Origin of the sequence: Arthrobacter sp. 9MFCol3.1, from assembly GCF_000620385.1 — a bacterium.
Lineage (GTDB): Bacteria > Actinomycetota > Actinomycetes > Actinomycetales > Micrococcaceae > Arthrobacter.
On the sequence record NZ_JIBJ01000014.1, the window covers coordinates 56,791 to 114,461 of the forward strand.

General features: G+C 67.7%; 51 protein-coding genes (2 of these 51 only partly in view). 34 read left to right on the top strand and 17 right to left on the bottom strand.

The features are described 5' to 3' along the window. Positions 1-706: the 5' end (the start) of an AMP-dependent synthetase/ligase gene (locus C560_RS0114760; protein WP_026538787.1), read on the bottom strand. Its footprint begins 1,115 nt before the window's first position; the window shows 706 of its 1,821 coding nt (coding positions 1-706); the start codon lies at positions 704-706; the stop codon falls past the left edge of the window. Between the two features lie 210 nt (positions 707-916). On the opposite strand from C560_RS0114760, the gene C560_RS0114765 reads away from it, so the two are divergent. Next, positions 917-2,011, top strand: coding sequence for an ROK family glucokinase (locus tag C560_RS0114765; RefSeq protein WP_018772324.1), 1,095 nt, complete (start codon positions 917-919; stop codon positions 2,009-2,011). A 59-nt stretch (positions 2,012-2,070) separates the two neighbouring features. Here the strand turns inward: C560_RS0114765 and C560_RS0114770 are convergent, their stop codons facing one another. From C560_RS0114770 to C560_RS0114780, 3 genes are read right to left on the bottom strand one after another with little or no spacing between them, the layout of a single operon-like run. Further along, complete coding sequence (locus tag C560_RS0114770; RefSeq protein ID WP_026538788.1) at positions 2,071-2,790, bottom strand: hypothetical protein; 720 nt, start codon at positions 2,788-2,790, stop codon at positions 2,071-2,073. Beyond that, positions 2,783-3,586: an alpha/beta hydrolase gene (locus C560_RS0114775; protein WP_026538789.1), complete on the bottom strand. Its 804-nt coding sequence runs from the start codon at positions 3,584-3,586 to the stop codon at positions 2,783-2,785. Before C560_RS0114775 ends, C560_RS0114770 begins: the two co-directional genes overlap by 8 nt. After that, positions 3,583-4,383: an alpha/beta hydrolase gene (locus tag C560_RS0114780; RefSeq protein ID WP_026538790.1), complete on the bottom strand. Its 801-nt coding sequence runs from the start codon at positions 4,381-4,383 to the stop codon at positions 3,583-3,585. The genes C560_RS0114775 and C560_RS0114780 overlap by 4 nt, the downstream gene beginning before the upstream one ends. A 112-nt stretch (positions 4,384-4,495) precedes the next feature. On the opposite strand from C560_RS0114780, the gene C560_RS0114785 reads away from it, so the two are divergent. Beyond that, complete coding sequence (locus tag C560_RS0114785) at positions 4,496-5,350, top strand: lysophospholipid acyltransferase family protein (protein WP_026538791.1); 855 nt, start codon at positions 4,496-4,498, stop codon at positions 5,348-5,350. An 84-nt stretch (positions 5,351-5,434) separates the two neighbouring features. After that, entirely contained in the window at positions 5,435-6,829 is a 1,395-nt protein-coding gene (locus C560_RS0114790) for a class II 3-deoxy-7-phosphoheptulonate synthase (RefSeq protein WP_043423206.1), read from the top strand. 164 nt (positions 6,830-6,993) lie between these two features. Here the strand turns inward: C560_RS0114790 and C560_RS0114795 are convergent, their stop codons facing one another. Both C560_RS0114795 and C560_RS0114800 read right to left on the bottom strand, forming a co-directional pair. Further along, a complete protein-coding gene (locus tag C560_RS0114795; protein WP_026538793.1) occupies positions 6,994-9,156 on the bottom strand; it encodes a Stk1 family PASTA domain-containing Ser/Thr kinase in 2,163 nt (720 codons plus the stop codon). Between the two features lie 115 nt (positions 9,157-9,271). Continuing rightward, the gene (locus tag C560_RS0114800; RefSeq protein ID WP_026538794.1) at positions 9,272-10,669 is read right to left on the bottom strand and encodes a lytic transglycosylase domain-containing protein; all 1,398 of its coding nucleotides are present in this window, start codon (positions 10,667-10,669) and stop codon (positions 9,272-9,274) included. A 307-nt stretch (positions 10,670-10,976) separates the two neighbouring features. On the opposite strand from C560_RS0114800, the gene C560_RS0114805 reads away from it, so the two are divergent. Then, positions 10,977-11,330 carry an Rv2175c family DNA-binding protein gene (locus C560_RS0114805; protein ID WP_026538795.1) on the top strand — a complete coding sequence of 118 codons (354 nt, stop codon included), beginning with the start codon at positions 10,977-10,979 and terminating at the stop codon, positions 11,328-11,330. 124 nt (positions 11,331-11,454) lie between these two features. Here the strand turns inward: C560_RS0114805 and C560_RS0114810 are convergent, their stop codons facing one another. Together C560_RS0114810 and C560_RS0114815 are read right to left on the bottom strand one after the other, a co-directional pair. Then, entirely contained in the window at positions 11,455-12,549 is a 1,095-nt protein-coding gene (locus C560_RS0114810) for a polyprenyl synthetase family protein (protein WP_018772333.1), read from the bottom strand. Continuing rightward, positions 12,546-13,073, bottom strand: a complete 528-nt coding sequence (locus C560_RS0114815; RefSeq protein WP_026538796.1) for a hypothetical protein — start codon at positions 13,071-13,073, stop codon at positions 12,546-12,548. The genes C560_RS0114810 and C560_RS0114815 overlap by 4 nt, the downstream gene beginning before the upstream one ends. Positions 13,074-13,284: 211 nt before the next feature. Between C560_RS0114815 and dinB the strand changes: the two genes are divergently transcribed. The 23 genes from dinB (at position 13,285) to dnaE (ending at position 41,460) form a co-directional block, all read left to right on the top strand. Continuing rightward, a complete protein-coding gene (dinB, locus tag C560_RS0114820; RefSeq protein ID WP_043423214.1) occupies positions 13,285-14,445 on the top strand; it encodes a DNA polymerase IV in 1,161 nt (386 codons plus the stop codon). Positions 14,446-14,739: 294 nt separating this feature from the next. After that, positions 14,740-15,111: a DUF3040 domain-containing protein gene (locus tag C560_RS0114825; protein WP_026266239.1), complete on the top strand. Its 372-nt coding sequence runs from the start codon at positions 14,740-14,742 to the stop codon at positions 15,109-15,111. A gap of 436 nt (positions 15,112-15,547) precedes the next feature. Beyond that, complete coding sequence (mraZ, locus tag C560_RS0114830) at positions 15,548-15,976, top strand: division/cell wall cluster transcriptional repressor MraZ (RefSeq protein ID WP_026266240.1); 429 nt, start codon at positions 15,548-15,550, stop codon at positions 15,974-15,976. 279 nt (positions 15,977-16,255) lie between these two features. After that, the gene (rsmH, locus tag C560_RS0114835) at positions 16,256-17,254 is read left to right on the top strand and encodes a 16S rRNA (cytosine(1402)-N(4))-methyltransferase RsmH (protein ID WP_018772338.1); all 999 of its coding nucleotides are present in this window, start codon (positions 16,256-16,258) and stop codon (positions 17,252-17,254) included. Continuing rightward, positions 17,251-17,937, top strand: a complete 687-nt coding sequence (locus C560_RS0114840) for a hypothetical protein (RefSeq protein WP_026538798.1) — start codon at positions 17,251-17,253, stop codon at positions 17,935-17,937. Before rsmH ends, C560_RS0114840 begins: the two co-directional genes overlap by 4 nt. A 41-nt stretch (positions 17,938-17,978) precedes the next feature. Beyond that, on the top strand, positions 17,979-19,784 hold the full coding sequence (locus C560_RS0114845) for a peptidoglycan D,D-transpeptidase FtsI family protein (RefSeq protein WP_026538799.1): 1,806 nt from the start codon (positions 17,979-17,981) through the stop codon (positions 19,782-19,784). 197 nt (positions 19,785-19,981) lie between these two features. Next, positions 19,982-21,655, top strand: a complete 1,674-nt coding sequence (locus C560_RS0114850; protein WP_026538800.1) for a UDP-N-acetylmuramoyl-L-alanyl-D-glutamate--2,6-diaminopimelate ligase — start codon at positions 19,982-19,984, stop codon at positions 21,653-21,655. 6 nt (positions 21,656-21,661) lie between these two features. Beyond that, positions 21,662-23,230 carry a UDP-N-acetylmuramoyl-tripeptide--D-alanyl-D-alanine ligase gene (locus tag C560_RS0114855; protein WP_026538801.1) on the top strand — a complete coding sequence of 523 codons (1,569 nt, stop codon included), beginning with the start codon at positions 21,662-21,664 and terminating at the stop codon, positions 23,228-23,230. Further along, complete coding sequence (gene mraY / locus C560_RS0114860; protein ID WP_018772343.1) at positions 23,227-24,336, top strand: phospho-N-acetylmuramoyl-pentapeptide-transferase; 1,110 nt, start codon at positions 23,227-23,229, stop codon at positions 24,334-24,336. Before C560_RS0114855 ends, mraY begins: the two co-directional genes overlap by 4 nt. Next, positions 24,318-25,919, top strand: coding sequence for a UDP-N-acetylmuramoyl-L-alanine--D-glutamate ligase (gene murD, locus C560_RS0114865; RefSeq protein ID WP_051533205.1), 1,602 nt, complete (start codon positions 24,318-24,320; stop codon positions 25,917-25,919). Before mraY ends, murD begins: the two co-directional genes overlap by 19 nt. A 2-nt stretch (positions 25,920-25,921) precedes the next feature. Then, positions 25,922-27,454 carry a putative lipid II flippase FtsW gene (ftsW, locus tag C560_RS0114870; RefSeq protein WP_026538803.1) on the top strand — a complete coding sequence of 511 codons (1,533 nt, stop codon included), beginning with the start codon at positions 25,922-25,924 and terminating at the stop codon, positions 27,452-27,454. A 10-nt stretch (positions 27,455-27,464) separates the two neighbouring features. Beyond that, the gene (murG, locus tag C560_RS0114875; RefSeq protein WP_026538804.1) at positions 27,465-28,637 is read left to right on the top strand and encodes an undecaprenyldiphospho-muramoylpentapeptide beta-N-acetylglucosaminyltransferase; all 1,173 of its coding nucleotides are present in this window, start codon (positions 27,465-27,467) and stop codon (positions 28,635-28,637) included. Positions 28,638-28,641: 4 nt separating this feature from the next. Then, entirely contained in the window at positions 28,642-30,042 is a 1,401-nt protein-coding gene (murC, locus tag C560_RS0114880) for a UDP-N-acetylmuramate--L-alanine ligase (RefSeq protein WP_026538805.1), read from the top strand. Then, positions 30,035-30,961 (top strand): cell division protein FtsQ/DivIB, encoded by a 927-nt coding sequence (locus tag C560_RS0114885; RefSeq protein ID WP_026538806.1) that lies wholly within the window; start codon positions 30,035-30,037, stop codon positions 30,959-30,961. Before murC ends, C560_RS0114885 begins: the two co-directional genes overlap by 8 nt. A gap of 255 nt (positions 30,962-31,216) precedes the next feature. Further along, positions 31,217-32,434 carry a cell division protein FtsZ gene (ftsZ, locus tag C560_RS0114890; RefSeq protein WP_026266241.1) on the top strand — a complete coding sequence of 406 codons (1,218 nt, stop codon included), beginning with the start codon at positions 31,217-31,219 and terminating at the stop codon, positions 32,432-32,434. A 125-nt stretch (positions 32,435-32,559) separates the two neighbouring features. After that, complete coding sequence (locus C560_RS22030) at positions 32,560-33,318, top strand: polyphenol oxidase family protein (protein WP_051533206.1); 759 nt, start codon at positions 32,560-32,562, stop codon at positions 33,316-33,318. After that, positions 33,311-34,117, top strand: a complete 807-nt coding sequence (locus C560_RS0114900) for a YggS family pyridoxal phosphate-dependent enzyme (protein ID WP_155855794.1) — start codon at positions 33,311-33,313, stop codon at positions 34,115-34,117. The genes C560_RS22030 and C560_RS0114900 overlap by 8 nt, the downstream gene beginning before the upstream one ends. An 87-nt stretch (positions 34,118-34,204) precedes the next feature. Beyond that, a complete protein-coding gene (locus tag C560_RS0114905; protein WP_026266243.1) occupies positions 34,205-34,735 on the top strand; it encodes a cell division protein SepF in 531 nt (176 codons plus the stop codon). A 137-nt stretch (positions 34,736-34,872) separates the two neighbouring features. Next, positions 34,873-35,181 (top strand): YggT family protein, encoded by a 309-nt coding sequence (locus tag C560_RS0114910; RefSeq protein ID WP_018772353.1) that lies wholly within the window; start codon positions 34,873-34,875, stop codon positions 35,179-35,181. Positions 35,182-35,347: 166 nt separating this feature from the next. After that, entirely contained in the window at positions 35,348-36,043 is a 696-nt protein-coding gene (locus C560_RS0114915) for a DivIVA domain-containing protein (protein WP_018772354.1), read from the top strand. A 152-nt stretch (positions 36,044-36,195) separates the two neighbouring features. Next, the gene (gene lspA, locus C560_RS0114920) at positions 36,196-36,774 is read left to right on the top strand and encodes a signal peptidase II (RefSeq protein WP_026538808.1); all 579 of its coding nucleotides are present in this window, start codon (positions 36,196-36,198) and stop codon (positions 36,772-36,774) included. Positions 36,775-36,799: 25 nt separating this feature from the next. Further along, entirely contained in the window at positions 36,800-37,768 is a 969-nt protein-coding gene (locus tag C560_RS0114925) for an RluA family pseudouridine synthase (protein ID WP_026538809.1), read from the top strand. Positions 37,769-37,902: 134 nt separating this feature from the next. Next, complete coding sequence (gene dnaE / locus C560_RS0114930; protein ID WP_018772357.1) at positions 37,903-41,460, top strand: DNA polymerase III subunit alpha; 3,558 nt, start codon at positions 37,903-37,905, stop codon at positions 41,458-41,460. A 94-nt stretch (positions 41,461-41,554) separates the two neighbouring features. Here the strand turns inward: dnaE and C560_RS0114935 are convergent, their stop codons facing one another. From C560_RS0114935 to C560_RS0114950, 4 genes are all read right to left on the bottom strand, one after another. Beyond that, positions 41,555-42,412: an anti-sigma factor gene (locus C560_RS0114935; RefSeq protein ID WP_026538810.1), complete on the bottom strand. Its 858-nt coding sequence runs from the start codon at positions 42,410-42,412 to the stop codon at positions 41,555-41,557. Continuing rightward, entirely contained in the window at positions 42,399-42,971 is a 573-nt protein-coding gene (locus tag C560_RS0114940; RefSeq protein WP_026538811.1) for an RNA polymerase sigma factor, read from the bottom strand. The genes C560_RS0114935 and C560_RS0114940 overlap by 14 nt, the downstream gene beginning before the upstream one ends. Before the next feature lie 182 nt (positions 42,972-43,153). Then, entirely contained in the window at positions 43,154-43,864 is a 711-nt protein-coding gene (locus C560_RS0114945) for a DUF4397 domain-containing protein (protein ID WP_026538812.1), read from the bottom strand. Between the two features lie 124 nt (positions 43,865-43,988). Then, the gene (locus C560_RS0114950; protein ID WP_018772361.1) at positions 43,989-44,447 is read right to left on the bottom strand and encodes a flavin reductase family protein; all 459 of its coding nucleotides are present in this window, start codon (positions 44,445-44,447) and stop codon (positions 43,989-43,991) included. Between the two features lie 192 nt (positions 44,448-44,639). On the opposite strand from C560_RS0114950, the gene C560_RS0114955 reads away from it, so the two are divergent. The 3 genes from C560_RS0114955 (at position 44,640) to nrdR (ending at position 47,247) form a co-directional block, all read left to right on the top strand. Continuing rightward, positions 44,640-45,215 (top strand): hypothetical protein, encoded by a 576-nt coding sequence (locus tag C560_RS0114955; protein ID WP_026538813.1) that lies wholly within the window; start codon positions 44,640-44,642, stop codon positions 45,213-45,215. Positions 45,216-45,244: 29 nt separating this feature from the next. After that, on the top strand, positions 45,245-46,597 hold the full coding sequence (gene hisD, locus C560_RS0114960; protein ID WP_043423217.1) for a histidinol dehydrogenase: 1,353 nt from the start codon (positions 45,245-45,247) through the stop codon (positions 46,595-46,597). A 146-nt stretch (positions 46,598-46,743) separates the two neighbouring features. After that, on the top strand, positions 46,744-47,247 hold the full coding sequence (gene nrdR, locus C560_RS0114965) for a transcriptional regulator NrdR (RefSeq protein ID WP_018772364.1): 504 nt from the start codon (positions 46,744-46,746) through the stop codon (positions 47,245-47,247). A 211-nt stretch (positions 47,248-47,458) separates the two neighbouring features. Here the strand turns inward: nrdR and ppgK are convergent, their stop codons facing one another. Both ppgK and map read right to left on the bottom strand, forming a co-directional pair. Then, the gene (gene ppgK, locus C560_RS0114970) at positions 47,459-48,262 is read right to left on the bottom strand and encodes a polyphosphate--glucose phosphotransferase (protein WP_026538815.1); all 804 of its coding nucleotides are present in this window, start codon (positions 48,260-48,262) and stop codon (positions 47,459-47,461) included. A gap of 97 nt (positions 48,263-48,359) precedes the next feature. Next, complete coding sequence (gene map / locus C560_RS0114975; protein ID WP_026538816.1) at positions 48,360-49,238, bottom strand: type I methionyl aminopeptidase; 879 nt, start codon at positions 49,236-49,238, stop codon at positions 48,360-48,362. A 165-nt stretch (positions 49,239-49,403) separates the two neighbouring features. Here map and C560_RS23380 point away from each other — a divergent pair, with 165 nt between their 5' ends. Further along, positions 49,404-49,568 (top strand): SPOR domain-containing protein, encoded by a 165-nt coding sequence (locus tag C560_RS23380; protein WP_018772367.1) that lies wholly within the window; start codon positions 49,404-49,406, stop codon positions 49,566-49,568. 144 nt (positions 49,569-49,712) lie between these two features. Next, positions 49,713-51,746, top strand: coding sequence for a phage holin family protein (locus C560_RS22035; protein WP_051533207.1), 2,034 nt, complete (start codon positions 49,713-49,715; stop codon positions 51,744-51,746). 58 nt (positions 51,747-51,804) lie between these two features. On the opposite strand, the gene C560_RS0114990 is transcribed toward C560_RS22035, so the two are convergent. The 3 genes from C560_RS0114990 to panB form a co-directional block, all read right to left on the bottom strand. Then, positions 51,805-52,563 (bottom strand): MBL fold metallo-hydrolase, encoded by a 759-nt coding sequence (locus C560_RS0114990; RefSeq protein ID WP_026538817.1) that lies wholly within the window; start codon positions 52,561-52,563, stop codon positions 51,805-51,807. Between the two features lie 23 nt (positions 52,564-52,586). After that, complete coding sequence (locus C560_RS0114995; protein WP_018772370.1) at positions 52,587-52,976, bottom strand: SHOCT domain-containing protein; 390 nt, start codon at positions 52,974-52,976, stop codon at positions 52,587-52,589. Between the two features lie 205 nt (positions 52,977-53,181). Beyond that, complete coding sequence (gene panB, locus C560_RS0115000; protein WP_026538818.1) at positions 53,182-54,135, bottom strand: 3-methyl-2-oxobutanoate hydroxymethyltransferase; 954 nt, start codon at positions 54,133-54,135, stop codon at positions 53,182-53,184. A gap of 262 nt (positions 54,136-54,397) precedes the next feature. Here panB and glnA point away from each other — a divergent pair, with 262 nt between their 5' ends. Together glnA and C560_RS0115010 are read left to right on the top strand one after the other, a co-directional pair. After that, positions 54,398-55,738: a type I glutamate--ammonia ligase gene (gene glnA / locus C560_RS0115005; protein ID WP_018772372.1), complete on the top strand. Its 1,341-nt coding sequence runs from the start codon at positions 54,398-54,400 to the stop codon at positions 55,736-55,738. Positions 55,739-55,747: 9 nt separating this feature from the next. Further along, positions 55,748-57,671 carry the 5' portion of a bifunctional [glutamine synthetase] adenylyltransferase/[glutamine synthetase]-adenylyl-L-tyrosine phosphorylase gene (locus C560_RS0115010; RefSeq protein ID WP_026538819.1) on the top strand. It continues 1,088 nt past the right edge of the window, so 1,924 of the gene's 3,012 nt are visible here — the first part of the coding sequence; the start codon lies at positions 55,748-55,750; its stop codon lies beyond the right edge, outside the window.

The window sequence follows — 57,671 nt, forward strand, 5'->3', positions numbered from 1 at the left end:
GGGCCATGGGCAGGAACATGATGGTCCGGGCCTGCTCGTGGACGATCGTGCCGAGCGACGTGACCAGGGCGTTCTCGGACAGTTCCACGAAGTTGCCGTGCGTCAGCTCGCAGCCCTTGGGCCGGCCGGTGGTGCCCGAGGTGTAGATGATCGTTGCGACATCCTTCAGGGACGCCTGGCTGCGCCGTGCTTCGAGCTCGGCATCGCTGATGCCGGCTCCGGCCGCACGGACCTCGTCCAGGCTGTCGCCCTCGAGCTGCCAGACATGCGCCAGGGCGGTGAGCCCCTCGGAGGTGGCCGCCTGCCGGATGATGTCCTCGTGGTGCGCCGATTCACCGAACGCGGCCACGGCGCCGGAGTCGCCCAGGTTCCAGGCCACCTGGGAGGGGGAGGACGTTTCATAGATGGGGACCGAGACGGCGCCGGCGAACCAGATGGCGAAGTCGATCAGGGCCCATTCGTACCGGGTGCGGGACATGATGCCCACCCGGTCGCCGGCGGCCACACCGCTGGCCATGAGGCCCTTGGCGAGGGCCGAGACGTCGGCCAGGAAATCCGTGGCGCGGACGTCCTGCCACTGGCCGGCTGCGTCGAGCCGTGAAAACAGTGCAGGGTTGGAGGCCTTGGCCGCCTGGCGCACCACGAGATCGGTGACGTTGGTGTCCGGATCGACATTCACCAGGGGCGGGACAATGATTTCTCGCACGACAGCTCCTTTGGTATCCATAGGCCCGCAACGGGTACCGCTAAGCCTAGTATGCGGTCCCCCGAAGGTGTGTTCTGCGACACCTACTGGCCAGTAACTTTACGGCCGGCCCCGCGGTTCCGCCAGTCGGGGATGCCGAGGGCGCCGCCGCTGCGTCATGCTGCCGGGCCTTCGCGGCTGCGGCGGCCCCGGCGAATAGAATGGGGCACCATGCAGACACCATCACCCGGCCGGCAGCCCGGCCTGCGCCGCCGGACCGCCGCCTGGCGGAGCCGGACCCTGGCCGGAGCCGCGGCCGCCACGGCCGGGCACGACCTCCGCTCACACCTGCGGCTGGGCCGCAAGGGCCTGGCGATCGGCGTCGACATCGGGGGAACCAAGGTTGCCGCCGGCGTGGTCGATGCCGAAGGCCGGATCCTCAGCCAGGCGAAACGTTCCACGCCGGGCAACGACCCGCGCGCCGTGGAACAGGTCATTGTCGAACTGGTTGCAGAGCTGGGCGCCGGGCACCGGATCTGGTCGGTCGGAATCGGCGCCGCCGGCTGGATGGACCTCGACGGCGGCACTGTCCTCTTCAGCCCGCACCTGGCCTGGCGCAATGAACCGCTGCGCGAGAACCTGCAGCGGCTGCTGCGCCGCCCTGTCCTGCTGACCAACGACGCCGACGCCGCCGCCTGGGCCGAATGGCGCTTCGGCGCCGGGCAGGGACAGAACCGTCTGGTCTGCATCACCCTGGGCACCGGGATCGGCGGCGCCATGGTCATGGACGGCCGGCTCGAACGCGGCCGCTTCGGTGTGGCGGGGGAGTTCGGCCACCAGATCATCATGCCGGGCGGGCACCGCTGCGAGTGTGGCAACCGCGGCTGCTGGGAACAATACGCCTCGGGCAATGCGCTCGGCCGCGAGGCCCGGGAACTGGCCGCCGCGAATTCTCCGGTTGCCCAGGAACTGCTCAAAGCCGTGGACGGCGACGTGGGACGCATTACGGGCGTGATCGTGACGGAGCTGGCCAAGGCCGGGGACCAAACCTCCCGCGAACTCCTCGAGGACGTCGGGGAATGGCTGGGCCTTGGCCTGGCGAACCTCGCAGCGGCACTGGACCCCGGCAAGTTCGTGATCGGCGGCGGACTGTGCGACGCCGGCGAGCTGCTCGTCGCGCCGGCCCGGAAGGCCTTCGCGCGGAACCTCACCGGGCGCGGCTTCCGCCCCGCGGCGGAGATCGAACTGGCGGCCCTGGGCCCCAACGCCGGACTGATCGGCGCCGCCGACCTCTCCCGGGTCAGCAGCCGCATGCACACGCAGTAGCGTGCCTCAGTAAGCCCCTCAAACAACCAGCGCAGTGGCTGGCGCCATGACCGGGTGGACTAAATGCGCGCCCCGTCGTCGTGCTCGTCCTTCTCGCCGGGCAGTTTCATGATCAGGAACACCACCGAGGCTGCGAACGCGGCCACCATGCCCACGATCGCCATCGTCGGGGCCGACCGCCAGAACATCGCCGAGAACACGAGTGCAATCGGGCCGCCCACCGCGCCAAGCCAGGCAAGGACGGTCATTGGATCTGCACCGGCCAGGCTGGGCGGCTCCTCGGGGATGAACGCGCCGTCGTCGTCGTCGGCCTCATAGTCCCGGGGGCCGGGTGCGGTGTCCGGTGCCTCGCTGCTGCCCGCAGCCGGACTCCCCGGGGCGGGGGCGAGCCGCTCCTTGGCGGAAAGCTCGATCGGTGCGACGCCGGCGAGACCCAGCGGGTCAAAATCGCGGAACGACCTTGCCGTTGACGGGCCGGCACCGGATCCAGCGCCGGAGCCGGCACCGGCGCCACCGGCGGCGCTGTCCGTTCCGCCGGCCGGGCTGCCTGGTGCCTGGTCCTCGCCTGCCCCGACTCCTTCCAGCCTGGCGACCAGATCCAGCCACACGGCGTCGTCATCGACGGACTGTGCGTCCGGGGCGTCCGGGTCCTGTGCCCCAGGGGGCGGGGTGCTGCCCGGACGCTGGACGCCGGATGCGCCGGCGTCAGGCGCAGCCGTCCCGGCGTCGTCGGGGTCAGGGGTTTCGGGGTCCGGGACTCCGGGGTCCGGTTTAGTCATTGGCCGTGTCCTTCCGGCTGGCGCGGGCGGCGCCCGGACTGGCTGCGGCTGCAACGGACCGGACAAATTCGGCCGTGCCACGGAAGATCTCGGGCGCGTCGTTGTCCATGGTAGCGACGTGGTAGCTGTTTTCCAGCCGGATCACCTCGAGCGGGGCGTTGGTCAACCCGCGGCGCAGGGCCTCCATGCTGGATTCGGACACCACATGATCCACCGTGGAACGGTATACCCGGACCGGAGCCGTGACGCGGGGCAGCAGCCGCACAGTGTCCTTGAACATCTTGTTGAGCTCGTGTGCGGCGGCCACCGGAGTGCGCGGGTATGCGTACTCATCCATCCCTGATTTGAGGATGTCATTGGCGATCGCCGGGGTGCTCTTGAGGACAAACTTCAAGACGCCGGCCAGCGGGGCGCGGGGATCATCGATGACGAGGCCGGGGTTGACCACCACAACCCCCGCCACGGGGCGGGTGGCCGCAATCCGCAACGCCAGGGCGCCGCCCATGGACAGTCCCGCCACGACAACGACGTCGCATTCCTCCGCAAGCTCCAGGTAGGCCGCGTCCAGGGCAGCATGCCAGTCCTGCCAGCGGGTCTTGGCCAGCTCCTGCCAGCTCGTTCCGTGCCCCGGCAGCAGGGGCAGCCGGACGGCGAACCCGGCACTGGCCAGGGACGACGCCCAGTCCCGCACACCGTGCGGGCTGCCGGTGAAGCCGTGGGACACCACGACGCCGGTCCGGGGGATGGTTCCAGTGAACGGGCTGCTGAACGGCGAGTGGTCCGGGAGGATGCTCATGGGGTCTCCGAGGGGGCGCGGGGCGGCGAAATGGCGTGGGCGTGCTGGAGGAAGAAGCGCACTGATTCTTCAAAGAGTAGCGGCGCATCGGCGTCCAGGGTGGCAACGTGCCCGCTGTGCGGGAGGGGAACCACTGTGAGTTCCCGGGACCCGAGCCGCCTGCGCAGCAGCGCCAGGGACGACGGCGGGACCACGGCGTCGGTGTCCGACTTGAAGACCAGCGCCGGGGCGCGGACTGCCGGCAGGTCCCGGAGGGTCGCGCCGAACAGCCGGCGCAGCTGGTGGACGGCGGCCAGCGGCGTCAGGGAGTAGTCGCCGTCATCGGTGGTGGTAGCCGTGGAATTCTCCTCCTGAATGGGCGTGGTGGTGCGCTGGAAGTACTTGAGCAGTCCCACGATCCGGACCCTGCGGTCATAGAAGCTCAGGCCGGGGTTGACGGCGGCCACGCCGGCCACGCTGTGGCGGGCCGCGGTACGCAGGGCGATCGTGCCGCCCATGGACAGCCCGGCGACGTAGCAGTCATCGGTCCGGGCGGCCAGGTCCAGGTACGCCGTTTCGAAGCTGCTGTACCAGTCCTGCCAGCCCTGCCGGGCGAGGTCGCGCCAGTGGGTGCCGTGCCCGGGCAGGAGGGGCACCGATACGGCGAAGCCCTGGGCGGCGAGGTGGCGGGCCCACGGCAGGACGCTGAGCGGGCTGCCCGTGAAGCCGTGGCAGATGGCCACGCCGGTCCGGGCGTTGGGTCCGTGGCCGGGGTAGCTGAAAGCGGCGGGCGCAGGGGGAGTGCTGCTTTCAGTCATGAGCCCATCGTGTCACCCTTGGCGCCAAAACTCACTAGAGTAAGGTGTCCATTGAAGCCTGGCCGGACCCGATTCGGGCGGCCGGCCAGACGCCTTCCGGAGAGGTCACCGAGTGTTTTATTGGTTCACGAAGACGTTTGTCCTGGGACCGGTGCTGAGGCTGCTGTTCCGGCCCTGGGTCAAGGGTCTCGACAACGTCCCTGCCGAGGGCGCCGCGATCCTTGCCTCGAACCACCTCTCCTTCTCGGATTCCATCTTCATGCCGGTCATGGTGCCGCGGCCGGTCGCGTTCCTGGCCAAATCCGAATACTTCACCGGCACCGGGATCAAGGGCCGGCTGACCGCAGCCTTCTTCCGGCTCACCAACCAGCTCCCCATGGACAGGTCCGGGGGCGCCGCATCCGCGCAGTCCCTCAACGCCGGCATGGACGTGCTCAAGAACGGCTCCCTCCTGGGCATCTACCCCGAGGGGACCCGCAGCCCCGACGGGCGCCTCTACCGCGGCAAAGTGGGCGTTGCCCGCCTTGCGCTGCAGGCCCGCGTCCCGGTCATCCCGGTGGCAATGATCGGAACAGACAAAGTCCAGCCGATCGGCAAGCGTGTGCCCAACATCCGCCGCATCGGCATGATCTTTGGAGAACCGCTCGACTTCAGCCGCTACTACGGGATGGAGGATGACCGGCTGATCCAGCGTTCGGTGACCGACGAGATCATGTATGAACTCATGCGGCTCTCCGGCCAGGAGTACGTGGACGAGTACGCCGCTGCCGTGAAGCTCCGCCTGGCCGGCAAAGCCCAGGACGCGGCCCCGGACAAAGCCCCTGCGGGCCCTGAAGTGGTGCAGGATGCGGCCGCCGGAGAAACCCCACACAAAACCCAGAGCGAAAACTCAAGCGAAACCCCGAACGAAAGCCCGAATGAAACTGCTGCCGGGGACGCCGGGCCGGAGATTCCCGGCACCGCTTAAGCGGGCCACGGGTGCCATGTGACGGCAAAGGAGCTGCCAATGACAGGCAGGGCCCCCGAACCACGGCGGGGCAACTATCCTTAGATAGTGACCGAGCTATCTGAGAAACCAGTTTCCCCGCTGACCAGCACCGCCCAGAGCGGAGCCGCCAACTACCCCGGACTGGACAACTGGCGGGAGCTCCCGGCCTCGCAGCAGCCCACCTGGTCGGACCCGGCTGTGTTCGAGGCGTCCGTCAAGGAACTTTCCGTCCTCCCGCCCCTCGTGTTCGCCGGCGAGGTGGACATCCTTCGCGAACGGCTCGCCGCCGCGGCGCAGGGCAAGGCGTTCCTGCTCCAGGGCGGCGACTGCGCCGAGACGTTCGAAGCGGCGACGGCGGACAAGATCAGCGCCCGCGTCCGGACCATCCTGCAGATGGCCGTCGTCCTCACCTACGGCGCGGCCATGCCCGTCATCAAGATGGGCCGCATGGCCGGCCAGTTCGCCAAGCCGCGCTCTTCCAACGATGAAACGCGCGAGGGCGTCACCCTGCCGGCCTATCGCGGCGACATCGTCAACGGCTACGACTTCACGCCCGAGTCCCGGGCCCATGACGCCAGCCGGATGCTGAAGGCCTACCACACCTCCGCCTCGACGCTGAACCTGATCCGCGCCTTCACCCAGGGCGGCTTCGCGGACCTGCGCCTGGTGCACCAGTGGAACAAGGGCTTCACCGAAAACCCGGCGCACGCCCGCTACGAGTCCCTGGCCCGGGACATCGACCGCGCCATCAAGTTCATGTCCTCCTGCGGCGCCGACTTCGAGGCCCTGAAGCGGGTGGAATTCTACGCGAGCCACGAGGCCCTGCTGCTGGACTACGAGCGCGCCCTGACCCGCATTGATTCGCGCACCGGGCTGCCCTACGACACCTCGGCGCACTTCCTGTGGATCGGGGAGCGGACCCGCGAGCTGGACCACGCACACGTTGACTTCCTCTCCCGCGTCCGCAACCCGATAGGCGTGAAGCTCGGCCCCTCGACCAGCGGCGACGACGCCCTGCGCCTGATCGATAAGCTGGATCCGAACCGGGAGCCCGGCCGGCTCACCTTCATCACCCGCATGGGTGCAGGCAACATCCGCGAGAAGCTGCCGGCGATCGTCGAGCGCGTCACCGCCTCCGGGGCTCAGGTCCTTTGGGTCACCGACCCCATGCACGGGAACACGGTCACCTCGCCCAACGGCTACAAGACCCGCAATTTCGACGACGTCATTGACGAGGTGCGCGGATTCTTCGAAGTCCACCACGCGCTCGGCACCGTTCCCGGTGGCCTGCACGTGGAGATGACGGGCGACGACGTCGCCGAATGCCTGGGCGGCGCCGACCCGATCGACCAGGAAGCCTTCCTCGACCGCTACGAGTCGGTCTGCGATCCGCGCCTGAACCACATGCAGTCGCTTGAAATGGCGTTCCTGGTAGCCGGTGCGCTCTCCAAGCGCTGAGGCGCTGATTGAGAGAACGCGTCTGACGGAACGCGTCTGACCGAACGCTTCTGACCAAACGCTGCCGGTCTAAAAACTCCAATAAGAAAGCTCCGCCCGGCTGCAGCAGCCGGGCGGAGCTTTTATGTGGAGCGGGTCTGCCCCTGGGCGGGCGCCGTGTACGGTCAGACCACTGTCAGGGTGATAGTCGAGCCTTCCGGGACAGCCGTATCCACCGGATCCTGGACGCGGACTGTTCCAAAGAATCCGCCCAAATACTCATCGACCTTAACCACGAAGCCAAGTTCTTCGAGTGCCGCCCGGGCTTCCTTGACCTGTTTGCCGATGAAATTGGGCACCTCGACGAGCTTCGGGCCTTTGGAGATGGTCAGGGTGACGGTTCCGCCCTTGGTCAGGTTGCCGGAGGCCGGGTCCTGCGCCAGCACCGCGCCCTTCGGGACGTTCCGGTCGTTGATCGGCTCGGGTGCGACCACGGCCTTCAGGCCGGCGGCTTCCAGGGCATTCACGGCCGCGTCCTGCGCCTGCCCGCGGACATCCGGGACCGGGATGGGCTGCGGGCCCTTCGAGACGGTGAGGCCCACGGGCGTCCCATGCCTGACCGGGTTGCCGCTGCGCGGAGCCTGGGCAAGGACAGTCCCGGCCGGCGCCTTCTCGTCGAAGGTCTCGGTAATCGGGCCCAAAGCCATCTGGGCGCCGTTGAGCGTGGTCTTGGCCTCGTCCAGGGACTTGCCGGTCAGTTCGGGCAGTGGGAACAGTTCCGGGCCCTTGGACACGGCCAGGGCCACGGGCTGGAACTTGCGGATGACCTCGCCGGCGGTCGGCTCCGAGCCGACCACGAGGCCGGGTGAGATGTCGTCGTCGAAGACATCCTTCACGGTGGATTGGAAGCCGGCGGTGCGGAGCAGGTCCTGGGCCTCGGCAACGGTCTTGTTCGCCACCGGGGGAATGGTTCCCGGTGAGCCCGGACCCATGCCGAAGAACCAGCCGGCGACGGCGGCGAGCAGCGCCGCGACGACGAGCAGGACGATCCACAGCAAGCCGCGGCGCCTGGGGTTGCCCTCGTGCAGGGTCCTGGTGGGCGTAGCCGCGGCGCGCTGGCGCGCCTTCTCCTCGTCCCGGTCCAGCTTGCGCTGGGCGCGTTTGCTGGGGGCAACCGCACCTTCTGCTGGATCGTCGTACCCGGCGTCGCCGTCGTAGGCCGCCTCGTCCGGGGTGGACAGCGGTCCGTAGGCCGGACGCCGCGGGGCGCCGGACATCACGGTGGTCGGGTTGCCGCTGGTGCGGGAGATCATCTCGGTGGGCCGGGCGAGGCTGCCGTACACCTCAGTCTGCAGTTCCGTGGGCATACCGGTGGGGGGCAGCACGTGGGCCGTGTCCTGCCCGTCCGACGCCGGGCGGGCACCGCCGGGCGGCCGGTTTGGCGGTGCTGCCACGGCCGGAAGGGCGCTGCGGACAGCCGCCGGCGGCTGGAGGTCGAGTTCGGCGTCGCTGAGGTTGGTCCTGATGTGCCGGAGTTCGGATAACAGGGCGCTGCCGTCGACGGGGCGCTTGTCCGGGTCCCGGTCGGTGCACCACTGGACGAGTTCGTCGATCTCCGCAGCCAGCCCGGGCACCACCAGCGACGGCGCTCCCACCGTGGAATTGACGTGCTGGTAGGCGACCTGGATGGGCACATCGCCGTCGAACGGCTGCCTGCCCGTGATCATTTCGTAGAGCATGATCCCGACCGAATAGATGTCGCTGCGGGCATCTGCCTGCTTCCCCAGGACAAGTTCGGGGGAGAGATATGCGACAGTCCCGATCAGGGCGCCGGTGCTGGTGGACGTTGAGATAGCGCGTGCCAGGCCGAAGTCGCCGAGCTTGATCCGCCCGTCGTCGGCGATCAGGACGTTTTCGGGCTTGATGTCCCGGTGGATCATGCCTGCGGCGTGCGCGGCGCCGAGGCCTTCGACGACCGGATCGATCAGCGCCAGGGCCAACCGCGGTGACAGGGCGCCCTTGTCATTGAGGTCGTCCCGCAATGTGTGGCCCTTGATGAATTCCATGACCAGATAGGCGAGCCGGCCGTCCTCGCCCTGGTCCAGGACGCCCACGACGTGGGGGTGGGAGAGCCGGGCGGCGGCCTTGGCCTCGCGGCCCAGCCGGTCGAGGAACTGCGGGTCGTCGGCCAGATGGGGATGGAGCACCTTCAGCGCGACATCACGCTCAAGGCGCTGGTCCGTGGCGAGGTACACGGTGGACATCCCGCCGCGGGCAAGCCTGGATTGAACCTGGTAGCGGTTGTCCACCAGGTTCCCTACGAGAGCATCCGACACGTATTCCTGCACCTTACAATCGTAGTCGCTGGACAGAAACGGGCCCGAATCAACATGCGATCCGGGCCCGTAGCGTCACGCTCCGCCGTAAGGGAGCTGTGCTGGAGTCTGTATCCAGCCGAACAATTTAGCGGAACAGCTGCCGGTTGGCCTTGATGGCGGCGACGTAGCCCTTGGTGTCCTCGTACATGCCGTTCTGGCTCACCGAGTACTGGCCCTGGTAATAGCCGGCGATCGCAGTGTCCACATCCGGGCTCGTGCGGACCAACTGGCGGATGATCGCGATGCCTGCCGTGGCGTTGTCGTACGGATCCAGCAGGTTCAGTTTGCGGCCCACCAGATCGGAGGCCCATTCGCCGGAGGACGGGATGACCTGCATGGTGCCGATCGCATTGGCCGGTGACACCGCACGCTGGTCGAAGCCGGATTCCTGGAAGGCAAAGGCCAGTGCGAGGCTGGCGTCCACGCCCATGCGCCGGGCCGTGTCCGCCACGATCGACTTCATCTGCTGACGGCTGGGCACCGGCGAGGCGTTGAGCAGCGCCTTGTTCTGGTTGGCCGAGCTCACCACCGCGGCCGGGTAGCTGAACCCGAGGAACGTGCTGGGCACGAGGGGCGTGGAGGTGGCAGGCGTGCTCGAGGCCGGTGCGATGGTCGACGCGCCGGGGATGACGAGCTTCTGGCCCGGGTAGATGATGCTCGACATCGTCAGCCGGTTGGCCGACAGGACGTCCGAGAGCCTGACACCGTTGCGGGCCGCGATGCCGGAGAGGGTGTCGCCGGCCTTGATGGTGTAGGAACCGGAGCTGGCCGGCGCGGGCGCCGACGGCTTGGGTGCGGCGGGAGCGGAGGGGGCCGGCGTGCTGGAACCGCCACCGACCTTGACCTTCTGGCCGGGATAGATCACCGAGCTCATGCCGAGCCCGTTCCACTTGAAGACCTCCGAAAGCCCAACGCCGTGGCGGGCGGCGATGGCGCTCAGGGTGTCGCCGGGCTTGACAACGTACACGCGGCCCCCGCCCGAGGCGGAAGTCACAGCGGACGTCGCAGGGGCGGTTTTCGCCGGTGCGGACGGTTTGGGCGCTGCCGGGGCCGGCGTCGAGCCCGTGAGCTTGATCTTCTGCCCCGGGTAGATGATGGTGTTCGCCTGCAGATTGTTCAGCTTGAGTACGGCGAAGGTGTCCAGGCCGTAGCGGCCGGCAATGGCACTGATGGTGTCGCCGCGGGCGATCGTGTAGACGGCCGGTGCCGCCGGCTGCGCGGGCCGCAGGGCGCTCGGCAGCGTCACCGGGACGGAGGCGGCCGGGATCACTGCCGCCTTAAGGGATGTCGCCGCGTCAGCCTTTGCCTGGGCGCGCATGGCGGCCGCGAGGGTTGCCGGGACCGAACGCACACGCGGTTCGGCTGCGGCCGGCTGGGCGATCGCCAGGGAGGAAAGCACGACGGCGGGAAGCGCCGCCGTCGTCGCCGCAATAAGCGGCAGGCTGCGCCCCGGACGGAGCTGTGGCGAACGTGAGGTTGTCATTGGAAAGATCCTCTTCTCAGCGGCAACGCTGCGGTCAGGCCGGTAGAACTGGTGTTACCAGTGTGACAAAAGTTATTTCTGTTACAAATGTGATCTATGTGAATGTCTCATGAATTGGCAATTAGCACAAGAACCGTTAGACATTCCGCAATCCCGTTTCCGGTGGAGTGTCGCCCGAAAGTCGTTCCGGCGGAGTCCCGGGTGAAGCCGGACGGCATTCCGGCGCGGCGGGACGGGCCATGGCCGCGGCGTCATTTCTGCGGATGCCGACTAGGCGGCGGGGCACCGGGCGTGGCAATCTTTATGCGTGAGTAATGTAGAAAGCCTCGTGGGCGAATGGCTGCCCCTGCCCGATGTCGCACAGCTTCTGAACGTATCTATCACCAAGGTCCATGCATTGCTGGACGAGCGTGCGCTGGCGGCCGTGAGAATCGGTGACCGGCGCATTCGGTCCGTGCCTGCGGCTTTCATCCAGGACGGGCATGCCGTGGAGAGCCTGAAAGGCACCATTGTGGTCCTCTCCGACGCCGGGTACTCGGATGAGGAACTGATCAACTGGCTCTTTACGCCGGACGAATCCCTCCGCGGCCGGCCCATTGACGCCCTGCGGGAAGGGCGCAAGACCGAAATCCGCCGCAGGGCGCAGTCACTGGCCTGGTAAGGGCACGCCCGCAGCAACACTGCGCCGGCAGCATCCCCGGACGTGCCATTAAGGGCCGTGCACAGCGCAACCGCCGTGCACGGCCCGCCGCGTTTCCGCGGGCGGTTCCTGCCTTGGGGCCCTATCAGGCGGCGCGGCTGACCGTGGCCTCCGCCAGCCGGCGGAGCGCGGTCTTGGGCAGCTCCTGAAGCGGCAGGAGATCCAGGGCGGCGAAGGCGGCCTTGCCGAACTCCTCGATGAGTACTTCCGTGGCCTGGAGTGCACCGCAGTCCACGATGATCCGCCGGATCTCCTCGATGTCCGCGTCGCTGAGATCGGGGCTGCCCAGCTTCGCGTCGATGAACTCTGATTCGGCCGGCGCGGCCTGGTCCAGGGCGAAGGCGACCAGGACTGTGCGCTTGCCCTCCCGGAGATCGTCCCCTGCAGGTTTGCCGGTGGTGACAGGGTCACCGAAGACGCCAAGGACATCGTCCCGCAGCTGGAACGCCTCGCCGAGCGGCAGGGCGAAGGCGGAATAGCCGCGCAGCAGCTCGTCGCCGGCGCCGGCCAGGGCGCCGCCGAGGGCGAGGGGGTGCTCGGTGGAGTACTTGGCCGATTTGAACCGGATGATGGACTGGGCCCGACTGACGGCCCCGGCCCGGTCCCGCCTGGGCCCGGCGACCTCTTCCAGGATGTCGAGGTACTGCCCGGCCATCACTTCCGCGCGCATGAGGTTGAAGATCAGCCGTGCCGGGCTGCCGGACGCGGCCCGGTGTCCGATCTCCGTGAACGATTCCTCGCTGAAGGACAGGCAGAGATCCCCGGTCAGGATCGCTGCCGCGTGGCCGAACCGTTCACTGTCCAGCGCCCAGCCCTGGGCCTCGTGCAGTTCAATGAACCTGCGGTGGACGCTGGGGCCGCCCCGGCGGGTGTCCGAGCGGTCAATGATGTCATCGTGGATCAGGGCCGCGGCCTGGAACAGCTCGAGGGCCGAGCCGGCGGTGACCACCTCGGCGGCGCCGGCTTCCCCGCCGGCTCCGCGCCATCCCCAGTAGCACATGAGCGCCCGCAGGCGCTTGCCGCCCGTGACCAGATTCGAGATCGAGCCCATGAGCGGATCGATGTCCTGGGAGATCGAGGACATGACGGCCTGGCGGCTGGTCAGGAACTCGGTGAGCTTGCCGGCGACGGCGGCCACGAAATCCGCCTGCTCGAGCCGCAGCTGTTCGGCGAGACTCACTTGACGGACTCGGCAGCGACGTTCGCGCCGATCGTGAACGTGGACACCCCTGTCGTCTGCATGACGGAGATGTTCACGGTTTCGTTGTCCCCCCGCAGGAAGTCTTTGGAAGGCAGGGCGCCGACGGTTTCACCGGGTACGGCCTTGAAGCCCTGTGCCTGGAGCCCTTTGGTGTAGAAAGCCAGGACATCGGCGGCGGGTGCGGTGGTGCTGCCGACCAGTGCCGCGGTGGCCGGCACGGTGGTTTTGTCGAAGCTGCTGGAAACCACCTGCGCCCCGGGCATCAGCGGCAGGAGTTTCTGCGGGAACCCGGGCACCAGGGCACCCACCGTGGCTGACGTGCCGGGCTCCGCGGAGGGGCTGGGGGGAGCCGTGGTGGAGGACTGCGCAGAGGCGTCCGGGGTCGACGCCGGCGACGCCGCCGGGCTCCCGGTGCCGGCAGGCGTGCATGCGGCCAAGGCCAATAGCGCGCCCGCCGCCGCGATGGCGGCTGCGGCACGTTTGCGCTGTCCAAATACCTTCACAGGGACTTTCCTCCTGGGGTTGAAGCGGAATCAGCCTCCAGTTTAGTCAGTCCCCGGGCATAGGATTGAAGACGTGGGGCCGGACGCAGAGAATCAGCAGGGAGCGCAGACGAATATGCACCCCCACGGGCGCCCGAATGCGCAGCCCCCGGTCCAGCCCCCCGGCAGCCCGGGCGGGGATTCCCTGGTGGAACTGCGGCGCAGCAGCATCATGCATGTGGACATGGACGCTTTCTTTGTCTCCGTGGAGCTGCGCAGCCGGCCCGAGCTGAAGGGAAAGCCTGTGATTGTGGGCTATCCGGCGGACCGCTCCGTGGTGCTCTCCGCGTCCTATGAGGCCCGCGCATTCGGCGTCAGATCTGCGATGCCCATGGTGGTGGCGGCACGCATGTGCCCCTCGGCTGTCATCATCGAGCCCCGCCACAAGCTCTACTACGAAGTATCCGGCCAGATCATGGCAATCTTTGGTTCCATCACCGACCTCGTCGAGCCACTCAGCGTGGACGAGGCGTTCCTGGATGTCGGGGGAGCCATCCGTCGGCTCGGTCCGCCACGGGAGATTGGCGAACTCATCCGGGCGCGCGTGTTCCGGGAACTGGGCATTACGGCATCGGTGGGCATAGCAGCCAGCAAGTTTGTGGCCAAGATCGCGTCCACCCGCTGCAAACCGGACGGCCTGCTGCTGATCAGGCCGGAGGAAACCGTCCCCTACCTGCACAGCCTTCCCGTCAGTGCGCTCTGGGGAGTCGGCGGCAAGACCGTGGAGGTGCTGGCCCGCCGGGGTATCAGGACGGTGGCGGACGTCGCCGCGTCGCCGCTGCCCTCGCTGCGCAAGCTGCTGGGCGCATCGGGGGAGCACGTCTACCGGCTCTCCTGGGGCATCGATCCGCGGCCCGTGACGCCGGTCCGCCTGGAAAAAAGTATTGGAGCCGAGGAGACATTCGCCACGGACACCGCGGATGACGCACTGCTTCACCGGGAGCTGCTGCGCCTTTCGCACCGGACAGCGGAGCGCCTCCGCGGCGCCGGCATGCACGCCCGCACCGTGGCGCTCAAGCTGCGCTATGCCGACTTTTCCACCATTACCCGCAGCCGCACCGTGAGCACACCGATCGACAGCGCCCAACTCCTTTACGCGGTGGCGGTGCAGCTCCTGGAATCGGTGGGGGAGCGGCCCATGACAGTCCGGCTCGTCGGCATCCGGGCCGAACAGCTGGAAGAGGCCGCCGACGCCCCGCTTCAGCTCAGTCTTGACCGCCGGGACGACAACTGGCGGGCCGCCGAACAGGCCCTCGATGCTGTCGCCCGGAAATTCGGCAACAAGTCCGTTCTTCCGGCCCGGCTCCTGGATTCCGGGGGCACCCCCGAGTGAGCCCGGCTGGAACCTCTGGCGGGGACGCCTGTTCCCAAGGGTTCCGGCGGCGAAAGGGCCTTAAGACTGTCTTTCAGAACAGGCCGCGACAATCTATCCTTATTAATACCTAGGTTTAGGACTACTGGATCGACCGTTCGGGCGACCTAGCCAGCTGAGACCGGCGCGGGAGAGCTGAATTGACCCTTTTCACCAATGGCGGTGACGGGGGAACCACTTCGGAATCCCGGGCGTTAGGCAATTAGGGCAATGGCCACGTCATGCCCGGACGTTGGCAGACTTGAGGAGGTCGTGATGCCGCTCTCGGAACACGAACAGAAGTTGCTGGAGCAACTTGAGAAGCAGCTGCATGAGGACGACCCAAAGTTTGCAAGCTCGATGGGATCAGTCCCCGGGCGCTCATGGTCCACCCGCCACCTGGTCATCGGCGTGCTCGCGACTCTCGCGGGCGTGCTGCTGTTGTTGGTCGGGGTGTCGATGCAAAACATCTTTGTCGGGGTCCTTGGCTTTGTGGTGATGGGCGCCGGAGTCTATTTCGCCACTATGCGCAGTTCTGCGGTCGGCAAGGCCCGGGCAACGGGCGGCCGCAAGCAGGGCAAGCCCAGGAGTTCGTTCATGAGCAACCTTGAGCAGCGCTGGGACGAACGGCACGGGGGCGAGTCCTGAGCCGCTCTGTGACGGCCCCCTAAAGTCCTCCACTTCCCGCCACCGGTCCGCCGGGGTGCGGCGCGAGACCCGCTTCGGCGGGTCTTTCGCCATTTAACGCGTCAATTTGCCATGCGTTTGCTGCAGCCTTGCGGGGATTTGGCTGCAGTGGGGCCGCAAAAAGGGACGACGGCGCCGGACTATTTCGCTCCGGCGCCGGCGTGTGCCCGCAATCGCTGGGCGGCGTGAGGCAAGCAGGCAAATTCGCTCCACTTTCCCCCACCAGTCCCGATTCCCTGCAAATACTGGGAAGAAAGGGAATAAACATCCGCAGATTTGTCTAAACATCCCGGGCGTGTCGTTGACTGTGGAGCGATGTGGAGTAATGTGGAGGGCGTAAGAGGGTAGTGGCAGCACAGGGGACGTTGGACTTCCTAAAACAGACAGGCGGTGGGCCGTGTTTCTCGGCACACATTCGCCGCGTCTGGATGAAAAAGGTCGAATTATCCTCCCCGCGAAGTTCCGAGAGGAACTTGCCGGCGGGCTGGTTCTCACAAGAGGCCAGGAGCGTTGCATCTACGTCTTCAGTGAGGCGGAATTCGGCCGGGTTCACGAGCAGATGCGGGAGGCTCCAATTTCCTCCAAGCAGGCACGTGACTACATCCGTGTTTTCCTCTCTGGAGCCTCGGACGAGGTACCTGACAAGCAGGGGCGCGTGACGATTCCGCCGGCGCTCCGGGAGTATGCAGGTCTTGGCCGGGAACTCGCCGTCATTGGCGCAGGATCCCGCGCGGAGATCTGGGACGCCCAGGCCTGGAATGAGTACCTGGCCGAAAAGGAAACCGCCTTCTCGGAAACAGACGACGCCATCCCGGGGATTCTCTGAACCCCCACTGATCCACCAGCAAACAACGTTCCTTGATCGAGATCTCCAGCCGCCCATCCGGTTGTTGTCCTGGCTCACTTCCCCGGAGCCAGGCCGGCGCAGGATAGGCGCGGATGGGGATCTGGACCAAGGAACGTTGCGTAAGAGCAGTACCAAGCAACGCGCAACCAGCAACGCGCAACCAGCAACGCGCAACCAGCAACGCGCAACCAGCAACGCGCAACCAACAAGGCGCAACCAGCAAGGCGCAACCAACAAGGCCAACGAAAGGATGAAGGCATGACGGATCCCGACCAGGCGAAGCCGACGTCCGAACGCCATGTACCGGTCCTCAAGGACCGGTGCATCAATTTGTTGGCCCCCGGCATCGAGGCCGCCCGGAGCCGCGGCGAGACCCCCGTGGTGATCGACGCGACGCTCGGCATGGGCGGGCACTCCGAGGCGCTCCTGCAGCGCTTCCCGGACCTTCACCTGATCGGCATCGACCGCGACGAGGAAGCCCTGGCGCTGGCGGGTGCCCGGCTGGCGCCCTTCGAGAACCGGACCGACCTCGTGCACGCCGTCTACGACGAAATCCCGGACGTCCTCGAGGACCTGGGCTTCACCGAAGTCCATGGTGTGCTCATGGACCTTGGCGTCTCATCGCTCCAGCTGGACGAGCGGGAGCGTGGCTTCGCCTACTCCTTCGACGCGCCCCTGGACATGCGGATGGACACCAGCCGCGGGCAGACGGCCGCCGACGTCGTCAATAACTACAGCGAAGAAGAACTCGTCCGGATCATCCGGAAATGGGGCGAAGAGAAGTTCGCCGGCCGCATCGCGAACAGGATCGTGGCCGCGCGCGCCGAAAAGCCCTTCACCACCACCGGCGAACTGGTCGATCAGATCCGGGCCGTGGTGCCAGCCGGTGCCGCCAAATCCGGCGGCCACCCCGCGAAACGCACTTTCCAGGCGCTCCGGATCGAGGTCAACGAGGAACTGGACGTCCTCGAGCGCGCCATCCCGGCAGCGATCGAGGCCATCGCCCTCGGCGGCCGTGTGGTGGTCATGTCCTACCACTCCCTGGAAGACAAGATCGTCAAGGGCTTCTTCCAGGCCGGATCGAAGTCCTCGGCACCGCTCGGCTTCCCGGTCGAGCTCGAAGAGCACAAAGCCGAACTCAAGACCCTGACGAAGGGCACCGAGGTACCCACCGCCGCTGAAATCGCCGAAAACCCCCGCGCAGCTTCCGCCCGGCTGCGCGCCGTCGAACGCATCAAAGCCAGGAGAGCCGCATGAGCACCGCCGCCGTCAACAGCTACCCCGTTGCCCAGGGCGCCACTGCCCGTGCCCTGCCCGGCCTCCGCCCCGGCCATGACCAGCCCCGTAAGGCACGCACCCCGCTTTCGGTGGTCCGCTCCGTGCCGCGCAAGCGCCGCGCACCATTCGTGGTCCTCTGCTTCGGACTCCTGGCGATTGCCCTCATGGCCGTGCTGGTCCTGAACATCTCCGTCTCCTCTGCCCAGTACCAGCTGGTCCAGCTCCGCAGTGAGCAGACCACCCTGACCAAGCAGAACCAGGACCTCACCCAGCAGGTCCAGAACTTCGACGCGCCGCAGAACCTCGCGGCCAAGGCAACGGAACTGGGCATGGTGGCTTCCGTCGCCAAGGGCCAGATCGATCTCTCCACCCTCAGCGTCACCGGCAAGGCCAAACCGGCGGTCAAGGGTGATGCCCCGGGCGCCGTCATCGCCGCACCGGCCGTCGCCGGGCAGCTCACGGTGGTCCCGCCGGTCACGGAGAACGAGCCTCTCGCCCAGCGCAAGCCGGCCGACACCAAACCGGCGGACACCAAACCGGCCGACACAGTTAAGGCGCCGGCGGCTGCGAAGCCCGCCCCCGCACCGAAACCCGCCGCCCCCGCCGTGGAGCTCCACGGCGGATCGGTGCCCGCCCCCGCACAGAAGACGCCGGGGCAGTAACGTTCACTGACCACCAGCAAGGCAAGCAGCAAGGACTCACCGTGGCGAAGAACTCCGGCAGGGCAAGCAAGGCGAAAGCCCCAAACCCCACCCGGCGGCTCCGCGTGGGGCTCGGCATCATGCTGGCGCTCCTGCTGGTGGTCGGCGGCAAGCTGTTCATGGTCCAGGGCCTGGACATCGGAGGCATGGCTGAGGCCGCCCTCAACAACCGGCTTACGCCCACCGTGCTGCCCGCGGAGCGCGGCAGCATCCTCGATTCCTCCGGCACGGTCCTGGCCAGCAGCGTCATCCGCTACAACGTCGTCGTGGACCAGACGGTCAACACCAAAACCGAGACCTTCCGCCGGCTCGAGACCATCAACGGCAAGGACGAGCTCGTCAAGGTCACCCGAGACCAGGGCATCTCCGAACTCGCCGCCGTGCTCGGCATGGACCGCGGCACCCTGCGCGATGCCCTGACCGGAACCCAGCGCTACTACATCGTGGCCAAGGACCTGAAGCCGGACATCGAGGACAAGGTGTCCAAGCTGCAGATTCCCGGCATTGTCACCGAAGGCACCAGCAAGCGGGTCTATCCCAACGGCGCCGTGGCCGGCGGAATTGTCGGATTCCTCAAGGACGGCAGCACCGGACAGGCGGGCCTCGAGCAGACCCAGGACGAGATCCTCAAAGGGACACCGGGTAAGCGCCTGTTTGAAATCGGCGCCGACGGACTGCGGATCCCCGTGGGCGTGGACCAATTGACGCCGGCGGTGAACGGCAAGGACATCAAACTCACGCTGAACTCGGACCTGCAGTACTTTTCCCAGCAGGCGATCCAAAGCCAGAAGGACAAGCTCAGCGCCGAATGGGGCGTGATTGTGGTCCTGGACGCCAAGACCGGGAACATCGTGGCCATGGCCGATACCGACTCCCCGGATCCGAACGACCCCGGCAAGGTTGCCGCCGAGGACCGCGGGGTCCGGGCCGTCACCGCCGCCTACGAGCCCGGCTCGGTGGAGAAGATGATCACGGCCGCAGCCGCGATCCAGGAAGGGAAGTCCAGCCCGCTGGACAGGTTCACCATTCCGCCGACCTACACCGTGGACGGACAGACCTTCAGCGACGCGTTCGAACACGGCACCGAGCAACGGACGCTGGCGGGGATTGTCGGCTACTCCATGAACACCGGCACAGTCATGGTGGGCCAGCGCCTGAGCAAGGACCAGCGCTATGACTGGCTGCGGAAGTTCGGCATTGGCGAGGCCCCCGACATCGGTCTGCCGGCCGAATCCAAGGGCATCCTGACCCCGGCCGACCAGTGGGACGGACGCCAGCAATACACCGTGCTCTTCGGCCAGGGCGTCGCCCAAACCACCCTCCAGACCGTCCGGGCCTACCAGAGCATCGCCAACGACGGCGTGATGCTCCAGCCGCGCCTGATCGACAGCTACATCAACCCGGACGACGGTGCCGAGGAAAAAGTCCCGGCCAAGGCCCCGCAGCAGGTTGTCTCCAAGGAGACCGCCAAACAGGTCCGCGACATCCTTGAGAGCGCCGTCACCGAGGGCGAGATCAAGGAAGCCGCGATCGACGGGTACCGGGTGGGCGCCAAGACGGGCACATCCGAATCACCCTGCGACGACGGCAAATCAGGGTTCTGCGGCTACACGGCCTCCATCATCGGAATGGCGCCCATGGACGATCCGCGGTTTATTGTTGAGGTGGTCCTGCAACGGCCCAAGGGAAGCATCTTCGGAATCACCAACGGACCGGTGTTCCGTTCGGTGATGAGCCAGACGCTGCGCACATTCAACGTCCAGCCCTCCACCGGCGAACCCGCGAGGCTGCCGCAGTACGCCAAGTAGCGCCTGTTCCACCCGGCGCCCGGAAGTCACCAGCCGGCGCCACACCCACTGCCTGCGCGCCGGAAACTCGTCTGCGTGCGAGGGCCCGATCCACCGGGTCCCGATCAGTTCAGTGCCCGATTCATTCAGTGCCCGATTTCATTCAGTGCCCGATTTCATTCAGTGCCCGATCCACTAGCACCACAACGGAGATCCACTTGTCAGAGCTCACCGACCCCGATGCTTCCGCGCCGTCCGGCCAGAACTCCACCCCGGGCTTCCGGCCCACTGCGGTTGCCGCAGTGCCGCTGGCAGCCATTGGGGCGGCAATCGGCGTCGCCGTTCCCGGGGTGTCCGGCTCCGTCCAGGTCACCGGGATCTCCCTGAACTCCCGGTCGGTCCGCCCGGGCGACCTGTACGTGGCCCTGCCGGGCGCCACACGGCATGGGGCCGACTTCGTGTCCCAGGCCGTCGGCGCCGGCGCCGTGGCGGTCCTGACAGACGACGCCGGGGCGCGCCTGCTGGCCCTGGGCCACGACATCGCCGTTCCGGTGCTGCTGGCCGACGAGCCGCGCAGCGTGGTCGGCCGGCTGTCCGCACTCATCTACCAGAGCAGGCCCGACGGGGCCGGGGCACCGGCCCTCTTCGGGGTGACAGGCACCAACGGCAAGACCACCACCACCTATTTCATCAATGCCCTGCTGCGGGCGCTGGGCAAGCGGACCGGGCTGATCGGGACGATTGAGATCCTGGCCGGCGGGGAGCCGATCCCGAGCCTGCTGACCACTCCCGAATCCACGGATGTGCACGCCCTGCTGGCGCTCATGCGCGAACGCGGGCTCGATGCCGCCTCCATGGAGGTTTCCTCGCACGCCGTGTCTTTCCACCGCGTCGACGCGGTGGTGTTCGATGTCGCCGGCTTCACGAACCTCACCCAGGACCACCTGGACCTGCACGGGACCATGGAGGAGTACTTCCAGACCAAAGCCCGGCTGTTCACGCCGGAACGCGCCCGCGCCGCCGTGGTCACCATCGACGATGACTGGGGCCGGAAGCTCGCGGCCGCCGCCGAAATCCCGGTCACCACCCTGGCCACGGCCGGGACCGGCGGCGCCGTGCCGGCGGACGCCGACGGCACCGCCGACCGGACCGCGGACTGGACTGTCATCCGGACCGTTCCGCGGGGCCTCGGCTCCGACTTCGTCCTCCGGCACCGCGACGGCGCCGAGCTGCGCGTCCACACCGGCCTGCCGGGCGGCTTCAACGTCGCCAACGCCGCACTGGCCACCGTGATGGTCCTCGCCGGCGGCCACGAGCCGGCCGCCGTGCAGGCCGCCCTCGACGCCGCCGACCCTTTCACCGTGGCCGTGCCCGGCCGGATGCAGCTCGTGTCCACCGCCCCGGCCGCCGTGGTGGACTTCGCGCACAATCCCGACGCCCTGGCCCGTGCCCTCGAAGCCGTCCGGTCCCCGGAACCCGGATCCAAGGTGATCATCGTTTTCGGCGCCACCGGACAGCGGGACCAGGGCAAACGCCCCGCCATGGGGGCCATCGCAGCCCGGCTGGCGGACACCGTGATTGTCAGCGACGACGATCCCCACGACGAGGACGCGGCCGCCATCCGCGCGGACGTCCTTGCCGGGGCCCTGGCGGCCAAGGACGACGAAGGCCTGGACTGCACGGTCCTGGAGGTCTTCCCGCGCGACGCCGCCATCCTGAAGGCCGTAGAGCTCGCCGGGGCCGGGGACACCATCCTCGTGGCCGGGCGCGGGCACGAGGTGTGGCAGGAAGTCAAGGGAGTCAACCTGGCACTGGATGACCGGGTGGAGCTTCGGAACGCCTTGACAGCACGGGGATTCACCGTTCTCGAAGACCACCGGATAGAGTCCTAAACCGAGATGATTGCATTTACAGCGGCGGAAATCGCCGACATAACCAACGGCCGGCTCGCCGCGGAACCGGGAATTACCCCCGCCTCCGTGGTGACCGACTCCCGCGAGGCCACGGCGGGTTCCCTCTATGTGGCCAAACCGGGGGAGAACGCCGACGGACACGACTTCGTCGGCGCCGCCTTTGACCGGGGCGCCGTGTTGGCGCTCGTGGAGCGCGAAGTGGCCGACGCCGCCGGCACGGGCTATCCCGCCGTCGTCGTTGAGGACGCCGTCCTGGCCATGGGCGCACTGGCGGCCGAAGCCGTTCGCCGGATCCGGGCCAGCCGCGCCGCGGCCGGCGCCGCGTTCACCGTGGTCGGCATCACCGGCTCCGCCGGCAAGACCACCACGAAGGACCTGCTCGCCGGGATCTTCACGGCCGCCGGCGCCGACGGCGCCACAGTTGCGCCGCAAGGGTCCTACAACGGCGAGATCGGCGTGCCGCTCACAGTCTTCAAAGCCGACTTCGACACCCGCTACCTCGTCATCGAGATGGGCGCCACGGGCATCGGCCACATCCAATACCTCGCGGACATGGTCCGGCCGGAGATTGGCGTCGTCCTCGGCGTCGGCTCCGCCCACGCCGGGGAGTTCGGCGGCGTCGACAACATCGCGGTCGCCAAGGGCGAACTCGTGGAGGCGCTCCCGGCCGGGGGCACCGCCGTGCTGAACCTGGACGACTCCCGCGTCGCCGCGATGGCCACCCGGTCCCGGGCCCGCGTGCTCGGCTTCACCTCACGCGCGGCCGGCACAGACCAGGACAACACCATCCAGACCGGCGTGGCCCAGGCCGATGTGGTGAGGGCCGCGGATGTGGAACTGAACGCCGACGGGCACCCGGAATTTGAGCTTTACCTCCCCGCCGACGTCACGGCACAGCAGGAAGCAACCCGGCACCACGTCGCCGCCAAGCTGATCGGCGCCCATCACATGGCCAACCTCCTCGCGGCTGCGGCCGCGGCGCACGCGGCAGGCATCCCCGGCGCGCAGATCGCGGCTTCGCTCAGCGCCCAGACCGCCGCCAGCCGCTGGCGGATGGAGCGCACGGAGCGTCCCGACGGCGTGACCGTCATCAACGACGCCTACAACGCCAACCCGGAGTCCATGCGGGCAGCACTGCGGACGCTGGCCGAGCTGGGCCAGGGCCGCCGCACCTGGGCGGTTCTGGGCGCCATGCTGGAACTGGGCCCGGATTCCATCCGCGAGCACATGGCAGTCGGCACCCAGGTGGTGCGGCTGAACATCTCCCGGCTCGTCGTGGTGGGCCGGGAGGCGCGGTCGCTGTATGTCTCAGCCGTCAACGAGGGCTCCTGGGGCGACGAATGCGTTTTCGCCGAGACTGCGGACGAGGCCTACGACCTTCTCCAAGCCGAGCTCCAGCCCGGCGACCTGGTCCTGTTCAAGTCATCGAACGGCATCGGGCTGCGCCACTTGGGGGATCGGATAGCATTACCCCCACGTGCCACCCAAGACTCTCCCGAGCGACCTGCTGAGGGAACTGCCGCAACCGCCAACGAAGGGAGTGCACAGCTGTGATTGCACTGCTGATGGGCGCCGGAATGGCGCTGCTCCTCGCGTTTGTGGGCACCCCGTTGTTCATACGCTTCCTGGTCCGCAAGGGCTACGGCCAATTCATCCGGGACGACGGACCCACTTCCCACCACACCAAGCGGGGCACGCCCACGATGGGCGGCACCGTTGTGGTCGTGGCGGTCCTGGTCAGCTACGGGCTCACGCACCTGATCATGTGGATGATGAACCCGCACTCACCGGGGCCAAGCGCCTCCGGGCTGCTCCTGCTCTTCCTCATGGTGGGCATGGGGCTGGTCGGGTTCCTGGATGACTTCATCAAGATCTCCAAGCAGCGCAGCCTGGGCCTGGACGCCAAGGCCAAGCTGATCCTCCAGGGCGCGGTTGGCATCATCTTTGCCGTGCTGGCGCTGAACTTCCCGAATGCCGCGGGCCTGACCCCCGCTTCCACCCAGATCTCGCTGGTGCGCGATATTCCGTGGCTCAACCTCGCGTTCGCCGGAACCGTGCTCGGCGCCATTTTGTTTGTGCTGTGGTCCAACCTGATCGTCACGGCCGCGACCAACGGCGTGAACCTCACCGACGGCCTCGACGGCCTGGCCGCCGGCGCTTCCGTCATGGTGTTCGGGGCCTACACGCTCATGGGCATCTGGCAAAGCAACCAGGCCTGCGGATCCCCGCGGCAGGCAGGCAGCGGCTGCTACTCGGTCCGCGACCCCCTGGACCTGGCCCTGCTGGCCGCCATCCTGAGCGCGGCGATGGTCGGGTTCCTGTGGTGGAACACCTCGCCCGCGAAGATCTTCATGGGCGACACCGGCTCCCTTGCCATCGGCGGCGCCGTCGCCGCCTTCGCCATCCTGTCCCGCACCGAACTGCTGCTGGCCTTCATCGGCGGGCTCTTCGTCCTCATCACGCTCTCGGTCATCATCCAGGTGGGCTACTTCAAACTCACCAAGGGCAAACGGTTCTTCAAGATGGCACCGCTGCAGCACCACTTCGAGCTCAAGGGCTGGGCCGAAGTCACGGTGGTGGTCCGGTTCTGGATCCTGTCCGGGTTGTTTGTCGCCGCCGGCCTGGGCATCTTCTACGCCGAATGGGTGGTGCTGCTGTGACCGGCCCCATCCCCGCCCCGCTCACCACCTCGCCCCTGCTGCAGGGACTCACCACCTGGGATTCCGACTGGTCCGGCCTGCGCGTCGTGGTCACCGGCATCGGCGTCTCCGGCTTCGCCGCCGCCGATACCCTCATTGAACTCGGCGCCCGCGTGGTGGTGGTGGATGCCGCCACCAGCGCCAAGGCGCTGGCCCAGGCCGACACACTCAAGATCGTCGGCGCGGTGGACGTCCTGCTGGGCGAGGAAGCGGTGGAGTCCGTCCCGAAGATCGACGGGCAGAAGCCGGACCTGGTGGTCACGTCCCCGGGCTGGCGCCCGGACCAGGCCCTGCTCGCCGCCGCGGCGCGGGCGCACATCCCGGTGTGGGGCGACGTCGAGCTCGCCTGGCGGCTCCGCGAACGCGAGGGCCGCAAGACCGCCGACTGGCTGGCCATTACCGGCACCAACGGCAAGACCACCACGGTGGGCCTGACCGAGTCCATGCTCCAGGCCGCCGGGCTGAAGGCGATCGCCGTAGGCAACGTCGGCACCCCGATCCTGGACGCCCTGCGCGACCCCGTGGACTACGACGCCTTCGCGGTGGAACTGTCCAGTTTCCAGCTGCACTGGAGCCACTCGGTGTCACCGGTGGCCAGCGTGTGCCTCAACGTCGCTGAAGACCACGTGGACTGGCACGGCTCCTACGCCTCCTACCTGGCCGACAAGGCCAAGGTCTACGCGAACACGCAGAAGGCCTGCATCTACAACGCCGAGCAGATCGAAACCGAACGCATGGTCGAGGACGCGGACGTGGTGGAAGGCTGCCGGGCCGTGGGATTCACCACACTGACGCCGGCCATCAGCATGCTCGGCGTCGTGGAGGGGCTGCTGGTGGACCGGGCGTTCATCGCAGAACGCAAGGACAGCGCGGCCGAACTCGCCTCGATCACCGACCTGGGGCCGGTGGCTCCGCGCCACATGGTGGCCAACGCGCTGGCAGCCGCCGCCCTGGTCAGGGCCTACGGGGTGGAGCCATCGGCTGTGCGCCAGGGCCTGCTGAACTACCTCCCGGGAGACCACCGGATCCAGCTGGTGGCCCGGCATGAGGGTGTGCTCTGGATCAACGATTCCAAGGCCACCAACCCGCATGCCGCCGCCGCCTCGTTGTCCGCGTTCCAGAATGTGGTGTGGATCGCGGGAGGCTTGTCCAAGGGCGTGAATTACGACTCCCTGATCCAGGAACAGGGCAGCCGGCTCAAGGCCGTGGTCCTGATCGGCGCGGACTCCAGCGATCTGCAGGCCGCCCTGAAGCGACACGCGCCGGATGTCCCCGTGATCGGGCAGGGCAAGGGCGAGACTGAAGACGTGCAGACTGCCGGTACGGCCAAAGCCGACGCAGGCCCTTCGCCGATTTTCGGCGAGACTGTGATGGCCCAGGCCGTTGCCTCGGCGGCGCAGCTGGCCGCCTCCGGGGACACCGTGCTGCTGGCCCCGGCGGCTGCTTCCATGGACCAGTTCTCTTCCTATGCTCACCGTGGCGATGCCTTCATCGAAGCTGTCCGCGAGCTCGTGGAAGGGCAGGCTCAGACCAGCGAGGAGTAACAATGGTCAGCACGCCCACACGTACGACGGCGGCACGACCCGCCGCCGGCGGGGCCACCAGCGGCACCAAGACGCCTTCGGCGGCCCCGTCAACGGCCGGCAGGCCCGCCGTCACGCCCGCGGCCCGGGTGCGTGCCTGGAACCGCGGATTCTGGTCCGCACTGGAAGGCACCGGCAAGTCCCGCAACGGATCCACGTACTACCTGATCCTTGGCTCCACCCTGGCCCTGACGGCCATCGGCATCATGATGGTCCTCTCAGCCTCCAGCGTGGAAGCGATCGCCGCGGGGGAGTCGCCGTACTCCGCCGCCCTCAAACAGGGCGGATTCGCCGCGATTGGCGTCTTCGCGATGTTTGTCCTCTCACGCGTGAACGTCGTCTGGCTCAGGCGCTTCGCCTGGCCGCTCATATTCCTGGCCATCGCCCTGCTGGGCCTGGTCCTTCTCGTGGGACGCAGCGCCCTGGGCAACCAGAACTGGATCGACGTCGGACCGTTCACCTTCCAGCCCTCCGAAGCCGCCAAGCTTGCCCTTGCGCTCTGGATGGCCACGGTGCTTGACCGCAAAGCCAAGCTCCTCCACGAATGGCGCCACGCGCTCATTCCGGTCGTGCTCCCGGGCGCCATTGCGGTCCTGGGCCTCATCCTGGCCGGGAACGACCTCGGGACGGCCATGATTGTGATGATCATCGTGGCCGCCGCGCTGTTCTTCGCCGGCGTGCGGCTTTACCTTTTCGGCTTCGCCGGGGCGGTCCTGGCCCTTGGCGCGACGATCCTCGCCGTTACGAGCCCGAACCGGATGTGCCGCATCCTGTCCTGGACGGGCCAGACCTGCGCCGACGGCTCCGACCTGAACTACCAGTCCACCAACGGCCTGTACGGGCTCGCGTCCGGCGGCTGGTTCGGCGTCGGACTGGGCCAGAGCCGGCAGAAGTACAGCTGGATCCCGGAAGCGCACAACGACTTCATTTTCGCGATCATCGGCGAGGAACTCGGACTGGTCGGCACGCTCGTCGTCCTGGTCCTGTTCGCCATCCTCGGCACCGCCATCTACCGGGTGGTCGTCGCCCAGCACGATGTCTTCCACCGCGTCCTGGCCGGCACGATCATGGTCTGGCTGCTGGGCCAGGCCAGCGTCAACATGGCCGTGGTCACCGGGCTCGCACCCGTGATCGGTGTCCCGCTGCCCTTCATCTCGTACGGCGGCTCCGCCCTGCTGATGTCGCTGTGTGCCATCGGCGTCGTCCTGTCCCTGGCCCGGGCCCAGATGGAACCCGGCATGCAGCCGAAGAAGATGCTCAAGTTCGGCCCGGCCGCCTTCGCCAATTCCGTGCGCAGGGCCCGCGCTGCCCGGGCCGCAAAGACTGCCGCCAGCCGGTCCGCCGCCAGCACCGCCTCCAGCCGATCCGCCGCCCGCACCGCAGCCCGTCCCAAGGCCCCCGTGGGCAAGGCCCCCGCAGGCAAGAACCCCGCCAAGCCTCCCGCAACCAAGAACCCCGCCAAGAACCCTGCCGCCAAGAACCGTACGAAAGCGTAAACAGCCCTTCATGAACACCGAGTCGCCCTTGTCCGTGGTCCTTGCCGGCGGCGGAACCGCCGGCCATATCAGCCCGCTGCTGGCAATCGCCGGTGCCCTCCGGCAGTCCCGCCCCGGAGTGCAGCTCCTGGCTGTCGGGACCCCCGGGGGAATGGAAGCGCGGCTCGTCCCGGCGGCCGGCCTGGACCTCGCCACCATCAGCCGTGTCCCGCTCCCGCGCAAGCCTTCCGCGGACCTGCTGCGGCTGCCGGGCCGGATGGCCGGTGCGGTGAAGCAGGCGGGCTCCATCCTGGATGAGGCAGCCGCCGACGTCCTGGTGGGGGTCGGCGGCTACGTGTGCACGCCGATGTACCTCGCGGCCCGGCGCCGGAGAATCCCGATCGTGGTCCACGAGGCCAACACCCGTCCCGGCCTGGCAAACCGCGTCGGCGCAGCCCTCGGCGCCCACGTGGCAGTGGCCTTCGCCGCGACCAAGCTGGGCCGCGCCGCCCGGCACGTCGGCATGCCCATGCGCCCCGAAATTTCCGGCCTTGACCGCGCGGCTGCCCGGGCCGGTGCGCGGCAGGCGCTCGGCCTGGACGCGGACCGGCCGACGCTGATCGTCACGGGCGGCTCCTCGGGCGCCCAGAGCATCAACCGGTCCCTCGCCGCGGCCGTGGGAGCCCTCGCCGACGCCGGAGTTCAGACCCTGCACATCACCGGTCGCGGCAAGTCCGTCCACGACGCCGAGGGCAAGCCGCTCGCCGCGCCGGGCTATCGGCAGGTGGAGTACGTGGACGGCATGGAAACCGTCTACGCCGCGGCGGACCTGCTGCTGGCCCGCGCCGGAGCCGCCACGGTCTGCGAGGTGGCCGCCGTGGGCGTGCCCGCCGTCTTCGTCCCCCTGCCCATCGGCAACGGCGAGCAGGCGCTGAACGCCGCGGGCCTTGTCGCCGCAGGAGGCGCGTTGATCGTCGATGACAAGGCCTTCTCCGCAGACTGGATCAGCGGGACCATCATTCCCCTGCTGCAGGACACGGAGAGGCTGGCCCGGATGGCCGCCAGCTCCGAGCAGCTCGGGATCCGCAACGCGGACCGGCGCATGGCCGATCTCATCCTCGAAGTCGCGTCCTCGAACGAGCACAGCGGAAACCGACACCGTCGGAAACAGCAGGGCACGAACCAGCACGGCAGGAAGCAGTAGAGCAATGACCCAGCCCCAACACGGCACGCGTGCCCTGGAATCCCTCGGCCGCGTTCACTTCATCGGCATCGGCGGCGTCGGCATGTCCGCCGTTGCCCGCATCATGGTGGCCCGCGGCATCCCGGTGAGCGGCTCCGACGCCAAGTCGCTGCCCGTCATGGCGGACCTCGCCGCCGCCGGGGCGCGGATCGCCGTGGGCTACGCTCCCGGCAACCTGGGAGACGCCCAGACGGTGGTCGCCGGCTCTGCGATCCGGCCCGACAATCCCGAGCTCGCAGCGGCCCGTGCCGCCGGACTCCCAGTGCTGCACCGCTCCGAGGCGCTGGCCGCCACGATGGCCGATGACACCGTGGTGGCAGTCGCCGGAACGCACGGCAAGTCCACCACGACCTCCATGATCACGGTGCTGCTGCAGGGCGCCGGACTGGACCCCTCGTTCGCGATCGGCGCCAACGTCCCGGCGCTCGGGGTCAACGCGGCGCACGGCACGGCGGGGATCTTCGTCGCCGAGGCCGACGAGTCGGACGGCTCCTTCCTGAACTACCGCCCCACGATCGCCGTGGTGACCAACGTCGAGCCGGACCACCTGGACTTCTACGGCACCGCCGAGGCCGTCTATGCCTCCTTTGACAGCTTCACGGCCCTGCTCCCGGCCGACGGCGTCCTGGTGGCGTGCGCGGACGACCCCGGAGCCAGGGCACTGGCCGAGCGCACCCTGGCCCGCGGCAACACCCGCGTGGTCCTGTACGGAACCGCCGACGACGCCGCCATCCGGCTGCACGACGCGGGAGTCGGCCGGATGGGGATCTCGACGACGGCGGGCACGTTCGGCGTCGATCTCCAGGTTCCGGGCCGGCACAACGCGCTCAACGCTGCCGCAGCCTTCGCCGTGGCGATTGAACTCGGCGTCGCGCCGGACACCGCTGCGGCGGCACTGGCCCACTTCTCCGGAGCCTCGCGCCGTTTCGAGTTCAAGGGGGAGGGCCGCGGCGTCCGCGTCTACGACGACTATGCCCACCACCCCACGGAAGTCCGGGCCGCGCTGTCCGCGGGGCGGGCGGTCGCCGGGGAGCACAAGGTGCACGTGCTCTTCCAGCCGCACCTGTTTTCCCGGACCCGCGAATTTGCCCGCGAGTTCGCCGAAGCCCTCAACGCGGCGGACACGGCCCTGGTCCTGGACATCTATCCTGCCCGCGAGGATCCCATTCCAGGCGTCACCAGCGGGCTGATCGCCGAGCACCTGGGTTCAGGCGGCCGCCTTGTCGGACCCGGCGGGGAGGCTGTGCAGGCACTGCTGGCGGCCGCCGGACCGGGGGACATCGTGCTGACCGCCGGCGCCGGTGACGTCACGGCCTACGGGCCGCTGGTTGTCGAGGCCCTGACGGCCGAGGCCGCCGGTGCCTAGCGCCAGGCGCCCCACCTACCGCGGGGGATCCGGCACCGGCGGAACCGGCGCCGGCACTAATGCTGGAACCGGCTCCCGGCCACCGTCCGGCGGACCGGGCACGGATGTCATTTCGGCGTCCAAGACCGCCGCGGAGACCGCCGGCGGCCCGGCCCGCAATCCGCAGAACCTGCAGGGCACACCGGACAACGGGCCCGGCAAGGTCCTCTCCTTCCCCGAGCCCAAGGGCAAGCGCCGCCGGCGGATCCTGCTCAGCACCATCGGGATCGTGGCCGTGCTGATGGCCGGCATCGTCGCGGCCGCCGTCTACTCGCCCGTGCTGGCCCTGCGGACGGTCACGGTGGACGGCACAAAAATGCTGCACCCGGACCAGGTTCAGGCCGCCCTCGCGCCCCTTCAGGGCAAACCGCTGCCGCAGATCAGCGAGGAGGAGGTCACGGCCCTGCTCAAGCCGCTGGTCCAGGTCAAGGGCGTCACCGCGAAGGCGCTGCCGCCCGCCACGTTGCAGGTGCACGTCACCGAGCGCATTCCCGTGGCCCTGGTCAAGCAGGGCAAAACGTTCCAGCTGGTGGACGTCGACGGTGTCCAGCTCAGCACCACCGCCGACGCCGCGTCGGTAGCGCTTCCGGTGATCGACGGCGGCAGCGGAACCCTGCCGAAGGACCTGTTCCAGGCCATCACGGCGGTGCTTGGGGCCCTGCCGGCCGATGTGCTGGCCCGGCTCTCCAACGCCTCTGCCGCCTCTGCCGACGCCGTCGAACTCAAACTCGTCGACGGGCAGACAATCGTCTGGGGCAACGCGGGGGAGAAGGAGCTGAAGGCACGGGTTCTGTCTGCCCTCCTGAAGGTCCCGGCCGACCCCAAAAATCCGGTGAAGGTCTACGATGTCAGCGTGCCCCGGCACCCGGTCACGCGGTAGCCGGCAATCGGATCCTCCGCGGGCCGGATGTCCAGCGGACGTCCAGCTGCCCGCGGGACTACTTACGGGGGCTATTTGCCCGGTATTCGCGCGACACGCCCCGGCCGGTTATTGAATGTCCCCTGCATAGGAAATACCGTCACAGACATGAGTTACTTGACATAACTATAACCTTCAAGTCGAAGGTTAAGGTTCAAAGCTTCAAGCAGGACTCGATCAGTTTTCGCATTAGTACACGAACAAGGGACACGTAACGTGGCAGCTCCGCAGAATTACTTGGCCGTCATCAAGGTCGTCGGCATCGGCGGCGGTGGCGTGAACGCAGTCAACCGCATGATCGAGGTCGGTCTTCGCGGCGTCGAATTCATCGCCATCAACACCGATGCCCAGGCATTGTTGATGAGCGATGCCGACGTCAAGCTCGACGTCGGGCGTGAGCTGACCCGTGGACTCGGTGCTGGCGCGAACCCTGAAGTTGGCCGGCAGGCCGCGGAGGACCACGCTGATGAAATCGAAGAGGTCATCCGTGGCGCGGACATGGTCTTCGTCACCGCCGGCGAAGGCGGCGGAACCGGCACCGGCGGCGCGCCCGTCGTCGCCCGGATCGCCCGGTCCCTGGGCGCCCTGACCATCGGCGTCGTGACGCGCCCCTTCACGTTCGAAGGCCGCCGCCGGGCCGGCTCCGCCGAGGCCGGCATTGACGCCCTGCGCGATGAAGTCGACACCCTGATCGTGATCCCGAACGACCGCCTGCTCTCCATCAGCGACCGCAACGTCTCGGTCCTGGACGCGTTCCGTTCCGCCGACCAGGTCCTGCTCTCCGGTGTCCAGGGCATCACGGACCTCATCACCACCCCCGGCCTGATCAACCTCGACTTCGCCGACGTCAAGTCGGTCATGCAGGGTGCCGGTTCCGCGCTGATGGGCATCGGTTCCGCCCGCGGCGAAGACCGTGCCGTGAAGGCTGCGGAGCTGGCCATCGCCTCCCCGCTGCTGGAAGCATCGATCGACGGCGCGCACGGTGTGCTGCTGTCCATCCAGGGCGGCTCGGACCTTGGCCTCTTCGAAATCAACGAGGCCGCCCGCCTGGTCCAGGAAGTCGCCCACCCGGAGGCGAACATCATCTTCGGCGCCGTGATCGACGACGCCCTTGGCGATGAGGCACGCGTCACCGTCATCGCCGCCGGCTTCGACGACGTCAAGGCCACGTCGCCGTCCATGGACCAGTCCCTGCCGGCCGCGCCGCAGCGGCCCACGTCCGCCGCCCCCGCCCCGGCGCAGGCGCCTGCCTCCGCCCCGGTCCAGCCGCTGCACGCCACTGTCGGCGCTTCCGGCTACGGCGGCTGGGGCCAGCAGCGTCCCTCTGCCGTGCCGGCCGATTCGGGCTTCGACGTCGACCTTCCGGCCGTCGTGGAGCCGGACCTGTCCGGCCGGCACTCCGATGACCTGGATGTCCCGGACTTCCTCAAGTAAATAGCTCGTAACTAGCTCGGCTTCAGCATGGCACCGCCGTCCGGCGGTGCCATGCTGCTTTGCGGCGGGTTACGGTGGATTGTATGAACGCAGGTATTCCGGACATGTTGATGGCGGTGTTGTGATTGTTTTGCTGGCGGGCTGAAGTCCGGCCGGGCGTATGGGTGGCTTTCACCGACGCCACGGCCGGGAACCTGGCACTGCATGTCGGTGATGACCCCGTGGCGGTCCGCCGCCGGCGCTCAGAGCTCGAAGCGGCCGCCGGGCTCGGCGGGCGGTCCTTCCGGTACATGAACCAGGTCCACGGCAGTGACGTCGCCACCATCGTTGGATCCACGGCCGCGGACACCGCCGGCCAAGATTCGGCAGCGCCCACGGCCGATGCCATGGTCTCCCGGACAGAGCCGCTGGCCGTCCTGGTGGCGGACTGTGTGCCGGTGGTCCTGGTCGGCGAGGACCCGGCCGGGGCGCCGGTGCTGGGCGTCATCCACGCCGGACGGCCCGGCGTCGCCGCCGAGGTGGTGCCCGCCGCCGTCGCCCGCCTCCGGGAGCTCGGCGCGGACCGCATCGGCGCCTGGGTGGGGCCCTCGGTCTGCGGGCGCTGCTACGAGGTCCCCGACCAGCTGCGGGCGGATGTTGCTGCGGCCGTGCCCGCCACCTGGTGCACCACCTCCACCGGCACCCCTGGCCTGGACCTGCCGGCCGGGGTGCGGAGCCAGCTGGAAGCTGCCGGCGTCGCGATCGAATACTCCGGGGGATGCACCCTCGAGGACGACACCCTCTTCTCCTACCGCCGCAACAGCCACACCGGCCGCTTCGCCGGGCTGGCATGGACGGACGGGACACACGGGACACACCGGGCCAGGGCGCAGGGCAATGACTGAGCCGGTGCAGGGCCCCGACACCGACGCCGTCAATCCTGCCGCGGCGCCGGGGGAGCATCAGGAGAACCGGACGGACGCGCTGGAAGGCCCCCGCCTGGCCCAGCTGGAGGCGAACCTCGCGGCCGTCCGCCGCCGGATCGACGCCGCCGTGGCCGCCGCGGGCCGGCAGGCGGCGCCACCGCGCCTGATCGTCGTCACCAAGTTCCATCCTGCGCAGGACGTCCGGCGGCTGGCGTCGCTGGGGGTCACCGACGTCGGGGAGAACCGGGACCAGGAGGCCGCGGAAAAGGCGGCGCAGCTCCAGGGCCTGGGCCTGAGCTGGCACTTCATCGGTCAGCTCCAAAGCAAAAAGGCCAAATCCGTGGTGAAGTACGCCGCGTCGGTGCACTCCGTGGACCGGGAAGCTGTGGCCTCCGCCCTGGCCAGGGCGATGGCCGTCGAAAGCGACCGCACCGGCCGCCCGCCGCTGGATTGTTTCATCCAGGTCAGCCTGGACGAGGACGAAGGGGCCCACCGCGGCGGCGCAGCCCCCGGCGACGTCCCCGCACTGGCCGAACAGGTGGCCGCCGCCCCCGGACTCAGGCTCGCCGGCGTCATGGCCGTTGCCCCGCTCGGGGCGGACCCGGCGGCTGCCTTCGAAAAGCTGGCAGGCATTTCCGGGCGGCTGGCAGAACAATTTCCACACGCCACGGGAATATCCGCTGGCATGAGCCAGGACCTCGAAGAGGCCATCCGCTTCGGGGCGACACACCTGCGCATTGGCTCCGATATTCTCGGTCCGCGTCCGGCCCTGCGGTAAGTTCGACGTATTGGAAGGTAATGGCGGGGATTCCAAGGCTGTCTAGTCACTAAGCGGCCCGCTTACGGACAAGATTAGGAGTCGACCATGGCTGGCGCTCTGCGCAAGACAATGATCTATCTTGGGCTCGCCGACGGCGACGAACACTACGAGTCTGAGCACCCCACACCGCACAAGGATGAGGACGAATCCATGGAGCAGGACCGCGAGGAACGACGTGCGCCGGCGCCCGTCCGCGAGGTCCCCCGGGAAGAGCCTCACGCCGCTGAAGAGGAATATCGCGCACCTGTGACACCCATCAAGCGTGCGGCATCGAGCCGCGAAGAGACCACCGGACTCCGGCAGATCACGACCATCCATCCGCGGTCGTACAACGACGCCAAGCTCATCGGCGAAAGCTTCCGCGACGGCATCCCCGTCATCATGAACGTCACCGACATGGGGGAGGCTGACGCCAAGCGCCTCGTGGACTTCTCCGCCGGTCTTGTTTTCGGCCTCCGCGGCAGCATCGAGCGGGTGACGAACAAGGTCTTCCTGCTCTCGCCGTCGTACATCGAAGTCATTGGCGACGACAAGAAGGTCAGCGAGACGCAGGCAAGTTTCTTCAACCAGAGCTAGGCCCGAATATTCGGTACTGATGCCAGGCGGGGACACCTGCCTGGCATCCGTGCGGAATTATCCGTGTTGAAATAGAAGTAACACTTTCCTTAGGACACTTCGGTATCCGGAATGAACATGGAGATATGAGTTAGCTCATGGGAATTGTTTTGGGGCTCGTCTATATCGCTCTGTTGCTATTTTTCGTGGCATTGATCATCCGCCTGGTCTACGACTGGGTGCAGATGTTTGCCCGAAGCTGGCGGCCGCGCGGTTTGGCACTCGTGACAGCGCATGCTGTGTATTCGGTCACGGACAAGCCCCTCAAACTGCTCCGCCGGCTCATCCCGCCGCTGCGGCTGGGCGGAATGTCGCTGGATATCGGCTTCCTGCTGCTGTTCGTGGCCGTGAGCGTGGCGATGTGGGTCGTCAAGGGCCTGGTGTACGCCCAGCCGATCGCAGCCTAGGCCGCCGCCGCAGCCGGTCAGCGACCTGCCCGGGCCCAGGCCCAAACTGAAAGAAAACTCCGGTTTGACACTGCGGTGTTGAATTAGAGGAACCAGACCATATTTAGGTACCGTAGTTTTGACGGCCGGAAGGCCTACTGACTAACTAGACCAACGAGGTGACCAGATGGCTTTGACGCCAGAAGACGTTGTCAACAAGCGCTTTCAGCCGACCAAGTTCCGCGAAGGCTACGACCAGGACGAGGTTGACGACTTCCTGGACGAGATCGTCGTCGAACTTCGGCGCCTGAACCAGGAGAACGACGAGCTCCGCAAGAAGCTCGCCGAATCCGGCGCCGGCACGCCTGCCAGCTCCGCAGCCGCCGCACCCGTGGTGGAAAAGGTCCCTGCGCCCGTCAAGGCCGAGAAGGAAGACACCGCCAAGGCCGAGGCTGAGGCCAAGGCAAAGGCGGCCGCAGAAGCCGCCAAGAAGAAGGAAGCCGAGCAGGCTGCCAAGGCCGCCCAGGTTGTCGAACCGGCACGCAGCGCGGCCACCCCGGCGTCGGAGTCCGCTGCCGGCCTGCTCGCCATGGCGCAGCAGATGCACGACAAGCACATCGCCGACGGCGAACAGCAGCGGGACAAGATCATCGCTGAAGCCCAGATCGAGGCCAGCAGCCTCGTCAACGATGCGCAGGAAAAGTCCCGCAAGATCCTCGGTGCCCTTGAGCAGCAGCGCTCCGTCCTGGAACGCAAGGTCGAGCAGCTTCGCGGCTTCGAGCGCGACTACCGCTCACGCCTGAAGGCCTACATCGAAGGCCAGCTCCGCGACCTGGACGCCCGCGGCTCCGTTGCGGCTCCCGAGGTTGGCGAAGCCAGCTAGGGCAAAAAGCAAGTATTCTGAAAGCCGGTGGCTGAGGATTCCTCGGCCGCCGGCTTTTCCCTTTTCCCGCACCGCGCCGGCACCGGACCAGGTGCCCGGCGCTTGCCGGTACCAGAACCCGGTCCCCGCACTGGCTCCCGATCGAAAGCCCTATGACTGACGCACCATCACCAGACGCCATGCAGCCCGTCGAGGCCGCAGAGCCCGTCCGCGCCCGTCCGCGGCGGGCAAAGCTGTTTGTCCTCTTCGCTGCCTTCGCGGTCTTCGCCTACGTGTTCGACCAGCTGACCAAGCTCTGGGTGACGACCACCATGACCGAGGGCGAGCGGATCCCAGTCTTTCCGCCGCTGCTGCACTGGTTCTACATCCGCAACTCGGGGGCGGCGTTCTCGATCGGCGAGAACGTCACCTGGGTGTTCACGATCATCATGGCGGCTGTGTCTGTCGCGATCCTGCTGCAGCTGCGCAGGCTCGGCTCGCTCTGGTGGGCGCTGGCGCTGGGGCTGCTGCTCGGCGGCGCACTCGGCAACCTGACGGACCGGCTGTTCCGCGAGCCGTCTTTCGCGATGGGCCATGTGGTGGACTTCATCCAGCTGCCAAACTTCGCGATCTTCAACATTGCCGACTCCGCGGTCGTCTCCGCCGTCGTGATCATCTGCCTGCTCACGCTCCGCGGGATTTCCCTGGATGGCTCGCGCCATACGAAGGATACGGTGGCTAACGATGTCTGAAACTGCCTCAGGAAACGCCGCTGACATGGCGGCCGATATGGCCGGCGAAGCCGGCACCGCACCCGCCGGGCACCACCGCTTCACCGTCACGGAGGACCTCGCCGGTTCCCGCGTGGACGCCGGCCTGGCCAGGCTGATGGACATCTCCCGCTCCCAGGCCGCCGTCCTGATCGCCGAAGGCAACGTCACCAGCAACGCAGGGAAGGTCGGGAAATCCCTCAAGCTCACCCTGGGCACCGTACTCGAGGTCGTGGTACCGGACCGCAGGGACCCCCTGGAAATCGTGGAGGAAGTAGTGGACGACCTGTTGATCCTGCTGGACGATGACGAATTTGTCGTCATCGACAAACCGGTCGGCGTGGCCGCCCACCCCTCGCCCGGCTGGGTGGGACCCACAGTGGTGGGTGGCCTCGCCGGGCTCGGCTACCGGATTTCGACGTCGGGTGCCCCGGAGCGTGCTGGCATCGTCCACCGGCTCGACGTCGGAACCTCCGGGGTCATGGTGGTCGCCAAGACCGAAAATGCCTACACCGTGCTCAAGCGCGCCTTCAAGGAACGCACCGTGGACAAGGTCTACCACGCCGTCGTCCAGGGCCTTCCCGACCCGCTGGCGGGCACCATCGACGCGCCCATCGGCCGGCACCCGGGCCATGACTGGCGGTTCGCGGTGACTGAGGACGGCCGTGACTCGGTGACGCACTATGAGGTCCTGGAAGCCTTCGGGAAGGCCTCGCTCGTTGAGGTGCACCTCGAAACGGGCCGCACCCACCAGATCCGCGTGCACTTCGCGGCCCTGCGCCACCCCTGCGCCGGCGACCTCACCTACGGTGCGGACCCGCGGCTGGCCGCCACCCTCGGGCTGACCCGGCAGTGGCTGCACGCCAGGGAACTGTCCTTCGATCACCCGCGGACAGGGGAGCGGGTTACCGTCGCCAGCGAGTACCCGCAGGACCTGCAGTACGCGCTGAGCGTCTTGGAGTCCGGAAACGCCTGAGCCGCACGGCACGGGCGGCCTGAATGCCACAGGCATTCTGCCGGGCCGGCGGATCCTGCCGGCCTGGCCGGCAGGATCCGTCCCCACCGCCGTGGCTGCACGCCGCCGTCGCGGCGCGGCACTAGAATGGTCCGGTGACTTCCAGCAACGACTCGTTTGTCCATCTCCACAACCACACCGAGTACTCGATGCTGGACGGTGCCGCCCGGCTCGGTGAGCTGTTCGACGAAACCGAGCGGCTCGGCATGCCGGCCCTCGCCACGACGGATCACGGCTACCTGTTCGGCGCCTTCGACTTCTGGAAGCGCGCAACCGACCAGGGCATCAGGCCCATCATCGGCGTCGAAGCCTATGTGACTCCCGGGACCGCCCGCACGGACAAGACCCGTGTGCGCTGGGGCGAGGAGCACCAGCGCAAGGACGACATTTCCGGCGGTGGCTCGTACACGCACATGACCCTGCTCAGCTACAACAACGTGGGCATGCGGAACCTCTTCCGGGCCTCCTCGATCGCCTCGCTGGACTCGGTCTTTGGCAAATGGCCCCGGCTGGACCGTGAGCTGCTGAACACGTACTCGGAAGGGCTCATCGCCACCACCGGCTGCCCGTCCGGCGAGGTCCAGACCCGGCTGCGGCTCGGCCAGTACCGCGAGGCGCTGGAAGCCGCGGCCGAGTTCCGCGACATCTTCGGCGCGGAGAACTACTTCTGCGAACTCATGGACCACGGCCTGGACATCGAACGGCGCGTCACCGGCGACCTGCTGCGCCTGGCCAAGGACCTGAACCTGCCGCTGGTGGCCACCAACGACCTGCACTACACGCACGAGCACGACGCGAAGGCCCATGAGGCCCTGCTGGCCATCCAGTCCGGCTCCACGCTTCTGGAGCCGACCTACGACAACGGCGGTTCGCGCTTCGCCTTCTCCGGCAGCGGCTACTACCTGAAGTCACCGCAGGAAATGCGCGAGCTGTTCCGCGACCACCCGGAGGCGTGCGACAACACACTTCTTATCGCCGAACGCTGCGAAGTCTCATTCAACACCGGCGCCAACTACATGCCCCGGTTCCCCTGCCCGGAGGGGGAGGACGAAACGTCCTGGCTGGTCAAGGAGGTCGACAAGGGACTCCACTACCGCTATCCCCAGGGCATCCCGGACAAGGTCCGCAAGCAGGCCGACTATGAGCTCGAAGTCATCACCTCCATGGGCTTCCCGGGCTACTTCCTGGTGGTGGCCGACTTCATCAACTGGGCCAAGAACAACGGCATCCGGGTCGGTCCCGGGCGTGGCTCCGGTGCTGGCTCCATGGTGGCCTACGCCATGCGCATCACCGACCTCGATCCGCTGCACCACGGCCTGATCTTCGAACGCTTCCTCAACCCGGACCGCGTCTCCATGCCTGACTTCGACGTCGACTTCGATGACCGGCGCCGCTCCGAAGTCATCGACTACGTCACGCGCAAATACGGCGACGAACGCGTGGCGATGATCGTCACCTACGGCACCATCAAGACCAAGCAGGCCCTCAAGGACTCTTCGCGCGTGCTCGGCTACCCGTTCAGCATGGGCGAAACACTGACCAAGGCGCTGCCCCCGGCCGTGATGGCCAAGGACATCCCGCTGGCCGACATCCAGAACCCCCAGTCCAAGCGCTACAGCGAAGCCGGCGACTTCCGCCAGCTGATCAGCACCGACCCGGAGGCCGCCAAGGTCTTCGAGACGGCGCTGGGCATCGAGGGCCTGAAGCGGCAATGGGGCGTGCACGCAGCCGGCGTGATCATGTCCTCGGACCCCATCATCGACGTGATTCCGATCATGCGCCGCTTCCAGGACGGCCAGGTCATCACCCAGTTCGACTACCCGACGTCCGAAGGCCTCGGCCTGATCAAGATGGACTTCCTCGGGCTGCGAAACCTGACGATCATTTCCGATGCCCTCGAAAACATTAAAATGAACCGCGGCATCGACCTCGACCTCGAAACGCTCGAACTGGATGACACGGCGTCCTACGAGCTGCTGGCCCGGGGAGACACGCTGGGCGTCTTCCAGCTCGACGGCGGCCCCATGCGCTCCCTGCTCAAGCTGATGAAGCCTGACAACTTCGAAGACATCTCTGCCGTGCTGGCCCTCTACCGGCCCGGACCCATGGGCGCCAACGCGCACACCGACTACGCGCTGCGCAAGAACAAGATCCAGGAAGTCATCCCGATCCACCCGGAGCTTGAGGAACCGCTGTCCGAAATCCTTGGCGGGACCTACGGGCTGATCGTGTACCAGGAGCAGGTCATGGCCGTGGCGCAGAAGCTCGCCGGCTATACCCTGGGCCAGGCCGATATCCTGCGCCGCGCCATGGGCAAGAAAAAGAAATCCGAGCTGGACAAGCAGTTCGCCGGTTTCTCCCAGGGCATGCAGGACAACGGCTATTCCATGGCCGCGGTCAAGACCCTCTGGGACATCCTGCTGCCGTTCTCCGACTACGCCTTCAACAAAGCGCACTCGGCCGCCTACGGCGTGATCTCCTACTGGACCGCGTACCTGAAGGCGCACTATGCGCCGGAGTACATGGCCGCCCTGCTGACCTCGGTGGGCGACGACAAGGACAAATCGGCGATCTACCTCAACGAATGCCGGCGGATGGGCATCACGGTGCTGCCGCCCGACGTCAATGAGTCAGCCCTCAACTTCACCCCTGTGGGCACCGACATCCGCTTCGGCATGGGCGCCATCCGCAACGTCGGCGTGAACGCCGTCGAGGCCATGGTGGCGGCGCGCGAAAAAGAAGGCGCCTATACCTCCTTCAAGGACTACCTCCTGAAGGTCCCGGCGGTGGTCTGCAACAAGCGCACCATCGAATCCCTGATCAAGGCCGGCGCCTTCGACTCGCTGGGCCACCCCCGGCGTGCCCTGGCCATGATCCATGAAGAAGCGATCGACTCGGTCATCACCCTCAAGCGCAACGAGGCGATCGGCCAGTTCGACCTCTTCGCCGGCTTTGAGGACCAGGAGCCCGAGGCGTCGCTCAGCACCGAGATCCCGGACCTGCCGGAATGGGAGAAGAAGGACAAGCTGGCGTTCGAGCGCGACATGCTCGGCCTCTACGTCTCCGACCACCCGCTGCAAGGGCTGGAAGGGCTCCTGAGCCAGCACGCCGACCGGTCGATTACCTCGATCATCGCCGAAGACGGGCCGCCGGACGGCTCGATCGTCACCATCGCGGGCATGATCACCTCGCTCAGCCGCAGGATCGCCAAGGCCAGCGGCAACGCCTATGCCCGCGCCGAAATCGAGGACCTCGCCGGTTCCATGGAGGTCATGTTCTTCGGCCAGGTCTACGGCCCCATCGCCTCGGTGCTCGCGGAGGACCTGATCGTGGTGGTCAAGGGCCGCCTGCAGCGGCGCGACGACGGCGCGGTCACCTTGAACTGCATGGAACTCTCCGTGCCGGACCTCAGCGACAGCCAGAACGGGCCCGTGGTGATCACCATGGCCACGCACAAGGCCACCGAGGCCGTGGTCACCGAGCTCGGCGACGTGCTGCGCACCCACCGCGGAAATTCGGAGGTCCGGCTGCACCTGCAAGGCGACACCCGGGTGGAGGTCATGGGCTTGCCGGTGCACCTCCGCGTCAACCCGAGCCCGTCACTGTTCGGCGACCTGAAGGTGCTGCTCGGCCCGACCTGCCTCGATAACTGACAGGCAGGGGTGCCGGCCGCCAGGCAGGTCTGAGCGATCCAGGGCGCCGCGGGGCCCTCCCGCCCCGCCAGGGTTCACGCATCGTGTCCGAGGATCAGCTTTTCGGGTTGAGCGTTCCCCGGGCGATGCTGTCGGCGGAGTGGGCCGGGTTCCCGTTGTATGGCTGGTTGGAGACGTCCACGATGGGGTACTGGGCTAGGTCAATGCCGTCCGGGATGGTGAAGCTGCCGGATTCATTGTCGAGGACCCCCAGGCTGACCATTCTGGACAGGTCGGCGGAGCCGACCCACACTCCCCGGAATCCGGTGATGGGGTCGTTGGAGAGCCGGATGATCAGGTGCCGGGTTCCATCGGGGAGTCGCTCCACGCGGGCATCTCCGCTCCCGGTATGTGCGGGCAGCGGCGTCAGGGACGTCTGGGCGACGACTGTCGAAGCGGGACCCGACTGGGTGGAGGTGGGCGCGGGAGTGCCGGTTTGTCCGAGAACTCCGGCAGCGGTCCATCCGGCGGCTGTGCCAAGAACGATTCCGGCCGCAGCCGCGATAATCCACAGACCGGGACGGCCACGCCCGTCCTTGGCGCTGGGACGCAGTGGGATCGGTGCCGGCTTTGTGCCGTCGCCGTGGATCGGACGCGCCTGCGCCGCGGCAGGTTTCTCCGGTGCGGCCGGTGTCTCCGGGGCAGGAGGCCCTGAGCTGGGCTGGCTCAGGGGATCCGTGGCAAGGGCCGGCGAGAGGCCGAGGGCCTGATGGATGGCGGCCCAGTTCTGGCTTCCGGGTTGCTCGAGTTCGATGCCTGCGGTGTCGAGGGTGGCAACGTGCACGGCATGTTGCAGGCCCCGGAGGGTTTCGCTGCACATGGGGCAGCTGGCGAGGTGGTCGGCGTCGGCGGCCGAGCCCAGGGGCTCGCCAAGGGCCAGCAGACTCAGAAGTTCGGCGTCAAGGTGTTCCATGTTCCACCTCCAGGCGGGTGCGTAAGCGGGTGAGGCTGCGCCGGATGTGGCTCTTGACAGTACCGAGCGGCAGGTTGAGGCGCGACGAGATCTGGTCGTGAGTCAGGTCTTCATAGAACGCCAGCCGCATAATTGCTTGCTGTGGATCCCCTAAAAGCTCCAGTTCTTCGTCCAACGTCAGGCGGTCGGCGACCTCTTCGACGTCCCCGGCATCCGGGCGGGAAGCGGGGACGACGGCCACGAGAGCGGCCGCTTGTTCGAGATGGCGCTGGCGGGCGCGAGCGGACAAGGCGTCGGCAATGGCATTGCGGGTGATCCCGATCAGCCAGGCCGGCAGCCGCGACGCCTCCGGGCGAAAAGTGGTCCGTGATTTCCAGGCCCGAATGAAGACCTCCTGGGTGACGTCGTCGGCAGCGGCACGCTCTCCCAGGGATCTCAGCGCCAGCGTGTAGACGAGCGGACTGAACCGGCGGTACGCCTCCGCGAGGACGCGTTCGTCGCCGCCGGCAAATGCGTGATCGAGACCGGAGTCCCAATCGTGCGATGCGGCAGCCTCCATCAGGTGCTCCTTTGAGCGGCAATGGCCCCTGTTGGACCACATTATGCCGCTCCCGCGGGGACTCCGCCATGCTCGAACCGGGTCAGCCTCCGCGCTGTCACTGTGCGCGTGCCGGTGGGGCCGCGGTTGATGCGACCCCACCGGGCGGGAAAACAGGGATGCCTCACGGAGCTGCGGAAGGCTTACTCGTCGTGGTCTTTGTGACCGCGCGAGTCCACTACCTGTACGGCGACCCCAAGGTTGTTGTCGGCGAGGCTTCCCCAGGCGTAGACGATGGTGTTTTTCCCCGCAGTGACCTTGACGTCGGCCGGGCCGATCAGCGGGTCAGTGGTTCCCTCGGCCGCGACCGAGGCCGGGACGGCGCCGGCCTTGAGGGTGAGGGTCTCTTGATGCCGGTTGGTGAGTCCCTCAATGACCGCGTTCCCACCGGCGAGGACATCGACGGCGGGGGCCGCGGCGACGTGCCTGACGGTCAGCTTGCCCTTTCCATCCGGGCTGGCGGAAGTGCTATTGGTGAATAGCGTGGCAGTGGGCTTCCCGTCAGCGGCCAGATGCGCGACCGCTGTGTAGTCCCGACCTGCGTCGAGGTCCACCGTGACCGGACCTATCACGGGGTGGTCGGCGCTGGTGGCGTCGGCACCGGTGATGGCGACCTTGTGGTCTCCGTCGGGGACGTTCAACGGCCCGGCCAACGTGCCCGGCGTGAAGTTATCCAGGGTGAGTTTGCCGTCGACCCAGACGTCCACGGTCAGGCCGGGAACGCCGTGGAGGACGGAGAGTTTCGCCGTTCCCTCGTCGCTGTGGTGCCAGGTCCCGGCCTGGGCAGGGGAGGCCAGGGCCACTGCTGCCAGCAGCGTCATTGCTCCGGTGGCTGCAGAGAGTGTCTTGCGCATTTCCAACTCCTCATCGGGGCCCCGCTGGGGGCGGTGGTTGTGCTTACACCCTTACTACCGGCCAAGGGCCGTCGCCGGATGCACCACCGGGGAAGGTTTAATGCGCGGCCCGTCGAGGCGTCTGTCAGATCTCGTAGTCGAGCGGAACGGGCTGGCTGTAGGCCCCCGAGTGGTAGAGCAGGGGAACGCCGTCGTCGCCGACCTGGCCCTCCACCACCTCGACCACCACGACGGCGTTGTTCTCGAAGGAGAGCCGCATCTGGACCTTGCCGATCAGCCAGCCGCTGACCCCCTTGAGCACGGGCACCTCGTGGGGTCCGAGCTCCCAGTGGTCGCCGTCGAACCGGTTGCCGGCCCGGGCGAAACGGTCGGCGAGCTCCTGGTTTTCCAGCCCGAGCATGTGCACGCCAATGTAGGTGGTGTTCGCCACGGCCGGCCACGAGCTGGAGGTCCTGGCCATGTTGAACGTAAAGCGCGGCGGCTTGGCGGACAGCGAGGCCACGGAGGTTGCCGTGAATCCGAACGGGACACCATTGTGGTTGGCCGTGATGATGGCCACGCCCGCCGCGTGCCGGCGGAACATTTCCCTGAATGTTCCCTCGAAAATACCTTCATCTGTGGCCACTGCGATCCAACTCCCTGCTGCACGTGCGTGTCGTACTTCTACCCTGCCAGCGTATTGCGCAGGGGAATCGAGTGCGGCATTTTCTTTACGTCTCCCGTCATGTGCCGGCCGGCGTCATGCGCCGCGGGAATCCTTGTTACCGTTTGTTGCATGACACAGTCCGCGATAGACGGCCCCGTCCACCACGCCGGGGAACCCGCACAGCCCGCGCATCCCGAGCGGCAGCCCGGACCCGGCGGGACATGGCGGAAGGCCGCCGTCATCGCGGCCGCCGGCATCCCGGTGGGACTGCTCTGGTGGCTTCTGGCGCCGTCGGGCCTGAATGTCCTGACCGGAAACCCGGACCTCGCGGCCGGCACCAACACCGCCACGTGGCTGCCCCGGGACCTTGTGCTGGCCGGGCTGTGCCTGCTCGCAGGGTGCATCGCCGGGTCCTTCGTCGCCGGCAACAAGCACCAACAGCCGGGCCCCGGCGCCGTCATCCTGGTGGTCTTCGCCGGCGCCGCCGGTGCGCTCATCGCCTGGGGAACCGGCGTGCTCAGCGCCCAATGGTGGGGAGAGCCGGCGGATACCTCCGCCAGCGCCAGCGTCGCCTTCTCCCTGCGCTCCTATGCGGTCCTCGCCATCTGGCCGGCGGCGATCGCCCTGGCCATCTTCCTGAACAGCCTCTTCCCGGGCAACGGCGGCAAACCCCGCCGCGGCGGGGCACGTAAAATGATCGGGTGAGCCTAACTCCTGACAGCCCCGTGACCCCGATGACCGCCGCCCTTAACTTCCGCACGGTGGACGTGCGCGGTGCGCACCTGTCCCTCGCCGGACTCCGCGCAGCCGTGCCCCGGGCACAGTCCGGGACGATGGCCGACGCCGAAGACAAGGTCCTGGACATCATCTCCGCCGTCCGCACGCGGGGCTTCGGCGCACTGCGGGAGCTGGCCCTGGCTTTCGACGGCGTCGAGCAGACCCACCCCCGCGTCCCGGCCGAGGCGCTGCGTGCAGCCCTCGAGAACCTGGATCCCGCCGTGCGCGCGGCCCTGGAGGAATCCATCAAGCGAGCCCGCGCCTTCGCTGACGCCCAGCGACCGGCCAACATCGACGTCGAACTCGGCGAGGGCGCCGTCGTCAGCCAGAACTGGGTGCCGGTGGCGCGTGTGGGGCTCTATGTCCCCGGCGGCCTGGCGGTCTACCCGTCCTCGGTGATCATGAACGTGGTCCCGGCCCTGGCCGCCGGCGTCGAATCGATTGCCCTGGCCTCGCCGCCGCAAAAGAACTTCGGCGGCCTCCCGCACCCCACGATCCTGGCTGCGGCCTGCCTGCTGGGCATCGAGGAGGTCTACGCGATCGGCGGGGCGCAGGCCATCGCCGCCTTCGCCTACGGCATCCCGGCCGACGCGTCCGACGGCGGCCACCTCCCCGGGATCGACCCCGTGGATGTCGTCACCGGTCCCGGCAATATCTTTGTGGCCACCGCCAAGCGCCTGGTCAAAGGGGTTGTCGGGATCGATTCCGAGGCCGGCACCACGGAGATCGCGATCCTCGCGGACGCCACCGCCAGCCCGGCCCTCGTGGCCGCGGACCTCATCAGCCAGGCCGAGCACGACCCCAAGGCCGCCTCGGTCCTGTTCACGGACTCCGAGGCCCTCGCCGCCGCTGTCCGCGTGGAGCTTGAGCGGCAGGCCGCTGCCACCAAGCACTCCAGCCGGGTCCGCGAGGCACTTTCGGGCCCGCAGTCCGGGGTGGTGCTGGTCGAGGACCTGGAGCAGGGCATTGCCGCCTGCGACGCGTACGCCGCGGAGCACCTTGAAATCATGACCGCCGACGCGGCCCGGGTGGCCGGCCGGATCCGCAGCGCCGGTGCCATCTTCGTGGGGGACTACAGCCCCGTGAGCCTGGGCGACTACTGCGCCGGTTCCAACCACGTGCTGCCCACCAGCGGCACCGCGGCCTTCTCGTCCGGGCTGAACGTGACCACGTTCCTGCGCGCCATCCAGGTCATCAACTACAGCCGGTCCGCGTTGGAGCAGGTCAGCGGCCACATCGTCAGCCTCTCCGGCGCTGAGGACCTGCCGGCGCACGGCGAGGCTGTCACAGTGCGGTTCGCCGCCCGGTAGCCGGGCCGCCCCAAACCACTACATGTAGTAATTACAGGCTTGTTATTCAGCTACATCTAGTCGTAAACTGGCACTGATACAGCACGGACACGTGAATTGCGACGGTCTGATTGCGACGGCCGGATTGCGACAGGGGAGGAACCGACATGTATTGCCCGTTCTGCCGGAACCCTGATTCGCGCGTCGTGGACAGCCGGATTGCCGACGACGGCTCCGCCATCCGGCGGCGCCGGCAGTGTCCCGAATGCGGCCGCCGGTTCACCACCGTGGAAACCACGAGCTTGACCGTCATCAAGCGCTCCGGGGTCGGCGAGCCGTTCAGCCGCAGCAAGGTCATCAACGGCGTCCGCAAGGCCTGCCAGGGCCGCCCGGTCACCGAGGACGACCTCGCCCTGCTGGCGCAGGAAGTCGAGGAGGCGATCCGGGGCTCCGGCGCCGCCGAAATCGAGGCCCACGAAGTCGGGCTGGCGATCCTGGAGCCGCTGCAGCGCCTCGACGAGGTCGCCTACCTGCGGTTCGCCAGCGTCTACCAGGCCTTCGAATCGCTGGAGGACTTCGAAGCGGCGATTTCCCTGCTTCGCCATGAGGCCGAGACCAAGGGCCGGGACGGTAAGAGCCCGGACAAACGGCCGCTTCAGGCGCCGTCGTAGATTTCCTGATTGTCCTGGTGACTGCGTCCTAGGATCCGCCACAGACTCCGGTGGTGGCAGCGGAGGGGAAGCCGCAGCCACCACCGGCTCCACCCCACCGCTCCCACAAAAAATTGAGCTATCACTCCGGGTCGTTCCCAGCGTTCAGAACGACCCGGAGTGATAGCTCAATTGGCTTTTACAGCTCACTCGCTTTTTGTTTGGCGGGCCTTTATTTGGCCAACTTGTGCTTGAGGGCAATCTCGATGGCCGCGCCCACGATCCCGGCGTCGTTCTTCAGTTCGGCCGGAACGATCGGCGTGCGCAGCTTCATGTGCGGCAGGTACTCGTCCGCACGCTTGGAGATGCCGCCGCCCACAATGAAGAGTTCGGGGGAGAACAGGAACTCCACGTGGGAGAAGTAGCGCTGCAGCAGCACGCTGTACTGTTCCCAGCTGAGGCCGTCCCGCTCACGGGCCACGGCCGAGGCCTTGGTCTCCGCGTCGAAGCCGTCAATTTCCAGGTGCCCGAGTTCGGCGTTGGGAACCAGTTTCCCGTCGAAGATGAACGCCGAACCGATGCCGGTGCCAAGGGTGATCACCAGCACGGTGCCGGCGACCCCCTCGCCGGCACCGAAGCGGGCCTCGGCGAGTCCGGCGGCGTCGGCGTCGTTGATGACCTCCACGGGGCGGCCAAGACGCGCCGTGAGCATGGCATCGATGTCGGCTTCCAGCCACGACTTGTCCACGTTCGCGGCAGAGTGGACCACGCCGTGCTGAATGATGCCGGGGAACGTGACCCCCACCGGGCTGCTGGGGTCGGGGGCACCGGAACGGGCAGAGAGTTCGGCGACAACCTGCGCGACGACTTCGGCCACGGACTCAGGGGTGGAGGGCTGCGGCGTCGGAAAGCGCACGCGGTCGCCGATCAGCTTCCCCTTCTTCAGGTCCACGATCCCGCCCTTGATCCCGGTCCCGCCGATGTCAATGCCGATCAGGGGGGCGTTCTTCTTCGACTTTTCGTCCTTCTTGGCCAATGTCGTTCCGTTCGTGGCAGGGGCGGGCTGTAGTGGCCGGGCGGGGCCGGCGGTGAAAGAGCAGGTGGTTCCGGGAACTAGCGTGTGGAGCAAACGGTCAGGGCAGCGTGAGGACCTCGGCGCCGGACTCCGTAACGAGCAGGGTGTGTTCGAACTGGGCGGTGCGCTTGCGGTCGCGAGTCACGACGGTCCAGTCATCGGCCCACATGTCCCAGTCAACGGTGCCCAGGGTCAGCATCGGCTCGATCGTGAACACCATACCGGTTTCCATGGTGGTGTTGTATGCGGGGGCCGCGTCATAGTGCGGAATGATCAGCCCGGTGTGGAAGGCTTCGCCAACCCCGTGCCCGGTAAAGTCGCGGACCACGCCGTAGCCGAAGCGTTTTGCGTAGGACTCGATGGTCCGGCCGATCACGTTGATTTCGCGGCCGGGTGCTACGGCCCGGATGGCGCGGTTCAGCGATTCCCGGGTGCGCTCGACGAGGAGGCGGGATTCCTCGTCGACGTCGCCGACCAGGAAGGTGTAGTTCGTGTCGCCATGGACGCCGCCGATGAAGGCCGTGATGTCGATGTTGAGGATGTCGCCGTCCTGGACCACCGTGCTGTCCGGGATTCCGTGGCAGATGACCTCGTTGAGGGAGGAACACAGGGACTTCGGAAAGCCGCGGTATCCGAGGGTGGAGGGGTACGCGTTGTGGTCCAGCAGGAACTCATGGCCCACCCGGTCCAGCTGGTCGGTGGTGACGCCGGGTGCGATGTGCTTGCCGACCTCCACGATGGCCTGGGCGGCGATCTTGGAGGCGATCCGGATCTTCTCGATGGTCTCTGCCGACTTGACCTCGGACCCTGTGAACTTTGCAGGAGCCGGCTTGCCTACATATTCCGGACGTGGGATGGACGGCGGTACGGGAAGCTGCGGGCTCACTGTCCCCGGGACCAGCGTGCCGATGGGTGCAGTTGAGGCTAGAGAAGGCATAGATTGATCATATAAGTAGCCGGGCGCAGCCCGGAAAATACAGCCCGGAAAATACAGCCCGGAAAATACAAACGCCCCACAGCAGGGCACTACGGCCGGAATAGTGGCCGGACTGCAGCTTGGACACTCAACCCCGGACACGCTCCGGGCCATAAAGGAGCCCCGATGCCCGAATACTGGTACAACGTCAACACCCACGAGATCGAGGAAGACGCGATGTCCGACTGGAGCCAGCTGATCGGACCGTACAAGACCCGCGAGGAAGCCGAACACGCCCTGGAAAAGGTCAAGGCGCGCAACGAGGCGTGGGACAAGGACGAGGACGACTAGCCCATAACGGCATGCTGCGCCCGCGGGGGAATTTCGCGGCGACCGCGGACCGGACATCGCACACGCTGACTGATGTTTCCCAGACCGTGATTCTCACCCTGTGCGGGTGAGTGCCGGCCGGTTGTGGCCCGCCATACTGGGAAAATGCCGACGCGCGTTGCCCGCACCCGCGGCGCCCGAATCTCAGACCTCCCCAGGCTCGCCCTTGCCTGGGCTGCCTCGACTGTGGCCCTCATTATCACCGGCGCCCTGCTGCCGGGGTTCTCTGCGGCCAGTTGGTGGTCATATGCCGCCGTGGCGGCGGCGGCCGGCCTCGTCGGCCTGATCCTGCGCCCCGTGCTGGTGGAGATCTCGGCCAGGGTGGGCTGGGTGGCAGTGCTTCTTACCGCCCTGGTGGGGCAGGCCCTGATCATGTACGTCGCCATCCGTCTGGTGCCCGGCATCGAGTCGACGCCGTTGACAGCCCTCGCCGCTACCTGGGTCAGTGCCGTCGTGGGCACACTCATCTCCTGGGCCACCACCGCCGGGACCGATGACGGCCTGATCACCTCGCTGGCCGGAAGGGCACGCCGGCAGGAAACGGTGACCGATCCGGAGGTGGACGGTGTCCTGTTCGTCCAGCTCGACGGGGTCCCCTTCCCGGTGCTGCAGTGGGCGGTCCAGTCCGGGGGAGTGCCCCATCTCCGGCGCTGGCTGGCCTCGGGGGATTACCAGTTCCGGGAATGGACACCCCAGCTGCCCTGCACCACGCCGGCGAGCCAGATGGGCATTCTGCACGGCACCGTCGACGGGATCCCGGCCTTCCGGTGGTATGACCGTGAGCTCCAGCGCGTCCTGGTAGCCAACCGTCCGGCAGACGCCCGGGTGATCGAGGAACGGCACAGCACCGGCCAGGGCCTGCTCTGCGACGACGGCGTCTCCATCTCGAACCTGTTCACCGGCGACGCGCCCCGCTCGTTCTTGACGATGAGCCGGGTGGAGGTCCGCCGCGGCTCCACCCAGACCCGCCGGGCGTTCGCCTGGTTTTTCGCCACCCCGAACGGCTTCATGCGCAGCTTCACGCGGACCGTCGGGGAGATCTTCAAGGAGCGTTGGCAGGCCCGGAGACAGATCAAACGTGACCTCAACCCGCGGGTGCGGCGGGACTGGACCTTCGCCCTGCTGCGGGCTGTCACCAACGGTCTGCTGCGGGACCTGAACACTGCCCTGGTGGCGGAGGAGCTGCGTCGCGGCACGAAGTGCATCTATGTCGACTACGTTGACTACGACGAGATCGCCCACCACGCAGGCATGTTCCGCCCCGAGTCGCTTGCAGCCCTGGATGGTTTGGACCGCACGCTCGGTGCCTTGGCCGAACTCGCCGGGTCCGCTCCCCGCCGCTACCGGCTGGTGGTGCTCTCGGACCACGGCCAGTCCCAAGGCACGCCGTTCGCGGACAAGTATGACCAGACGCTTGGCGATCTGTGCGCGGAACTGATGCAGGAACACGTTCAGAACGTGGACGCATCCGTCGAGGGACTCGGTCGGGCGGACTCCATCGCCGGCGACGTCGCCTCTGGCGGATTGTCCGGGAAGCTCGCCGGCCGTGCCGACGACGTGCTCACCAAGGCACAAGAGACGCCGGCTCCGGGCGACGCCGCAGAAGACCCGGTGGTCGTGTTGGGCTCGGGCAACCTGGGCCTGGTGTACCTGCGGGGTGACCGGCGCCTGAGTCTCCAGGCCCTCGACCATCAGTGGCCGGCCCTGGTCCCCGGACTGGCGGGCCATCCCGGCGTCGGGTTCGTGGCCGGCATCGATGACGACGGCGGGGCGTGGGCGATCGGAAGCGGTGGGCGCCGCAACATCACCAGCGGGACAGTGGAGGGCACCGACCCGCTGGCCGGCTTCGGGCCGCATGCGGCGCGGGTGCTGAAACTCGCGCTGATGCACCCCGAGGCGCCGGATCTCTACGTCAACAGCACGGTGGATCCCGTGACCGGCGACGTCGCAGCCTTCGAAGGACTCGTGGGATCCCACGGGGGCTTGGGCGGTTGGCAGGACCGCGCCATGCTGATGGGCCCGGCCGATCTCATGGCAGGGCTGCCCGAACGGATCGAGGGGGCCGGCGAACTCCACCAGGTGCTCGTGGCGATGCTCGAGTCCTGCGGCCAGCGCGCTACGACGGCGTCCCGCGACTAAGCGACTGGTTGGGGATCCCCAGCGGCCGGGCCAGTCCGAGGCCCGCAGCATACACGGCTTACACGGGGGCGGCCCATGACTGGCCGGGAGCAAGGACGACTGCCGTGCAGCCAGGAGCCTGCTTCGCCACGGCGTCGGCAAACCGGTGCCCGGGTCGCTCGAGCCAGCTCCGGGCAAACTTGTTGACGAATGGAGGGTGCAGCGTCCCCCAGTGCACCGGCAGGGCAAACCGCGCGCCGCTCATCGCGACAGCCCGGGCGGCGGTCTCCGGAGTCAGGTGGCCCGCCGAGAGTCTCGGTCCCCACCCCCAGACCGGCACCAGGGCGACATCGATCGGGCCTCCCGCCATGGCGGGGAGCGCAGCCATCTCCGGAAACAACCCCGTGTCACCCGCGATCCACACCGTGCCCGACGGGCCACGAACGAGCTGGCCATTGGCGTCGTTGGGACGGTGCGGCATGGGCCGGCTGCGATGCTCGGCCGGCACCTGGCGGATCTGGACCCCGTCGCCTACCGGGGTCCAGCCCTCACCCAAGGAGGCTGTGTGCGCCAGCTTTCGGCGCCGCAGCCAGTCCACGTTCGCCGGCGCGCTCATCAGCACCACCCCGCGCAGCAGGCGCAGGGAGCGCAACTCGGCGTGGTCGTGGTGCAGATGGGAGAGGAGCACCACGTCCGGTCGGTCCCACGACGCCGGGTCCGGCCGCGGTGCCAGACGTCGGAGCAGCCCGGCATGGGAGCGGAGCAGCGGATCGGTCAGGACCCGAACCCCGTCGAGATCCAGAACCACCGAGGAGTGACCAAGCCAGGTGATTCTCATGTCGGGCGTGGCCCGTTTTCGTGTCAGGCCAGGGCCTTGGCCTTAAGGGAATCAAACTCGGTCTGGTTGATGGCTCCGGAATCAAGCAGCGCCCTGGCATCGGCGATCTGGGCCGCCGGGCTGGCCGTCGAGCCTGCGGCCTGCTTGATGTATTCCTGCTGGGCAGCCTGCTGCTGGGCCACAATCTTCATTTGACGATCGGCCATGCTGCGGCCCCGGGCGATCAGGTAGATGAGGGCGCCGAGCCAGGGAACGAAGATCAGCAGGATAACCCAGCCGGCCTTGGCCCAGCCGCTGAGCTCGTGGTCGCTGAACAAGTCCATCAGGCAGCGGAACCACACCATCAGCGCAGCGATCCAGATGAAGAACCAGAAACTCCACAGCAGAACGTCCCAGAAGCTATTCGTGTCCATCGATACTCCTCGAATCGTGTCCGCCGGAGCCTGACCTTACGCGGAGCGCATGAAACCGTCCGGGCCGGCGGAACATCTTGAGGTCCTAATGCAGACCTTAATGGTCAGTGTGCCCGCACCGGAGGCCCAACGCCTCGCCCATGAAGGATGATGTGTGGCCGAAGCGTCCCCTGATCCGGAAGGTCGGGGGACCGCAGGCGGGGAACTAGAAGGAGTGTTCCGGGCCGGGGAACTGGCCCGAGCGCACCTCGTCGCCGTAGGCTTTTGCGGCATCGCTGAGCGACGTGCGCAGGTCGGCGTACTGTTTGACGAATTTCGCCATCTTTCCGCCGCGCAGGCCGGCCATGTCCTGCCACACCAGGACCTGTCCGGTCGTGCCGCTGCCGGCGCCGATGCCCACCGTGGGGACGTCGACGGCGGCATCCACGGCGGCCGCCGTGGCGGCCGGGACCATTTCCATGAGCACGCTGAACGCGCCGGCGTCGGCCAGCGCGACGGCGTCGTCGATCAGGCGCTGGGCGTCATCGCCGCGGCCCTGGACGCGGTAGCCGCCGAGGGAGTGCTCGCTCTGCGGGGTGAAACCGATGTGCGCCATGACGGGGATGCCGGCCTGGACCATGGCGCGGACGGTCTCGGCGTAGAACTTTCCGCCTTCGATCTTGACGGCGTGGGCCAGGCCCTCTTTCAGGAACCGGACGCCGGTGGCGACCGCCTGCTGGGCGGAGACCTCGTAGCTGCCGAACGGCAGGTCAGCGATTACCAGGGCCCGTCGCGCGGAGCGGGCGACGGCCCGGCACAGCGGAAGGAGCTCGTCCACCGTCACGGGAAGACTGGTCTCGTTGCCGAAGACGTTGTTGGAGGCCGAATCGCCCACGAGGAGCACCTCGATGCCTGCCTGGTCAAAGATTTCTGCGCTGTACTGGTCGTACGCGGTGAGCATGGCGAAGCGTTCACCGTTGACCTTGGCCGCCTGGAGATGGTGCGTGCGGATCCTGGCTGCCGGTTTCCGGGCCGCCTCTGCACCCCCGCCGGCGGTCCCGCCGGTGCCACCGGCCGACGTGGCCGACGAGGCGGCCGCCGAAGCCGCTGCCGGGCCGCTGCCGTAGGGGGCCGCAAGTTCTGCGGGCGTGCTGGAATCGGAGCTGTTACTTGAGGCCATGCCACGAGCGTAGTGCGCGACGAAGTGCCGCAGCTACCGGGAGACGCCTTCATGTGCCGTGAATCACATCACGCGGGCGGTCCGTGCGACGGCGCCCTGCCGCCGGACGCCGCGAATTCGACCGCCTGTATGTTAACGGTGTGTTACGCGGGGGTCCGGCTTCGGTAATCGGTGGCAATGCTTAGTAAAGTGAACCGTGAGCAGCCGCGGGGCCCATGAATGCCGGGCCTGGGGCGGATGGAAGAACCGGAAAGAGGCCAGTATGGACCGCCAGCAAGAGTTTGTCCTGCGGACGATCGAAGAGCGCGACGTGCGGTTTGTGCGCCTGTGGTTCACCGACGTCGTGGGATCGCTCAAGTCCGTGGCCCTGGCCCCGGCCGAGGTGGAGGGTGCCTTCGAGGAAGGACTCGGATTCGACGGTTCCTCGATCGAAGGCCTGGCCCGCGTCTTCGAATCCGACATGCTGGCCCAGCCGGATCCGGCCACGTTCCAGATCCTTCCGTGGCGCGGCGAGACGGAAGCCACATCGCGGATGTTCTGCGACATCCTGACACCCGACGGCGAACCTTCCGCCGCGGACCCCCGCAACGTCCTCAAGCGCACCCTGGCCAAGGCCGCGGACATGGGCTTCACCTGCTACACCCACCCCGAGATCGAGTTCTACCTGCTCAAGTCCCAGGAACCCGGCCCCGACGGATCACCCGTCCCCGTGGACGAAGGCGGCTACTTCGACCACGTCCCGGGCGGCGTGGCCCAGGACTTCCGCCGGACCGCCGTGACCATGCTCGAATCGGTCGGCATCTCCGTGGAATTCAGCCACCACGAGGCCGGACCGGGCCAGAACGAAATCGACCTTCGCTACGCGGACGCCCTGCAGACCGCGGACAACATCATGACGTTCCGCACGGTCATCAAGGAAGTCGCGCTGCAGCAGGGCACGTATGCCACCTTCATGCCCAAGCCCTTCACCGCCCACCCCGGTTCCGGCATGCACACCCACTTCTCCCTCTTCGAAGGGGACACCAACGCCTTCTACGAGGCCGGTTCCGAGTTCCAGCTGTCCGAGACGGCGCGCCAGTTCATTGCCGGCATCCTCAAGCACGCCCCCGAATTCACGGCCGTGACCAACCAGTTCGTCAACTCCTACAAGCGGCTCTGGGGCGGGGGAGAGGCGCCGAGCTACCTGAGCTGGGGCCACAACAACCGCTCCGCCCTGGTCCGCGTTCCGCTGTACAAGCCCGGCAAGGGCCAGTCCGCGCGGATCGAATACCGTGGCATCGACTCCGCCGCCAACCCCTACCTGGCCTACGCCGTGCTCCTCGGTGCCGGCCTCAAGGGCATCGAGGAGGGCTACCAGCTCCCCGCCGCGGCCGAGGACGACATCTGGTCGCTGAGCTCGGCGGAACGCCGCGCCATGGGACACGACCCGCTGCCGGCCAGCCTGCACGACGCCATCCGGACCATGGAGGATTCCGAGCTCATGCCGCAGATCCTGGGCGAGCAGGTGTTCGAGCACTTCCTGCGCAACAAGCGTGCAGAATGGCAGGACTACCGCCTCCAGGTGACGCCCTACGAACTGCAGCGCAATCTCGGCATCCTGTAGGTTGCCCCGATGAGCCTGGCACGACGCCTCATTGCCGCCGGCTTCAGCGATCTGGACAAGGGCGAGCGGTTCCTGGCGGCCCGGGAACTGGAGGGACTCGACCAGGATGCCCTTTTCGCGGGGCTGCAGCTGGCGGCGAACCCGGACACGGCCCTGCAGTCCCTGGTCCGGCTGATCGAGAAGCACCCGGAGCTGCGCAAGCTTGCCGTCGCGGACTTGGAAAGCAGTGAACCGCTGTACCGGGTCCTGGGGGCCTCCGAGGCGCTCGGCGAGTTCCTCATCCGCCACCCCGAACACCTCGACGCCTTCGACGTCCGGGTCAGCCCGGAACCGCTGCCAGCGGACACCGTGGCCCTGCGCACCCGGCTGCTGCAATCGGTCCGGGCCGATCCCAAGTCGGCCCGGCCGGTGGCCGCCCTGAGCGGACAGGAAGCCTACGCGGCCCTGCGCACCGCCTACCGGCGCGGGCTCGTGGAGCTGGCCATCAAGGACCTGTGCGCGGCCGATCCGCTGGACTTCATGCCCGCCGCGGGTGCGGAACTGGCGGATCTCGCCGGCGCCGCCCTCGAGGCGGCCCTCGCCGTGTCCCGGGCCGAAGCGGCGGAGAAGTTCGACGCCGCGGAGGTGGCCGACGTCGGCCTCGCCGTGATCGGCATGGGCAAATGCGGGGCCCGCGAACTGAACTACATTTCCGACGTCGACGTCATCTACGTGATCGATTCCGGCGCGCTGGAGGAGACCCGGGCCACGACGATCGGCACCGTCCTCGCCTCCGGGATCTCACGCGCGATCATGTCCACTAGCCGCGAACCCGGACTGTGGGAAGTGGATGCGAACCTCCGGCCCGAGGGAAAGTCGGGGCCGCTGGTCCGGACCCTCGCCTCGCATGAGAGCTATTACGCGCGCTGGGCCGAGAGCTGGGAATTCCAGGCCCTGCTGAAGGCCCGGACCATCGCCGGCGACACCGCCCTGGGAGCCCGCTACGAAGCAGCCCTGACGCCCCTGATCTGGTCCTCGGCCGGGCGGGAGGGCTTTGTCGAATCCGTCCGCGCCATGCGCCGCCGCGTCACCGAGCACATTCCAGCCGATGAGGAACAGCGGCAGATCAAGCTGGGCCGCGGCGGACTGCGCGACGTCGAATTCACCGTCCAGCTGCTGCAGCTCGTGCACGGCAAGTCCGATGAATCGTTGCGCCGCCGGGACACCACCTCGGCCATCGCCGCGCTGTCCGCCGGCGGGTACATCGGCCGCTCCGACGCTGCGGAGTTTGACCGCGACTACCGGTACCTGCGGCTGCTCGAACACCGGATCCAGCTGTTCCAGCTGCGCCGGACGCACCTCATGCCGGTGAACGAAGCGTCATTGCGTTCCCTGGCCAAGGCGGTCCTGGGACCGTTCTCCGCCGAGCGGCCCAAGCCGGACGCCCTGGTCGCGGCGTGGCGAAAAACCAAGCGCTCCGTCCGGGAACTCCACGAACGAATCTTCTACCGGCCCCTGCTCAATACCGTCGCCACCCTGAGCAGCGAAGAGGCACGCCTGACCCCGGAAGCCGCCCAGGGCCGCCTCGCCGCCCTCGGCTACCTCGATCCCCCCGGCGCCATGCGGCACATCGAGGCCCTCACCGCCGGCGTGAGCCGGCGCGCGGCACTCCAGCGCCAGCTCCTGCCCATCCTGCTGGACTGGCTCGCCGACGGCGTGGACCCCGACGCCGGGCTGCTCGCCTTCCGGCGGGTCAGCGAGGCCCTCGGCACAACACACTGGTACCTGGGCATGCTTCGGGATTCGACGGCAGCGGCCGAACGGCTCTGCCACGTGCTCGCCAACTCCCGGCTGATCGCGGACCTGCTGGAGGTTTCGCCCGAATCAGTGGCGTGGCTGGGCACTGACAAGGAACTGGTGCCGCTCAGCTTCGAATCCCAATGGCTTGAAATTA

Coding starts and splice junctions, on each gene's coding strand:
- C560_RS0114765 (WP_018772324.1), top strand. CDS start 917: ATGCAGACACCATCACCCGGCCGGCAGCCCGGCCTGCGCCGCCGGACC.
- C560_RS0114770 (WP_026538788.1), bottom strand. CDS start 2,790: ATGACTAAACCGGACCCCGGAGTCCCGGACCCCGAAACCCCTGACCCC.
- C560_RS0114775 (WP_026538789.1), bottom strand. CDS start 3,586: ATGAGCATCCTCCCGGACCACTCGCCGTTCAGCAGCCCGTTCACTGGA.
- C560_RS0114780 (WP_026538790.1), bottom strand. CDS start 4,383: ATGACTGAAAGCAGCACTCCCCCTGCGCCCGCCGCTTTCAGCTACCCC.
- C560_RS0114800 (WP_026538794.1), bottom strand. CDS start 10,669: ATGACAACCTCACGTTCGCCACAGCTCCGTCCGGGGCGCAGCCTGCCG.
- dinB (WP_043423214.1), top strand. CDS start 13,285: ATGCATGTGGACATGGACGCTTTCTTTGTCTCCGTGGAGCTGCGCAGC.
- C560_RS0114825 (WP_026266239.1), top strand. CDS start 14,740: ATGCCGCTCTCGGAACACGAACAGAAGTTGCTGGAGCAACTTGAGAAG.
- rsmH (WP_018772338.1), top strand. CDS start 16,256: ATGACGGATCCCGACCAGGCGAAGCCGACGTCCGAACGCCATGTACCG.
- C560_RS0114840 (WP_026538798.1), top strand. CDS start 17,251: ATGAGCACCGCCGCCGTCAACAGCTACCCCGTTGCCCAGGGCGCCACT.
- C560_RS0114855 (WP_026538801.1), top strand. CDS start 21,662: ATGATTGCATTTACAGCGGCGGAAATCGCCGACATAACCAACGGCCGG.
- murD (WP_051533205.1), top strand. CDS start 24,318: ATGGGTGGTGCTGCTGTGACCGGCCCCATCCCCGCCCCGCTCACCACC.
- ftsW (WP_026538803.1), top strand. CDS start 25,922: ATGGTCAGCACGCCCACACGTACGACGGCGGCACGACCCGCCGCCGGC.
- murG (WP_026538804.1), top strand. CDS start 27,465: ATGAACACCGAGTCGCCCTTGTCCGTGGTCCTTGCCGGCGGCGGAACC.
- murC (WP_026538805.1), top strand. CDS start 28,642: ATGACCCAGCCCCAACACGGCACGCGTGCCCTGGAATCCCTCGGCCGC.
- C560_RS0114900 (WP_155855794.1), top strand. CDS start 33,311: ATGACTGAGCCGGTGCAGGGCCCCGACACCGACGCCGTCAATCCTGCC.
- C560_RS0114905 (WP_026266243.1), top strand. CDS start 34,205: ATGGCTGGCGCTCTGCGCAAGACAATGATCTATCTTGGGCTCGCCGAC.
- C560_RS0114910 (WP_018772353.1), top strand. CDS start 34,873: ATGGGAATTGTTTTGGGGCTCGTCTATATCGCTCTGTTGCTATTTTTC.
- C560_RS0114915 (WP_018772354.1), top strand. CDS start 35,348: ATGGCTTTGACGCCAGAAGACGTTGTCAACAAGCGCTTTCAGCCGACC.
- lspA (WP_026538808.1), top strand. CDS start 36,196: ATGACTGACGCACCATCACCAGACGCCATGCAGCCCGTCGAGGCCGCA.
- C560_RS0114925 (WP_026538809.1), top strand. CDS start 36,800: ATGGCGGCCGATATGGCCGGCGAAGCCGGCACCGCACCCGCCGGGCAC.
- C560_RS0114935 (WP_026538810.1), bottom strand. CDS start 42,412: ATGGAACACCTTGACGCCGAACTTCTGAGTCTGCTGGCCCTTGGCGAG.
- C560_RS0114940 (WP_026538811.1), bottom strand. CDS start 42,971: ATGGAGGCTGCCGCATCGCACGATTGGGACTCCGGTCTCGATCACGCA.
- C560_RS0114945 (WP_026538812.1), bottom strand. CDS start 43,864: ATGCGCAAGACACTCTCTGCAGCCACCGGAGCAATGACGCTGCTGGCA.
- C560_RS0114950 (WP_018772361.1), bottom strand. CDS start 44,447: ATGTTCCGCCGGCACGCGGCGGGCGTGGCCATCATCACGGCCAACCAC.
- C560_RS0114955 (WP_026538813.1), top strand. CDS start 44,640: ATGACACAGTCCGCGATAGACGGCCCCGTCCACCACGCCGGGGAACCC.
- hisD (WP_043423217.1), top strand. CDS start 45,245: ATGACCGCCGCCCTTAACTTCCGCACGGTGGACGTGCGCGGTGCGCAC.
- nrdR (WP_018772364.1), top strand. CDS start 46,744: ATGTATTGCCCGTTCTGCCGGAACCCTGATTCGCGCGTCGTGGACAGC.
- map (WP_026538816.1), bottom strand. CDS start 49,238: ATGCCTTCTCTAGCCTCAACTGCACCCATCGGCACGCTGGTCCCGGGG.
- C560_RS23380 (WP_018772367.1), top strand. CDS start 49,404: ATGCCCGAATACTGGTACAACGTCAACACCCACGAGATCGAGGAAGAC.
- C560_RS22035 (WP_051533207.1), top strand. CDS start 49,713: ATGCCGACGCGCGTTGCCCGCACCCGCGGCGCCCGAATCTCAGACCTC.
- C560_RS0114990 (WP_026538817.1), bottom strand. CDS start 52,563: ATGAGAATCACCTGGCTTGGTCACTCCTCGGTGGTTCTGGATCTCGAC.
- C560_RS0114995 (WP_018772370.1), bottom strand. CDS start 52,976: ATGGACACGAATAGCTTCTGGGACGTTCTGCTGTGGAGTTTCTGGTTC.
- panB (WP_026538818.1), bottom strand. CDS start 54,135: ATGGCCTCAAGTAACAGCTCCGATTCCAGCACGCCCGCAGAACTTGCG.
- glnA (WP_018772372.1), top strand. CDS start 54,398: ATGGACCGCCAGCAAGAGTTTGTCCTGCGGACGATCGAAGAGCGCGAC.